The organism is Paenibacillus sp. G2S3, from assembly GCF_030123105.1.
Taxonomy (GTDB): Bacteria; Bacillota; Bacilli; order Paenibacillales; family Paenibacillaceae; genus Paenibacillus_AQ.
The window spans coordinates 5882488-5940158 of the sequence record NZ_CP126095.1; the positions used below are offsets into that span (position 1 = coordinate 5882488).

56 protein-coding genes and 1 other annotated feature (2 of these 57 only partly in view) are annotated in these 57671 nt (G+C 43.9%); of the genes, 7 read left to right on the top strand and 49 right to left on the bottom strand.

Going from position 1 to position 57671, the window contains the following annotated elements; all coding sequences use genetic code 11:
- From QNH28_RS25920 to deoC, 3 genes are all read right to left on the bottom strand, one after another.
- A protein-coding gene (locus QNH28_RS25920) for a hypothetical protein (RefSeq protein WP_283909113.1) crosses the window boundary here: on the bottom strand, positions 1-125 show its beginning. Its footprint begins 760 nt before the window's first position; the window shows 125 of its 885 coding nt (coding positions 1-125); its start codon is at positions 123-125; the stop codon falls past the left edge of the window.
- Positions 126-337: 212 nt separating this feature from the next.
- Positions 338-1630 (bottom strand): homocysteine synthase, encoded by a 1293-nt coding sequence (locus QNH28_RS25925; RefSeq protein WP_283909114.1) that lies wholly within the window; start codon positions 1628-1630, stop codon positions 338-340.
- A gap of 245 nt (positions 1631-1875) precedes the next feature.
- Complete coding sequence (deoC, locus tag QNH28_RS25930) at positions 1876-2553, bottom strand: deoxyribose-phosphate aldolase (RefSeq protein WP_283909115.1); 678 nt, start codon at positions 2551-2553, stop codon at positions 1876-1878.
- A gap of 324 nt (positions 2554-2877) precedes the next feature.
- On the opposite strand from deoC, the gene QNH28_RS25935 reads away from it, so the two are divergent.
- Positions 2878-3219 carry a hypothetical protein gene (locus QNH28_RS25935; protein ID WP_283909116.1) on the top strand — a complete coding sequence of 114 codons (342 nt, stop codon included), beginning with the start codon at positions 2878-2880 and terminating at the stop codon, positions 3217-3219.
- Between the two features lie 10 nt (positions 3220-3229).
- Positions 3230-4222, top strand: coding sequence for a ketoacyl-ACP synthase III (locus QNH28_RS25940; RefSeq protein WP_283909117.1), 993 nt, complete (start codon positions 3230-3232; stop codon positions 4220-4222).
- 418 nt (positions 4223-4640) lie between these two features.
- On the opposite strand, the gene QNH28_RS25945 is transcribed toward QNH28_RS25940, so the two are convergent.
- From QNH28_RS25945 to QNH28_RS25975, 7 genes are all read right to left on the bottom strand, one after another.
- On the bottom strand, positions 4641-5474 hold the full coding sequence (locus QNH28_RS25945) for a prohibitin family protein (protein ID WP_256989860.1): 834 nt from the start codon (positions 5472-5474) through the stop codon (positions 4641-4643).
- A gap of 105 nt (positions 5475-5579) precedes the next feature.
- Positions 5580-6353, bottom strand: a complete 774-nt coding sequence (locus QNH28_RS25950; protein ID WP_283909118.1) for a hypothetical protein — start codon at positions 6351-6353, stop codon at positions 5580-5582.
- 193 nt (positions 6354-6546) lie between these two features.
- Complete coding sequence (locus tag QNH28_RS25955; RefSeq protein WP_283909119.1) at positions 6547-7545, bottom strand: LLM class flavin-dependent oxidoreductase; 999 nt, start codon at positions 7543-7545, stop codon at positions 6547-6549.
- A 21-nt stretch (positions 7546-7566) separates the two neighbouring features.
- A complete protein-coding gene (locus QNH28_RS25960; RefSeq protein ID WP_283909120.1) occupies positions 7567-8049 on the bottom strand; it encodes an RrF2 family transcriptional regulator in 483 nt (160 codons plus the stop codon).
- A 215-nt stretch (positions 8050-8264) separates the two neighbouring features.
- Positions 8265-9710 (bottom strand): SulP family inorganic anion transporter, encoded by a 1446-nt coding sequence (locus QNH28_RS25965; protein ID WP_481858411.1) that lies wholly within the window; start codon positions 9708-9710, stop codon positions 8265-8267.
- 194 nt (positions 9711-9904) lie between these two features.
- Positions 9905-10981 carry a bifunctional 3-deoxy-7-phosphoheptulonate synthase/chorismate mutase gene (locus QNH28_RS25970; RefSeq protein ID WP_060625754.1) on the bottom strand — a complete coding sequence of 359 codons (1077 nt, stop codon included), beginning with the start codon at positions 10979-10981 and terminating at the stop codon, positions 9905-9907.
- Positions 10982-11141: 160 nt separating this feature from the next.
- The gene (locus QNH28_RS25975; RefSeq protein ID WP_283909121.1) at positions 11142-11318 is read right to left on the bottom strand and encodes a hypothetical protein; all 177 of its coding nucleotides are present in this window, start codon (positions 11316-11318) and stop codon (positions 11142-11144) included.
- 342 nt (positions 11319-11660) lie between these two features.
- On the opposite strand from QNH28_RS25975, the gene QNH28_RS25980 reads away from it, so the two are divergent.
- Positions 11661-12206: a glutathione peroxidase gene (locus QNH28_RS25980; protein ID WP_283909122.1), complete on the top strand. Its 546-nt coding sequence runs from the start codon at positions 11661-11663 to the stop codon at positions 12204-12206.
- Between the two features lie 205 nt (positions 12207-12411).
- On the opposite strand, the gene QNH28_RS25985 is transcribed toward QNH28_RS25980, so the two are convergent.
- The 10 genes from QNH28_RS25985 to QNH28_RS26030 all read right to left on the bottom strand — a co-directional run bounded on the left by QNH28_RS25985 (position 12412) and on the right by QNH28_RS26030 (position 23078).
- On the bottom strand, positions 12412-12753 hold the full coding sequence (locus QNH28_RS25985; protein WP_076285502.1) for a 4Fe-4S binding protein: 342 nt from the start codon (positions 12751-12753) through the stop codon (positions 12412-12414).
- On the bottom strand, positions 12750-14360 hold the full coding sequence (locus tag QNH28_RS25990; RefSeq protein WP_283909123.1) for an FAD-binding protein: 1611 nt from the start codon (positions 14358-14360) through the stop codon (positions 12750-12752). Before QNH28_RS25990 ends, QNH28_RS25985 begins: the two co-directional genes overlap by 4 nt.
- A 39-nt stretch (positions 14361-14399) precedes the next feature.
- Positions 14400-15458 carry an ABC transporter substrate-binding protein gene (locus tag QNH28_RS25995; RefSeq protein WP_283909124.1) on the bottom strand — a complete coding sequence of 353 codons (1059 nt, stop codon included), beginning with the start codon at positions 15456-15458 and terminating at the stop codon, positions 14400-14402.
- A gap of 48 nt (positions 15459-15506) precedes the next feature.
- Positions 15507-15839, bottom strand: coding sequence for a 4Fe-4S dicluster domain-containing protein (locus tag QNH28_RS26000; RefSeq protein WP_283909125.1), 333 nt, complete (start codon positions 15837-15839; stop codon positions 15507-15509).
- Entirely contained in the window at positions 15836-17443 is a 1608-nt protein-coding gene (locus QNH28_RS26005) for an FAD-dependent oxidoreductase (RefSeq protein ID WP_283909126.1), read from the bottom strand. Before QNH28_RS26005 ends, QNH28_RS26000 begins: the two co-directional genes overlap by 4 nt.
- A gap of 23 nt (positions 17444-17466) precedes the next feature.
- Positions 17467-18354: an ABC transporter permease gene (locus QNH28_RS26010; RefSeq protein ID WP_283909127.1), complete on the bottom strand. Its 888-nt coding sequence runs from the start codon at positions 18352-18354 to the stop codon at positions 17467-17469.
- Between the two features lie 36 nt (positions 18355-18390).
- The gene (locus tag QNH28_RS26015; RefSeq protein ID WP_481858412.1) at positions 18391-19179 is read right to left on the bottom strand and encodes an ABC transporter permease; all 789 of its coding nucleotides are present in this window, start codon (positions 19177-19179) and stop codon (positions 18391-18393) included.
- Positions 19180-19333: 154 nt separating this feature from the next.
- A complete protein-coding gene (locus QNH28_RS26020; RefSeq protein ID WP_283909129.1) occupies positions 19334-20110 on the bottom strand; it encodes an ABC transporter ATP-binding protein in 777 nt (258 codons plus the stop codon).
- Positions 20111-20292: 182 nt separating this feature from the next.
- Entirely contained in the window at positions 20293-21576 is a 1284-nt protein-coding gene (locus tag QNH28_RS26025) for an ArsB/NhaD family transporter (protein WP_283909130.1), read from the bottom strand.
- A 164-nt stretch (positions 21577-21740) separates the two neighbouring features.
- Positions 21741-23078 (bottom strand): PQQ-binding-like beta-propeller repeat protein, encoded by a 1338-nt coding sequence (locus QNH28_RS26030; protein ID WP_283909131.1) that lies wholly within the window; start codon positions 23076-23078, stop codon positions 21741-21743.
- 280 nt (positions 23079-23358) lie between these two features.
- Between QNH28_RS26030 and QNH28_RS26035 the strand changes: the two genes are divergently transcribed.
- Positions 23359-24444 (top strand): LLM class flavin-dependent oxidoreductase, encoded by a 1086-nt coding sequence (locus QNH28_RS26035; RefSeq protein WP_283909132.1) that lies wholly within the window; start codon positions 23359-23361, stop codon positions 24442-24444.
- A gap of 369 nt (positions 24445-24813) precedes the next feature.
- Here the strand turns inward: QNH28_RS26035 and QNH28_RS26040 are convergent, their stop codons facing one another.
- Both QNH28_RS26040 and QNH28_RS26045 read right to left on the bottom strand, forming a co-directional pair.
- Positions 24814-25050: a hypothetical protein gene (locus QNH28_RS26040; protein WP_076285512.1), complete on the bottom strand. Its 237-nt coding sequence runs from the start codon at positions 25048-25050 to the stop codon at positions 24814-24816.
- Positions 25047-26054, bottom strand: coding sequence for a TIR domain-containing protein (locus QNH28_RS26045; protein WP_283909133.1), 1008 nt, complete (start codon positions 26052-26054; stop codon positions 25047-25049). The genes QNH28_RS26040 and QNH28_RS26045 overlap by 4 nt, the downstream gene beginning before the upstream one ends.
- A gap of 157 nt (positions 26055-26211) precedes the next feature.
- On the opposite strand from QNH28_RS26045, the gene QNH28_RS26050 reads away from it, so the two are divergent.
- Positions 26212-27354 (top strand): N-acetylmuramoyl-L-alanine amidase family protein, encoded by a 1143-nt coding sequence (locus QNH28_RS26050; RefSeq protein WP_283909134.1) that lies wholly within the window; start codon positions 26212-26214, stop codon positions 27352-27354.
- A gap of 72 nt (positions 27355-27426) precedes the next feature.
- Here QNH28_RS26050 and QNH28_RS26055 read toward each other — a convergent pair whose 3' ends face one another.
- From QNH28_RS26055 to QNH28_RS26090, 8 genes are all read right to left on the bottom strand, one after another.
- Positions 27427-28341: a glycine betaine ABC transporter substrate-binding protein gene (locus QNH28_RS26055; protein ID WP_283909135.1), complete on the bottom strand. Its 915-nt coding sequence runs from the start codon at positions 28339-28341 to the stop codon at positions 27427-27429.
- A gap of 43 nt (positions 28342-28384) precedes the next feature.
- Complete coding sequence (locus tag QNH28_RS26060; protein ID WP_149644861.1) at positions 28385-29041, bottom strand: ABC transporter permease; 657 nt, start codon at positions 29039-29041, stop codon at positions 28385-28387.
- A complete protein-coding gene (locus QNH28_RS26065; RefSeq protein ID WP_283909136.1) occupies positions 29038-30177 on the bottom strand; it encodes an ABC transporter ATP-binding protein in 1140 nt (379 codons plus the stop codon). Before QNH28_RS26065 ends, QNH28_RS26060 begins: the two co-directional genes overlap by 4 nt.
- A 194-nt stretch (positions 30178-30371) precedes the next feature.
- A complete protein-coding gene (locus QNH28_RS26070) occupies positions 30372-31007 on the bottom strand; it encodes a GntR family transcriptional regulator (RefSeq protein ID WP_283909137.1) in 636 nt (211 codons plus the stop codon).
- A gap of 81 nt (positions 31008-31088) precedes the next feature.
- A complete protein-coding gene (locus QNH28_RS26075) occupies positions 31089-32348 on the bottom strand; it encodes an Nramp family divalent metal transporter (protein ID WP_283912271.1) in 1260 nt (419 codons plus the stop codon).
- A gap of 279 nt (positions 32349-32627) precedes the next feature.
- Entirely contained in the window at positions 32628-34307 is a 1680-nt protein-coding gene (locus QNH28_RS26080) for a glutamine--tRNA ligase/YqeY domain fusion protein (protein WP_283909138.1), read from the bottom strand.
- 74 nt (positions 34308-34381) lie between these two features.
- Positions 34382-34642, bottom strand: a binding site (T-box leader).
- A gap of 68 nt (positions 34643-34710) precedes the next feature.
- Entirely contained in the window at positions 34711-36267 is a 1557-nt protein-coding gene (locus QNH28_RS26085; RefSeq protein ID WP_283909139.1) for an SAM-dependent methyltransferase, read from the bottom strand.
- A 49-nt stretch (positions 36268-36316) separates the two neighbouring features.
- Complete coding sequence (locus QNH28_RS26090) at positions 36317-37171, bottom strand: copper amine oxidase N-terminal domain-containing protein (RefSeq protein WP_283909140.1); 855 nt, start codon at positions 37169-37171, stop codon at positions 36317-36319.
- Between the two features lie 171 nt (positions 37172-37342).
- Between QNH28_RS26090 and QNH28_RS26095 the strand changes: the two genes are divergently transcribed.
- The gene (locus tag QNH28_RS26095) at positions 37343-38554 is read left to right on the top strand and encodes an oxalate decarboxylase family bicupin (RefSeq protein ID WP_283909141.1); all 1212 of its coding nucleotides are present in this window, start codon (positions 37343-37345) and stop codon (positions 38552-38554) included.
- Positions 38555-38644: 90 nt separating this feature from the next.
- On the opposite strand, the gene arsC is transcribed toward QNH28_RS26095, so the two are convergent.
- From arsC to QNH28_RS26150, 11 genes are all read right to left on the bottom strand, one after another.
- Positions 38645-39064 carry an arsenate reductase (thioredoxin) gene (arsC, locus tag QNH28_RS26100; protein ID WP_283909142.1) on the bottom strand — a complete coding sequence of 140 codons (420 nt, stop codon included), beginning with the start codon at positions 39062-39064 and terminating at the stop codon, positions 38645-38647.
- Positions 39065-39085: 21 nt separating this feature from the next.
- Positions 39086-40375: an arsenic transporter gene (locus QNH28_RS26105; protein ID WP_283909143.1), complete on the bottom strand. Its 1290-nt coding sequence runs from the start codon at positions 40373-40375 to the stop codon at positions 39086-39088.
- Positions 40376-40466: 91 nt separating this feature from the next.
- Positions 40467-40793: an ArsR/SmtB family transcription factor gene (locus tag QNH28_RS26110; RefSeq protein ID WP_283909144.1), complete on the bottom strand. Its 327-nt coding sequence runs from the start codon at positions 40791-40793 to the stop codon at positions 40467-40469.
- Positions 40794-40875: 82 nt separating this feature from the next.
- Positions 40876-41418, bottom strand: coding sequence for a GNAT family N-acetyltransferase (locus QNH28_RS26115; protein WP_283909145.1), 543 nt, complete (start codon positions 41416-41418; stop codon positions 40876-40878).
- Between the two features lie 55 nt (positions 41419-41473).
- A complete protein-coding gene (locus tag QNH28_RS26120; protein ID WP_283909146.1) occupies positions 41474-42799 on the bottom strand; it encodes a sensor histidine kinase in 1326 nt (441 codons plus the stop codon).
- Complete coding sequence (locus QNH28_RS26125) at positions 42800-43468, bottom strand: response regulator transcription factor (RefSeq protein WP_283909147.1); 669 nt, start codon at positions 43466-43468, stop codon at positions 42800-42802.
- 28 nt (positions 43469-43496) lie between these two features.
- Positions 43497-45458, bottom strand: a complete 1962-nt coding sequence (locus QNH28_RS26130) for an ABC transporter ATP-binding protein/permease (RefSeq protein ID WP_283909148.1) — start codon at positions 45456-45458, stop codon at positions 43497-43499.
- Between the two features lie 335 nt (positions 45459-45793).
- Positions 45794-46321 (bottom strand): DinB family protein, encoded by a 528-nt coding sequence (locus tag QNH28_RS26135; protein ID WP_283909149.1) that lies wholly within the window; start codon positions 46319-46321, stop codon positions 45794-45796.
- A 62-nt stretch (positions 46322-46383) separates the two neighbouring features.
- Positions 46384-47040 carry a response regulator transcription factor gene (locus QNH28_RS26140; protein ID WP_283909150.1) on the bottom strand — a complete coding sequence of 219 codons (657 nt, stop codon included), beginning with the start codon at positions 47038-47040 and terminating at the stop codon, positions 46384-46386.
- Entirely contained in the window at positions 47018-49399 is a 2382-nt protein-coding gene (locus QNH28_RS26145) for an ATP-binding protein (RefSeq protein ID WP_283909151.1), read from the bottom strand. The genes QNH28_RS26140 and QNH28_RS26145 overlap by 23 nt, the downstream gene beginning before the upstream one ends.
- A 135-nt stretch (positions 49400-49534) precedes the next feature.
- Complete coding sequence (locus QNH28_RS26150; RefSeq protein ID WP_283909152.1) at positions 49535-50344, bottom strand: CPBP family intramembrane glutamic endopeptidase; 810 nt, start codon at positions 50342-50344, stop codon at positions 49535-49537.
- Between the two features lie 193 nt (positions 50345-50537).
- Here QNH28_RS26150 and QNH28_RS26155 point away from each other — a divergent pair, with 193 nt between their 5' ends.
- Positions 50538-50708 carry a hypothetical protein gene (locus QNH28_RS26155; protein WP_156113190.1) on the top strand — a complete coding sequence of 57 codons (171 nt, stop codon included), beginning with the start codon at positions 50538-50540 and terminating at the stop codon, positions 50706-50708.
- Between the two features lie 63 nt (positions 50709-50771).
- On the opposite strand, the gene QNH28_RS26160 is transcribed toward QNH28_RS26155, so the two are convergent.
- The 8 genes from QNH28_RS26160 to QNH28_RS26195 form a co-directional block, all read right to left on the bottom strand.
- Positions 50772-51353 (bottom strand): dihydrofolate reductase family protein, encoded by a 582-nt coding sequence (locus tag QNH28_RS26160; RefSeq protein ID WP_283909153.1) that lies wholly within the window; start codon positions 51351-51353, stop codon positions 50772-50774.
- Between the two features lie 67 nt (positions 51354-51420).
- On the bottom strand, positions 51421-52419 hold the full coding sequence (locus QNH28_RS26165; RefSeq protein ID WP_283909154.1) for a globin-coupled sensor protein: 999 nt from the start codon (positions 52417-52419) through the stop codon (positions 51421-51423).
- A 237-nt stretch (positions 52420-52656) separates the two neighbouring features.
- Positions 52657-53280, bottom strand: coding sequence for an NAD(P)/FAD-dependent oxidoreductase (locus QNH28_RS26170; RefSeq protein WP_283909155.1), 624 nt, complete (start codon positions 53278-53280; stop codon positions 52657-52659).
- A 32-nt stretch (positions 53281-53312) separates the two neighbouring features.
- The gene (locus QNH28_RS26175; RefSeq protein WP_283909156.1) at positions 53313-55745 is read right to left on the bottom strand and encodes a heavy metal translocating P-type ATPase; all 2433 of its coding nucleotides are present in this window, start codon (positions 55743-55745) and stop codon (positions 53313-53315) included.
- A 207-nt stretch (positions 55746-55952) separates the two neighbouring features.
- Positions 55953-56282, bottom strand: a complete 330-nt coding sequence (locus QNH28_RS26180; RefSeq protein ID WP_283912272.1) for a four-helix bundle copper-binding protein — start codon at positions 56280-56282, stop codon at positions 55953-55955.
- A gap of 105 nt (positions 56283-56387) precedes the next feature.
- Complete coding sequence (locus QNH28_RS26185; RefSeq protein ID WP_283909157.1) at positions 56388-56624, bottom strand: glutaredoxin family protein; 237 nt, start codon at positions 56622-56624, stop codon at positions 56388-56390.
- A 107-nt stretch (positions 56625-56731) separates the two neighbouring features.
- Complete coding sequence (locus tag QNH28_RS26190; protein ID WP_042131123.1) at positions 56732-57052, bottom strand: metal-sensitive transcriptional regulator; 321 nt, start codon at positions 57050-57052, stop codon at positions 56732-56734.
- Positions 57053-57125: 73 nt separating this feature from the next.
- Positions 57126-57671, bottom strand: the 3' portion of a protein-coding gene (locus tag QNH28_RS26195) for a cation diffusion facilitator family transporter (RefSeq protein ID WP_283909158.1). It continues 465 nt past the right edge of the window; 546 of the gene's 1011 nt are visible here — the last part of the coding sequence; its start codon lies off the right edge, out of view; its stop codon occupies positions 57126-57128.

Here is a 57671-nt window from a genome sequence, read left to right on the forward strand (position 1 = left end):
GCGGAAGCAACGGATCCGGCTTGGCTCATTTCCATCCCTAGAGCCCGATCACCGGCCTTATACATGAACTTGAACGGGCGCTCTTCACTACTCCGAAAACCATCCTGCTGACGTTCACCCTTCATCTTCGCACCCACCCTTTATCTTTGGATTGCTGCCGGTACGCCAAGTTAATATACATGATGTCACCGACATCTTATTACCACACTTATAAATACGGGAACCTCCCATGAAATATGCAAGCGTTGCCAAATCATGTGAATAATTTATCCTTATTCAATCACAAAAAAAAGGCATCGCCGCATAGCAGCAGATGCCTTCCTTGAACTTCATTGTTCTATTGTTGACTGGCGGCAATGGCCTGTTCCAGATCATAAATAATATCATCAATGGATTCCGTACCAATCGATAAACGTAGCAATTCCGGAGTTACACCGGCTGTGGTTTGCTCTTCATCCGACAGCTGCGCATGTGTTGTGCTTGCAGGGTGGATTATCAATGACTTGGAATCACCGACATTCGCCAAATGTGAGAACAGCTTCACATTTTCAATCAGCTTGCGTCCCGCTGCACTTCCACCTTTAATACCGAAGGTAAGGATCGCTCCTTGGCCTTTAGGTAAATACTTTTGTGCTAATTCATGAGATGGATGAGTAGGAAGTCCGGAATAGCTTACCCACTCTACGTCTGCGTGTGCCTCCAAATATTGCGCAACCTTCAGCGCATTCTGGCTGTGACGTTCCATCCGCAAATGAAGTGTTTCGAGCCCTTGCAACAGCATCCAAGAGTTAAATGGTGAAATAGAAGCACCTAGGTCACGAAGCAATTGAACGCGGGCTTTGATAATATAAGCAATCGGTCCCACAGCTTCCGTATAAACAACGCCATGATAACTTGGGTCAGGCTCTGTAAGTCCTGGGAACTTACCGCTTGCCTTCCAGTCGAACTTACCACCGTCCACAATAATTCCACCGATAGATGTACCGTGTCCACCAATGAATTTGGTTGCCGAATGGACAACGATGTCAGCTCCATGTTCAATCGGACGCAGTAAAAATGGACTTGGGAACGTATTATCCACAATGAGAGGAATTCCGTGTTCATGCGCGATCGCTGCTACGGCTTCAATATCTAGCACATTCCCCTGTGGGTTACCAATGGTCTCTGCATACAAAGCTTTAGTTTTATCATTAATCGCAGCACGGAAATTCTCTGGATTATCCGAATCCACAAAATGCACCTTAATACCAAGCTTAGGCAGCGTTGTAGAGAAAAGATTATAAGTTCCACCGTACAGGCTGGCCGCAGATACAATTTCATCCCCAGCGCCCGCAATATTTAGAATGGAAAAAGAAATAGCCGCTGCCCCGGAAGCTGTAGCAAGTGCACCTGCTCCACCTTCTAGTGCTGCCAGACGCTGTTCAAATACATCTGTAGTCGGATTCATCAGCCGAGTGTAAATATTACCGAATTCCTTGAGCGCAAACAGATCCGCTGCATGATCCGCATCACGGAATCCATAAGACGTGGTCTGATAAAGCGGTACAGCACGTGCGAAAGTAGTTGGATCAATTTCCTGGCCTGCATGAACAGTCAAAGTTTCAAATGACAGCTTACGGTCTTCTGACATAGGTATTTCCTCCCTTTATAAATAAGAATAGAAATCTTTAACAAATAATTATTTTACCCATTCTCTCATAAATGACATCATTTGAAAAGAAAAAAAATCTTATTATTCCGGTGCGAATTATTATATTTTGATTTATTAGTAGGAAATCATATCCGACAAAAATCAGATAACGCTTTCAATAACAGAATAGCGGCGGATAAAGCTTGTCCACCTCATCTCACCGCTAACGATTTACTTATCTTCTATTAGTAATTGCTTTGGCTTGTTTCTCCCTTAGCAATCGCAACACCGCCGCTAGTACCAATACGACTTGCACCTGCTTGTACCATTACATGTGCGTCTTCCGCACTACGTACACCACCGGAAGCTTTCACACCCACATTCGGTCCAACCGTTGCACGCATGAGCGCGATATCTTCCTTCGTTGCTCCACCTGTAGAGAAGCCTGTGGATGTTTTTACGAAGTCTGCTCCAGCTTCAACAGAAAGCTTGCAGGCACGGACTTTTTCTTCTTCCGTTAATAAACAGGTTTCGATAATGACCTTAGTCAGTGCTTTACCGCGAGCTGCGTCTACAACTGCTGCAATATCACGTTTAACCAGTTCATCGTTACCATCTTTCAGCGCTCCGATGTTGATGACCATATCCACCTCACCCGCGCCATTAGCAATAGCATTGGTAGTCTCAAATGCTTTGGTCTCTGTTGTCGAGGATCCAAGCGGGAAACCGATAACTGTGCAGACTTTAACCTCAGGCGTATCCTTCAACACTTCATGGGCAGTAGCTACCCAAGCAGGGTTTACGCAGACCGAAGCAAACTTATAGGCTTTTGCTTCTTCTGCCAATTTAACGATATCTTCTTTCCGTGCATCTGCTTTAAGCAGTGTATGATCAATAATCCGCGATAGTGTAATTTCGCTCATTTTTGTCATTCCTCCATGATTTGGATAGTGAGTTTTTTTCATCTCTGTAATCATACCAATAGAACTCTGCTTTGCAAAGTCGACTGGGCGATCAGACCCCACCCTAACCTAGGTTAACTAATATAAATACACTTAGAGCAGGTCTTTATTTACTAAATTATCTTTTCAAGTTAATTTTATACCTACTTGTATTTTTTAAAATATAAAGGATGATCCCCCTAAACTTTCCCATTAAAAAATACGATAATATCTATATAAATGGGTTTTTTAGCCTATTTATTTAATTTTTTTCTTTTATCAAATTTAGGAGGAGATCGATTTAAAATGGGAAACTTTAATTTCACCTCAAACGCTGCAGCCAAAAAACTGAATGTACAAGTGGAAGGTTCTATGTCACGTGAGGACGCCGGGCGCTTCATTCAGGAGTACAACCAGATCGTAAGTACATTTGACCCAGCACAATATGAGATCATTTTAGATTGCAAGACATTAAACGTATCCTCGCCGGACACTCTTCCTATGCTTGAGCAATGCTACATACTGTATAAAGAATCAGGATTTAAAAAAGTAACCTTCATTATTGCCAAAAGCCCTGTCCTAAAAATGCAGCTAAGCCGAGTAGCCCGGGCAACGAAATTAGAAAATTACGAAATTATTGAAGCATAGGAGGTTTCATTTGGGACATATAACCATCCGCCAAGCAGCTTATTACCATCCGGAGCATGTCGTATCTAATGATTATTATCTGGAGCATTTCCAGAGTATGGGCAAGGACATCAAGCGATTCCTAGAAGTCATGGGTCGTGACCGGAGGTACATCGTAAAAGAACAGGGTGAAAATGCCCTAACGATGGGACTTAAGGCCGCCCAAAAAGCGCTACAAGAAGCCAATTTACAAGGTGAAGATATGGATATGATCATGTTCGCTTCACAGACACCGGAATATACCTATCCTACCAACGCACTCCTGCTGCACCGTATGCTTCAAGGTAAACATCGGACCATTACGCAAGATTCCAATGCCAATTGTGCAGGAATGGTGTCTGCCGTGGAGCAGACAAGTCGTTATATGCAGGCTAATCCTAGCATCCGGTACGCGCTCGTCGTGGGAAGCGACTATAGCTCGGTGAACTGCAATACAGATGATGAAATTACTTACCCTAACTTTGGGGACGCCGCAGCAGCAGTGATTCTGGAGCGCAGCAACGAGCATGCAGGATTTATAGATTCCCTTTATTACACCGACTCTGAGGGCTCAGAGAACATTATGTTCCCTGCTTGCGGTCTATCAAATATTTATCACGAAGACATTACACCGGAGCAAATTCGGATACGCTGGACACCCTTTGACGGTACAGTTTGTGTAAATGCGGCGGTTGCAGACATGAAAGAGCTTCTCTCAAGAAACGGCCTGACTACAGATGATATATCTGCCTTCTGCCTTTCACAATTTTCTCTCAAAAATATCCAACTCATCCAAGAGGGTCTTGGACTTACCGATGAAAAATTCATCTATGTAGGTGACGAGTTCGGGTATACAGCTACAAGCAGTCCTTTTATTGCCTTCCAACGTGGCGTCGAAGACGGACGAATCAAACGTGGCGATTATGTCTTCTTCTGGTCGGTTGGCGCGGGTTGGCAAATTCCTACAATGCTTTATCAATATTAATAGCATAACAAGCCCTACTTCTATAGAAGTAGGGCTTTCCCATCAGAGGAACAGATCCTAATAAACTACGGACTGTCCGTATTGCCAAACCCGGAATTACATAAGGTTAAATAGGGAGCATTTTTGCGTACGATCCACAATCGGACACAGCTGATCTTATTAGGCGGCATAATCCCACATTTGGGAAACTATCGGACTCCATAGTCGCTATTGGCATAAAAAACACCAAATCCGAACCTCTACCTAAGGTATAGCGCCACTGGAGTCCGAAACCCTGCTCCAAATCCTAAAAACTTACAAATAATGTATCCTGAGTCCGTAAGCGTCAAGGGATGACAAACACTCTGTTGAAGCAGACAGCTGCGAACTCAAACACAGAACAGCAATTTGTAAAATAAATCAGAAATCCAACAATGAATTATTTAGTCAGGGATTGAATATCCACAAATGGAGTGGCTCCTCCTGTTACTGACGGAAGCACGCCATTCCATTTTTCTAACGCCTTCTCTTGGACCTCTATTTGCTTCAGCTGCACCAGCTCAGGTGTAACCTCCTGCTTCTTAAGTCTTAAAGATTCGGCTTCGGCTTGAGCTTGTGCGATCTTTTGCTTCGCTTCGATTTCAATCCGACGAAGATCGTTCTCCGCCTTTAGCGCCTGCTGCTGAGCGACCTGCTTCGCTTCAATCGACTGATTGAACGCCTCCGAGAATTTAAAGTTAACGATGTTAATATCGTTGACGATAAGGTCATATTTTGCCAGCCTAGCAGTTAAATGCTCACTAATCTCACTCGATACTACATCACGACGTGTAATCAAATCTTCTGCTGGATATTTGGCTGTCACTTCTTTAACGATTTCTTGAATAGCCGGGTTGATAATTACATTATCGAAATTACCTCCGATATTGTTCATCAGATTAAAGGCGGAAGCCTTATTTACGGAATAGTTCACCGCCACATGTGTGGATACGGGCTGAAGATCCTTTGAAGAGGCTGAAGTATCGGTCTCCGCTTTCGTTACCTGCGTATTGACTTGAATCACCGTCTGAATAAACGGAACTTTAAAATGAATGCCGGGTGACAACGTATTGTCATTTAATTTGCCAAAGGTTTTGTACAAACCTACATGCCCATATTCTACAGATACAAAAGAGTTCGCGCCGATCAACAATACAATGAGCACTGCTGCAACACCGCTAACTATTTTTCCCGGACGCAGCTGTTTCAATTTCGGATTCATTTGCATATTCATCCAATACCCCTCCTAGATTATGGATAATCATTTAAGCTTAACCCTCTATACGGAGGTTGGGGGTAACTGGTCGCAGGAAATATTTCAGCAGCAGTGGTCATGGCGTTACCGCTCTGGGATCAGTCCTTCTTGGGTTAACCGAAATCTTTTGCTCTGCTTGTCCCCGATATTAGAAGCTTCATATATCCCTTCATCTGTTAGCACCACGGAGTCCGCCTTTAAAGCATCATTAACGTAAGTTATCTCAGCGTGATCAACATTCCAGCGGTAAATGTAGGCACTCATCGGATTTCCATGTGCGGATACACCCTCAATAGATCCATCCTGATTAACATCCAGCTCTCTGGAATGTCCGGTATCGATCTGCAGCAATCCCGCGGAATTCCCCCTCTCGTTGATTAAGTAATAATTGCTTAGCGAGTTGTTTGCTCCTAGTCCTCCGGTGATTTTCAGCACCTTTTCTCTAAACAGTCCCACTACTTCTACCTTGATATCCTCCGGTTGACGATAATTATAAGTTCCTATCGCCCCTAGACTGTATTGTCCTTGGGAAGTAGAAATTCTGGCATACACATAGTCTTCGTCACTAGCCCTCGTATACACACTCACCTTGACTCCTCCGAAATCATCTAGTCTTTTCTCAGTTATCAAAGTAGCGCCCAAGGGGCTAATATTCAATTTAGTTACTTTGGGGATTGTATCCACCAGCTTCCACTCCAGTTTAATGGGGCCAGCAACGGTGTCTGTTGGACTCGGTGTTGTTGTGTGGCCGTTGGCCACCGGTTGAACCGGGGATGGATCGAATTGTTGTTGGCAACCCACCAGCAGATTAATTAGAAGCACAGCTGTCAGCGTAACGGATTTATGTAAAGGAAACATCTCTTGATCACTTCCTATCCTCTTTTTAAAATTTAATCTTTCATTAATCATAGAGGAAGTTAGCATTATAATTGTTACTTTTCGGAGGCGGGAGGGTTAATTTATTGTCTTTTGAGGGCATGTGTCGATTAAAAAGCTAAATGGGCATACAAAAAACCCGCATTAAATGCGGGTTAAGGTTAGCTATCCAGAATCAAGAACCTAGCAGTTCACGCGCCAGTAGTCGGTAAACCTCTAGCCGTTTCTCCTGCGAATGCGGAATGCTGCAAATCATCGCTTCCTGGAAACCATATTGTGCTTGTTCTTCTTGCAGGCGTACGGCGATGTCTTTAACCGCACCAACCAAATGAATCTTACGCCCTTCCTTGATTGACATCCGGTCAATTTCCGATAACGATATGTTCTGAGCTTCTTCTGGTGTCAGCACCTGTGTAATTCTACCCTTACTCATCATCAAACGGAAAATATCCTGCGGCAAAGCCTCATACTCGGCCTCTTCCTTCGTTTCTGCTGTGGTCACCATATAGGATACACTGATCTCTGGTTTGTCCATAAAGATTGAAGGCTGGTAGTTATTCCGATAATGGTCCAAGATCTCATTACTCATCGCACCATTAAAAAATTGCGCGAAGGAGTATCCGACTCCCATCTGTGCAGCTTTTCGCGCACTGTTGCCGCTGGAGCCTAACAACCATACTTCAGGGAGCGCCACCTTCGTTGGAGCAGCGAGATTTTTGGCATATAGCTCATCTTCTGGAATCTGATCACTAAGCAATTGCATGGTAAGGCCAAGCTTGTCATACATATTATGCAGCATTAACTCACGGCCTTCAGACAGAGCGTACATGGCGCTTGTATCGCCACCAGGAGCTCGTCCCACACCGAAATCAATTCTCCCCGGGGAGAAAGCACTTAACGTTTTAAATACTTCCGCCAGCTTAAGCGGAGAATAATGCATCATCATTACACCGCCGGTGCCGATTCGAATACGGTTGGTCTTAGCGGCTAAACGGGCAGCCGTTACTTCCGGTGCTGAGCTCGCAAACGTATTTCCGCCATGGTGCTCAGCCATCCACATTCTGCTATATCCCAACTCATCTGCTAAAATAGCCAGTTCTTCTGCTTTTTTCAGAGCACCTTCCGCTGTGTTACCACTTGTCACGGGTGCCTGATCCAATACGCTTAATCTCATGCGAATACATCCCTTCTTTGGTTAAATGACCATTTTATTGCTGACCCATTCCTCTAAGGCTGCAATCTTATCTTTAAAGCGTTCACCGCGCATTTCCTCCGACAACGAAGCAATCGTCTCCCGCTTTAATACAGCTTTCCAAGAGGATTCAGCTTCTTCCATCAGATTGGTTAACAGGCAGCAGCTATCTTCTTTTTCCAAATCCAACATGTCTACCAGAATACCATTGGATGAATACAGCGACTGCTGGCCTTCCACCGCAAGGTAAACGTCATATACACGAATATCTTCAGGACTCTTCTTTAATTTAAAGCCACCTTTAATGCCGGGAACAGACGTGATGATGTCTGCGGTTACCAGCTTTCTTAATAGTTTCTGAAAATAGGTCGCCGATGCTCCGAGCTGCTGGCTAATCGCTTCTCCAGACAGCACCGCCTTGTCCGGCAGCATGTTAAGCAGAACCAGTGCATACACTGACTGTTCTACCCCTGTTTTCATATGCATGTACAGCACCTCGATTTACGTAAATAGCTTGATTCAAACTGGAGATTACATCATCCACGCATAAAGCGGATAAACAATATCCACTTTATACTTTATATCAGTTTGCACCGAAAGTAAAATCTTGCTCATCTTCTATTGCAGCTAATATCTGCAAAAAAAAAGATCACGCATATAGCGCAATCTTTTTTCAGGTATCCGTTATTTTCTTGTATGTCCTACTGTAATGATAATCCCACCCGCTGAACCAGCTGTGAGCTCTGTTCATTCAGTCCGGTAATCGTAACTTTTTTACCATGCTCAGCGTATTTGCTCATCGTCTTCGCTATGGCATGAACTGCAGATTGGTCCCACACATGGGAGTGTGAAAAATCGATAATAATATGATCCGGATCGCTATCGTAGGCGAATTCATGAATGAAGTGACTTGTCGTGCCGAAGAACAGCTGGCCGGAAACCGCATATGTTTTGGAAGAGGCAGCTTCCTGAACTGTTAGGCGGATCGAAGCTATTTTCCAAGCAAACGTTAAAGCACTTAGCAGAACCCCAAACAATACTCCAATAGAAAGGTTGTCCGTAGCCACCACGGTGACCACCGTCACAATCATAACCAGCGCATCGCTTAGCGGAACACGGGTTAATGTTTTGAGCGAGCCCCATTCAAAGGTGCTGATACAGACCATTATCATTACGCCGACGAGCGCGCCCATCGGAATCTGCTTCACCACATCACCAAGTACAATAATTAAGAACAATAAAAAAATCCCTGACACAAAGGTGGACAGACGCGTGCGTCCTCCTGACTTCATGTTAACCATTGACTGGCCAATCATCGCACAGCCTGCCATCCCTCCGAAAAAACCAGTGACTACATTCGCCAGCCCCTGTCCCTTCGCCTCTCTGTTCTTATCACTACCTGTGCCTGTAATATCGTCTATTAAGGTGGCTGTCATCAGTGATTCCAATAACCCAACTACGGCCAGCGAGAGTGAATATGGCAAAATAATAAGCAGAGTATCCAGCGTGAACGGGATCTGCGGTAAATGGAATAGTGGCAAAGTTGCTGTAATATTCCCCATATCCCCTACGGTTCTTACGTCCAGATGAAGAGCGATGCTAAGAATAGAAACGATAACAATCCCTACAAGTGCTGAGGGTACGGCTTTGGTAAACCGAGGAACCGTATAGATAATAAGCAATGTCAGAGCTACCAGTCCATACATCACCCAGCCCTGTCCCTTAAAATGAGTAAGCTGCGCCATGAAAATCAGTATCGCCAGCGCGTTGACAAACCCCGTCATGACCGGCTGTGGCAAAAAAGTGATAAATCGGCCCAGCTTTAGCATCCCCATCAATATCTGAAACACCCCAGCCAGTACAGTTGCCGCGAACAGATACTCTACTCCATGTTCTAGTACGAGACTTCCGACTAACAGAGCCATAGCCCCTGTAGCCGCCGAAATCATTCCAGGTCTGCCTCCGGCAAGTGCGGTTACAATCGCAATACAGAAAGAGGCATATAAACCAACCATCGGACTTACTCCCGCCAGGATCGAAAAAGCGATCGCTTCAGGAATCAGCGCAACGGCTACGGTCATCCCCGATAAAATATCGGTTCGAGTGTTAGAAAACCACCCATTATTTAAGGTAAGCTGCTTCAAAATCTAATTTCCTCCTGTGACTATTAAAATGTGTGGACCTTTTTCAGAAAAGACCCGGGGCCGGTGCAACGCTAATGTTGCTAATTGTACTCGACCCGTCTTCACCTTAACAAAAAGATTAGTTAGACTTGTAAGCGCTTATTCACATCATTTTCTAGCGAATCCTTGAAATATCATTCAAATTCTATATTTCTAGATTACCGGTAAAGCCCGGAAGCTTTCACTTCATTGAAGAAGGTGTTGAATTCATCAATGTTCAGCTGCTGAGCGGCATCGGACAATGCAGTTGCAGGATCAGGATGCACCTCGACCATAATACCATCGGCTCCAGCTGCGAGTGCGGCTTTTGCGCAAGGAATAAGAATGTCTTTGCGTCCTGTGGAGTGAGTAACATCGACTAAAACTGGCAAATGGCATTCCTGCTTAAGGATAGGCACAGCTGAGATATCGAGCGTGTTGCGGGTCGCTTTTTCATACGTACGAATTCCGCGTTCAATCAACATGATTTGTGTATTACCACGAGACATGATGTATTCCGCTGCATGTATGAATTCATCGAGCGTAGCAGCCAATCCGCGTTTCAGCAGCACCGGCTTATTGACTTCTCCGACCGCTTTTAACAGCTCAAAATTATGCATGTTCCGTGCACCGATCTGGATGATATCTACGTAATCTAAGGACTCTTCAATATGTCTTGGATCTACAATTTCACTGATCGTCAGCAGGCCATAATCATTTGCTGCTTCACGTAATATTCTTAGGCCGTCCATACCTAGACCTTGGAAGTCATAAGGTGAAGTCCGCGGCTTGAAGGCACCTCCACGCATAACACGTACACCAGCCTTTTGCAGGGCTGCAGCTACGGTGCGGGTCTGTAGTTCGCTTTCTACGGAGCAAGGACCAGCTACCATCAGTGAAGAAGAACCGCCAACGGTAACATCTCCCGGCAGAACAATCACTGTGTCTTCTTTGTGGCTCTTACGTGCTACTAGTAAAGTTTTTTTATGTTCATCGGATTGTAAGTCCAGAGATGCTGAAAAAATTTGCTTGAAGAGGCTGCGGATAGTCCCGTTAGTGAAAGGTCCTTTGTTGCTCGCTACGAGCTGATCCAGCATTTTCTTTTCACGTTCTGGATCGAATTTAGGCACACCTTGCTTTTCTTTAACTACTCCAATCTCCTGCACAATTTTAGCCCGCTCGGAGATCAGCTCCAGCAATTGCCCATTAATCTCATCCAGACGACCTCTAAGAACATCCAATTCCACGTTACTCATTACCCTTCCACTCCCTCTTCTTATTTATAATTTGAAACGCAAAAAGGCCCCCCGTCGCAAGGGACGAGGAGCCGTGGTACCACCCTTATTTAGAATTAACCCGAATACTAGCACAAAGGAATAAAATATCGGATTCCCTTGACTAAAGATTAACTCTATCTTAAACCCGGTAACGCGGGGCGCGGGCCTCCCTACTCATACCTGTCACGACCTGTGACAATACTTCAGGGGCCGACTCGGAAGTGAACTTCGGCATTAATCGTCTCATGAGGGTGCTCTCAGTCTCCGGCACGCCTTCCCTGTTAAGATCCGCTAAAATGCTTACTCTCTTCGTCATAGTCTTATTTATGTCAGCGCGTCTTTTGCGCTGGTTTCTGCTATCTTAATCAAAAAATGTTTCCGATGCAAGATAATAATGGAACGCTGAGTAGCTTTAACGCAATAAAATCACATGAGATACAATTATTCTTATAACAACTCGCTAGAATAGGCTTTGAAGTATGAAATAACCCATACCCATACTATTCTGCCACTGCTTTAAAGGTTCCAATCCCCTCTCTATGTATGAAGTTGACAGCGATATTTTGATTGTTTACAATTAAATCATTGAAAATATTTCCTATTCTGATCCACTGTCAGCTTTAGCATTTACATTACATAACTGAAGGGATGTAGCAGCATGAGCATTTATCCATATACAGCACGCAGTATTCGAGGAAAAGAGATCGAACTAGAGGAATACAAAGGTAAAGTACTTTTGATTGTAAATACAGCAAGTAAGTGTGGGTTTACCCACCAATACTCCGACCTGCAAAAGCTCTATGCGCGATACGAAGATCGTGGCTTCCAAATTCTTGGTTTCCCTTCCAATCAGTTTGGGGAACAGGAACCTGGCAGCAATGAAGAAGTGAATGTATTTTGCCAAATCAATTACGGCGTTACGTTCCCTCTCTTTGAGAAGGTTGAAGTAAAGGGCGAAAATAAGCATCCCCTCTTCACTCACCTTACTAAGCAGGCTGGATTTGAAGGCTTCGACATGAACCATTCTTCAGGAAAGCTACTGCAAAGCATGCTTGAGAGCAAGGATCCGGAAGCACTGAACAATGACGAAATCAAATGGAACTTCACTAAATTCTTAATCGATCGCGAAGGTAATGTAATTACAAGATTCGAATCTACTGTGGATCCGCTGGATATTGAGCCAGCAATCGAAGCATTGTTATAGATTTTTCTTGATATATACCGAGCTAATGACATTAACTTAAAGCACAGTAGTCACTGCGGTGAATAATTGGACTTCCGGCCGCTGTTGTCCCCAGATTTCTTGATTGAAGCCGCTCTTCGCGGTGGAAATCCCGGGACAAAGGCCTACATAGATTGAATTTCTATACAACAATAAGCCGCCCAGACTCCAACTCTGGGCGGCTTTTTCATGTACGGTACTGCTCAGTAAATACTTCAAAATAAGGGGTGGTATCCCTTTCAGCCATTGAGCCATTAGCGCCCGGTCCCCAGCCGATCTCAGCCCGCCAGCTCCCTAGCAACCCTGTCTGGATTAGCGCCTCCTCATTTACACCGATCAGCTGATCCGCCTGTGGCGCTACATAAAGTGCATCTACAGGGCAATAAGCTTCACACATAAAACAAGTCTGGCAATCTTCCTGACGCGCAATAACCGGAATCTTCCCCTGCATTTCGAATACGTTTGTCGGACATACTTTCGTGCACAGTTTACAACCCACGCAGCGTTCAACGCTGATTAGTTCAATCATATCGCCTGCCCCTCCTTTAGTAAATTCAGTTCATGAGCATGGGGCACAGCCTCGGTACCGATGCTTATTTGCTCTATACCGGATACAATCAGCCGGTGGGTTTGACGCGGATCAAGCTCCGGATATTCCGCGAGCTTTTGCAGGCCGCGCGTCTCCTTCCGGGCCAGCGCGGCGGTGTACATCCATCTGCCGACCGCGAGCATAGCCGCGGCTTCGCGTGCTTGCACGATGCCCTGTACGGTGGCGGGAACGCGCCCGTTCAACAAGGGCATCAAGGCATTCAGCCGCTTCAAGGCTGAAGAAATGCCCGGTTCGCTGCGGAAATAGTTGATCTGCAGCGGCAAGATTTCACGCTGGATCGCCGCGACTAGCGGCTTCACCTCCAGCGTTTCCGAGGTGTCGGCGCCAGCCGCCAGCCCGTAGCGTCCCGCTGCGGTCAGGTTGCGGCTGTTCGCCTGCCCTCGGCTGGACCGCGCATGCTGCGCGGCTCCCTGGCCAGCCCAGCTTCCGCTGCACATGGCCCAGGAAGCGTTATAAGCCCCGCCGCCGGAGATGGCGCCGGTCACTTTCTCGCGAGATGCGGCATCTCCGGCCGCATAGAGTCCGGGCACGGTCGTCCGGCAGTCCGTGCCGCTCAAGCGCAAACCACCCGTGCCGCGCATGGTTCCCTCATAGCGCAGGGTGAGCGGGAATTTCTGCTTAAACGCATCAATTCCCGCCCGCTCCAGCGGCATAAAGAAGATCGGATGCGCTTTTCGCAGAAAATCCTGTTTCTCCGCTGTATCTGCCAGATCGAGCGAAGCATAAACCGGCCCCTTGAGCATCATTTCAGGAATGCTGCCAAAGGTCCGATCCCCTTTATGCAGCGGATGACCGTCCGCATCATAAAGCGTGGCCCACGCCAGCATGCGCCCACGTGTTACGGTTCCGTCTGCAAAGCTCGGCGCGTATTGGCGGCTGAATTCCATGCCCGACAGATCGGCTCCCACCTCGGCAGACATCAACAGCCCTTCACCTGTCAGTACGTTGCAGCCAAGACCTTTGCTGAGAAAAGCACAGCCTCCGGTTGCCATCACAACAGCATTGGCTTTCACTTCCCAAGACTCCCCTGTAAGGCGGTTGATCCCGCGTGCCCCACCAACCCCATATTCATCATGAAGAAGCTCTAGCGCTGGCGACTGATCGAGGATCGTGACCCCCGCTTTGCGGACAACTCTTCGCATAATCCGCATGTACTCTGGTCCGTGCAGATGTGTGCGCAGTGAGTTTCCTGCCTCATCCTTCGGAAAAGGATACCCCCATTGCTCTACTTGGGTCAGGTTCTGCTCTACCTGATCCAGCACACGGTGAATCCAGGCATTCTCCGACAAATATCCACCGGATTTCAACCTGGATTGAACCGCCTGCTCTCGCAACTCGGCAATCGGAGGGATAACGAGCAGCGTTGTACCGCCCGGAGCAGTAGCACCGCTTGTACCCAAGTAGCCCTTATCTGCCAGGACTACCTTTGCACCTTGCGACGCTGCACTCCATGCCGCCCAAGCTCCTGCCGGACCTCCGCCAAGCACAAGGACATCCACTGTCATTTCCTTCTTAAGCTGCGACATATCTTTTCCTCCCAAGCATTTGCGCTTTCCAAGCAATCGTTATTTCAGCTGCCAATCGCTAATATTGAAGTCTTTTTTCGCTAATTTTTCTTCGACAAGGAAGTTCTTGGTCCCCTCAAGTAGCTTGGTTCCTTCGTCTGTGAACGCGGTATCCTTAATATCGCTGATCGGATTTACTTGTTTGGCCAGCTCTGGTGTCGTATCTCCGATTTCAGCCAAAAATTGATAATATTCATCCTCGTGCTGCTTTAAGTCTGCCAAGGCTTTCTCACGAGCTTCGTTCCACACCTTCGGAAAGTCAGGGAATTTCGCCAGATAGTCCTCAGACACGACAGTTGCACTAGTGCCAAGCAAGTTCGGGTGCTTCGAGGCATCGTCTAAATGAATGTAGCCTTGGTCAATTAATTTCAGCGCAGGAACACCCAAGTTAGTCGTAGCATCTACATCTCCACGAGCCAAGGCTGCGGTAGCATCCGGAATGAGCATATGCACGAGTTTGTAGTCAGTTACACCTTCCTCCTGAAGTAATCCAACCACATAGCGGTGCATGAAGGAGCCTTTTTGAATGGCTATAGTCTTCCCTTGCAGATCTTTCACCGTCTTTGGTCCATCCTTCTTACCGATTAGATAACCGATAGTGTTGGCTGAGGATTGTGAAATCAGACGTGTCTTGGCACCAGAGGCATAAGCAATAATAGCAGGTGTATCCCCAAGGCTGCCGATATCCAACCGACCACTAATTAAAGATTCTGTCTGATCAGGACCGTTTGGAAAGCCCGTAAGCTTCACTTCAGTAATGCCATATTTCTTCAACTCTTCTTGAATGATCCCTTTATAAAAGCCCCAGCCCTCCGCACCACCTGGCACATTCAACTTATTGGAGCCTATAAAACCAAAGTTCAGTACCGCTGGAACGTTACTTGTGGCTTCGCCTCCAGATTTCTCTGTATTAGAGCCGCCGGTTGCAGATGCTTCATTGCCCCCAGCGTTATTTCCGCAAGCCTGAAGCACCAACATAATCATCATAATCGTAGAAAAAAGTGCAAATCGAACCCTTTTAGATCGTTTCCCTTGAATCTCTCTGTACGCTGGTTTCATTTCTTTCTCCCCCTAGATTTATGTTATTTATCTAAATCTTAATCAAGGTCAGAACCCTGCCCTCGACGCCAATTTGTACATAAAGTCATGACTTGCCACCGGCTGTCTACCTTTGCCCCAGCCTACTTTTTCACGATAACCACCAAGTAGTCCCTGCTCTTGAAGCCCTGCCTCTGTCACCCCAATCACTTTCTCTGAATCTGGCGCAACGTAGAGAGCATCCACAGGACAATACAACTCACACATAAAGCAAGTCTGGCAATCGCTCTGCCGGGCAATAACAGGAATGCCATCCTCTACCCGTTCGAAGACATTGGTCGGGCAGACCGATACACATTGGTTGCATTCTACACATCTGGCAGCGCTGAGCACCTCAATCATGATAGAACACCCTCCTTGGCCACGGCTTCTGTCTTCACCCATACCTGATCCAATCCACCGCTAATCAAGCGATGATGCTGATCTTGATCCGTTCCTTTAAAATCCTCACGCTTATGCATGCCCCTCGTCTCCGTACGGGCAAGCGCAGAATTGTACATCCAGCGGGCGGTAGCGGTCATGGCTTCTGCTTCACGCGCTTTAACCCCTTCAGGGGTAAGCTGAATTTCGCGGCTGCGTTGTTCTTTCCATAGTTCATCCAGACGACCTAATGAAGAGGTCAGTCCTTTGTTCGTACGAAATAAATTAATGTCATACGGCTTCACCTCAGCCTGCACAGCAGACACAACCTCTGTCGTTTGGGCTGTCACTCCCGGCTTCACTTCCTGATGTACCAGTGGTGAGGACGATAATCCTACTGGATTACGTTGTGCGACATGCGATCCGAGACTCTGAGCATAAACAGCAGCTCCTTCACCAGCAAAAGAGCCGGATGACATGGCCCAAGCCGCATTATGGCTCCCTCCACCAGTAAAGCCTCCGCAAATCAGCTCACGGGTAGCAGCATCTCCTGCTGCGTATAGACCTGGGACACCTGTACCACAGCTTTCATCCGTGATATGAATACCACCCGTCCCACGAACCGTTCCTTCGAGACGAAGCGTAACCGGAAAAGCATCCTTGAATGGATCGATTCCTTGGCGGTCAAATGGTAGGAAAAAGTTCGTTTGTCCTACCCGCAAAAGAGGTCTTAAATCCTCTGGTGCTCCATCCAGCTTGGCGTACACCTGATTGCCTGCCATCAGATTCCGTGCGATGACTGAACGTCCTTTCTTGGAACCCGCCCCTTCCACAATGCTTCCATCCTCATAATAAAAGCTGGCATAGTTGTAATACGCAGTCTTGGTCACAGAGGAGAACGTAGGGCAGATAGCATAGGCATTGGAGAATTCCATACCGGACAAGTTCGCCCCAGCCTCAGCTGCAAATAGATAGCCATCTCCGGTCAACACATTACAACCGAGGGCCTTACTTAAAAAAGCACACCCACCGGTAGCAATGACAACCGCTCCTGCCTGAACCGTCCAAGTCTCACCACTCTGCGTATGGACTCCAGCCGCTCCAGCTACGCCATGCTCATCCGCAAGGAGCTCCATGGCTGGGCTATGATCTAGAATTTTAACGCCTGCCTTTTTCACCAGCTTACGCATTAATTTCATATATTCCGGTCCCTGAAGACTCTTACGATATTGGTTACCCTGCTCATCTACAGGGAATGGATATCCTGAAACGCCAAGTTTGTTCATATTGGCATAGGTACGGTCTAGCACTCGGTCCATCCAGCGCGATTCAGCCAACTGACCGCCCAATATATAACGACTTGCTTTAGCTTCCTCCCGGAGCTTTTCATCCGGCTTCACATACCAGACCCCAGTTCCCGAGGGTGCCGTTGCACCGCTCGAACCGCAATAGCCTTTATCTGCGAGGACGACTTTCGCACCCTTCGCTGAGGCCGTAAGGGCTGCCCATGTTCCTGCAGGGCCTCCGCCTATCACGAGTACATCTGTCACCAAATGTAATGATCCTTTTTGTATCGATCCACTCATAGCTCAAGACCTCCTCAAATGGTTTACCCTTCGTAACTATCGCGCCAGAACAAGAATTTACGTTCAATGATTCTGAACAAAGAATCGATTAGCTTGCCGACTATAGCAAAAATAATAATGCCTACAAACACAACCTCTGTATTGGAATTTTGCTTCGCCTCATTGATCAAGAATCCGATGCCGGACTGTGATCCAATGAGTTCAGCTACAACAAGACCTATCCACGCTACAGCCAATGATAGCCGTAATCCTAACAAAATTCCGGGCAATGCTGCCGGTAATATCAGCCTGCGCAGCTTCTGGTACGGGCTAAAGCCTAACACCCGAGATACCTCGAACAGCTTATTGTCCACATTCCGGATGCCCATAAATGTATTAATATAGAGCGGAAAGAATGACCCTGTCAGAATGATCACTACTTTGGACATCTCTCCAAAGCCGAACCACAAAATAATAAGTGGTGCTATAGCTAAATGAGGGACAAGCCGTAGCACCTGTACGCTAGGATCGAGCACATATTCCACACTGCGAAACAAGCCAGTCAGTACTCCGAATAAAAGACCTAGAACCCCTCCGATAAGAAAACCAATTCCCGCTCTCCCCATACTGACACCTAGGTGATGAGTTAACTCTCCAGTAACCAATAGGTCGGAAAAAGCTTTGGCGATCGACAACGGAGTCGGAAGAAACTGTGCGGAGATCAGTCCGGTACTTCCTGCCAGCTGCCAAAGGACGATCGTCACCACCGGAATGATAGCACCGGTTCCCCAATCTGACAGTAAAGATTTCCATGCTATAGGTACCACAGATTTCTCCAATTTCTTAGTCGATAAAGGAGTAATATCACTGCTATCCAGCGATTCCCTTGCTCTTGTAGTGTTTTTTAAAATAGCTTCTACTCCATCGCTCATGGTGCATCCCCCTTTCGATTCATGCGCGTTTTCTGTTTATCCACGATAGTTGTCCTGCCATCTCAGCAGCCGTCGTTCAATGTAGCGAACAATAGAATCACTCACTAGTCCTGCAATGGCAAAAATAATAATTCCCACGAACACCACAGGTGTATCCGCAAATTGACGCGCGTCCGACATCATATACCCAATGCCCGAAGTGGATGCAATTAGCTCTGCCACTACCAGACCTAGCCAAGACAGCCCTAAGGAAAGGCGCACTCCGAGAATAATGTTCGGCAGCGCCGCTGGAAGTACTAGCCTTACAACTTGCTTTATAGGGCTAAATCCAAGCACTCTAGATACTTCGAACAGCTTGTTATCCACGCCGCGAATGCCCATGAACGTATTAATGTACAGCGGGAAAAATGCTCCTTTAGCAATCAATAGCACCTTGGACTCCTCACCGATCCCGAACCATAAGATAAACAGCGGTACTACCGCCAAACTTGGTATCATGCGAATCATTTGCAGGGATGGATCTAGCAATTTCTCTGATCTGCGGAACAGACCTACGAGAATGCCTAATAGTAGACCAAGTCCACCACCGAGCAGGAAGCCAGAAAGGGCTCTGACCAAGCTGATCTTAAAGTTCGGCCATAAATCCCCAGAAGCGGCCAAGGTTACAAAAGATTCAGCAATGGTATACGGTGTCGGGAACAGCATCTCTGAGATCAATCCATTGTGTCCAAGAATCTGCCACAGAATCAGCACAGTGCCCGGTAGCAGAAGGCCCAGTCCCAATGTGGTTACCTTTCCGGGGCGTCCGGAAGTTCTTACGGCCATAGCCCGATTTGTCATGCTCTGCACCCACCTTTTTTTAGCTTTACAATCTCTTTAAATAACAAAAAGAGACCCTCGAATATTGAACAATTTCGGAGGTCTCCATCGGTATGGTCGACATATTTATTTTCATTTAGGCTACTTTAATTTGAGAATGCTATATTCCTGCCCCGTCAACAAGCTCAAGCTCATCTACTTTTTCAAAATAATTCAGTACCTTCAGGCGTAGCTCTTGAAAGGAAGACGTTGTTTTTTTACGCGGATATGGCAAATCAACCGGCACAATCTTACGTATTTTCCCTGGGCGCGGTTCTAGAATGACTACCCGATTGCCTAGGAATACAGCCTCATCAATATCATGCGTTACAAAAATCATGGTCGTTTTGTTGGCCCGCCAAATGTCCAGTAACACCGTCTGCATATGCGCTCTAGTGAACGCATCCAGTGCACCAAACGGTTCATCCAGGAGCAGAATTTTGGGATTTCGCAGGAGCGCACGGGCTATCGCCACCCGCTGGGCCATCCCTCCCGATAGTTCCCGGGGATAGGATTTCTCAAAACCATTTAGCTTCACCAGATCGATCAACTCATCGACCTTCCGCCTAACCTCCTTATTCCCTAGCGGCAAATCGGAAGCAATATTCTTCTCTACAGTGAGCCAAGGAAAGAGACGATGCTCTTGAAAAATAAATCCCTTATCAATTCCGGGACCTCCAATCTCCGTCCCTTCTAAGGTAACACTCCCCGTATATCCACTGTCCAAACCGGCCACGATGCGCAGCAGCGTGCTTTTGCCACAGCCACTGGGACCGATCACTGTAATGAATTCCCCTTCCTGCACATGGAGATCAACATTATACAGTGCCTGAACATGCCCTCCACTAGACTCAAAACGTTTATTTAGATTTGAAATCGACAGCAACGCTTCTCCCATCGTGACCCCTCCTTCAATTCTGTATACAAAAAAAACAGAGGTATTGCGCTTTTACATTCGCAATACCTCTGTAGGAACAGTCGGTAATTATTATTCAAAGTAAATCAATTGGAATTATAATATTTAAAATATCATCCATTTGAAAAGCTGTCAACAATAAAACTTATTTCAGACACACTCGTTCACATCAGATATCTTAAATATAAATATACGCTTGAGATCATAATGGACAGCAGCATTAAGGGGAAGCCCACCTTTAAATACTTCATGAACGTAATCGGGTAGCCCTCTTTTCCAGCTAGACCGGCAACGATCAGATTGGCACTAGCCCCGATCAATGTACCATTGCCACCCAAGCAGGCACCCAAGGCTAGACTCCACCAGAGGGGCTCCAGATTGGTGATTCCCATCTGCCCCATCTCCTGAATTAAAGGAATCATCGTTGCTACAAAAGGAATGTTATCTAGAAACGCAGAAGCAATTGCACTGACCCATAAGATCATCATCGAGCTCATGAGCACATCCCCACCTGTTAAATCAATCGCTTTGGCAGCCAGCTCCGCGATGACACCTGTCTCGACGAGTCCTGATACCAGAACAAACAGTCCGATAAAAAAGAATATTGTAATCCATTCCACGCTGTGAAAAGCTTTTTCCAGCATATGTTCTCCTCCGGTTAGTAAGAGCAGTAAAAAAGCCCCTGCTAAGGCAACCGTGGCAGACTCCAAATGTAACGCCTGGTGTAAAAAGAAGCCCGTAATCGTAATTCCAAGTACGATTAAACATTTTCGCAGCAGCTTATGATCCGTAATCATTGCCTTCTCGTCCATGTTCATGATGCTTTGCTGCAATTCCGGAGTGGATTTAATTTGCTTACCAAACATGAGTAGTAAAAGCGGGATATACGCCAACATAATGATGATGATCACAGGTGTCAGATTGCTGATAAAAGACATAAACGTCAGCTCTTTCACAGCGCTGCCAATCATTATATTAGGTGGATCTCCGATCAATGTTGCCGTCCCACCGACATTCGATGCAATAATTTGTGACATTAAAAAAGGCAGCGGATTTATGCGCAGTTGCCTTGTAATACTGAAGGTAACGGGTACCATTAGCAGCACTGTAGTAACATTATCCAAGAAAGCAGAAGCCACTGCTGTAATAACAAATAAGGCAATCAGTATTCTTCTCGGCTTCCCTTTCGCCAGCTTAGCTGATTTCACTGCCGCATATTTAAAGAGTCCTGTCTCTGCAGTAATCCCTACAATCATCATCATGCCTACAAGTAAACCAAGGGTATTGAAATCAATGTGATGCAGTGCCGTCTCCTGATCCACAATGCCCATCGCTACCATAACTATAGCGCCTAACATCGCCAGGATCGTACGGTGAATTTTTTCAGAAATAATTAGCCCATAAATTAGTAGAAAAATACCTATCGCCCAAATCGCTTGCTGTTCCATGATATCCCTCGGTCCTTCTCTTTAATTTCGTTAATGTATAACCTACTCATTATATAACCTATTTATCATAAAATAGATTTGTATTTTTCGCACTGGAATTGTGGATTATCCATAAAAAAAAACGACTCTGCCGAGTATTTATCGGAGAGCCGTTATGGAATCGATTATTTGATTTTCAAAACCTGAGGCTCCTTGAAAGCGGTCAAAATCCCTTTGCTCTGCACAATAATCATACCGCTTTCCAGCAAGGTTGGGCCGAACACTCTACCTGATGTTTTGAGCTGCACAATCGGTTTTGCTGAAATCAGATCTATTGCGATTAATTTCCCGTCAGTCTGGGCCACATACATACCATGTCCGAGCAGATCAAAGCGGGCAATCAGATTGCTGATTCCAGTATATTGAACCACTGATTTATTGGCCATTTTAACACCATAAATGCTCTGTTCGTTACTAAAAAGAATTCTTCCATCATAAGGACCAGCGGCGTAGGATAACTTAGCTCCGATGGATTCGTAGGAATAATTATCCCGTGTTACGGTAGCAGGATCAGCATTTACTGGATAGCTGTAGACTCCTTTTTGTCCTGTTATAAAAATTCTGTCACCGTCACTCCAGGCACTGCCCCCCTTTGGTGCTTCGGGATCATTTGGGTCTATGTTAGCAGGGTTATAAACTACTGTCTTCACTACTTTACCTGTCTTAACATCCAAACTGTCGAGTGTAGTAAGAGGAAGAGCATCGAATAAGGTAGCCTTTCGTTGTGTTATAAGCGTTCCATTAATCTCAGCAATCGGAAAATAATGATCTCTGTTATTCCAAAGCTCTTTACCCGTTGTTCGATCAAAGGCATGTAGAATGTCATACGTATACGCTCCGGATTCTGAGTTTTGAGCTAATATCAGGTTCCCCTCAACCATGAACGGTTCATACAGCTTTTCACCGAAATTATCACGCCACTGTAATTTTCCATCCTTCAGATTGAAGGCTTGAATATCACCATTGGCGGCAAAAAGCTGATCTTTATCAATAACTAATTGGCTGATGCCTTTACTGTTTGCTGATGAACTCCATTTATTTTTTCCATTAGCTGCGTTGACTGCATAGATTGTGCCCGCTTCTGAAGTCACATAGGCCACACCATCTTGATAAAGTAGCGGTGCCTTTAATTTGGAGCCGTATTTCCACATTACTTTTCCCGTCTGGGCGTTAATGGCTAAAAGCTGGCCCTTTTGAAGGATAAAAGCTTTACCTGCGCCGGCTGCAACAACGCCCTTACCCATAATGTAGTCCGTTGGTAAATCTCCTAGCGTTGGCAAATCCATCGTAGTTGACCACTCAACCTTCGCAGCAGACAGATTTGCATAATAATCATCTAAATTCGAGCCTATAAAAGAGGTGTGTGAATCAGCCGCAGCAGCTTGTACCGGGTTTACCATAAGCAATACCCCTAAACCAATAATTGCAGTACGAAGATATGACTTCAATAATGTTCCTCTCATGACCTAACTCCTCCTCTATGTACCTCATTTTCCCTTTCCAAAAAGCTACATGCACATGATTCCTCTCATTTGGATAGTTTCTCAAAATCAAAATATAATACTAAGACGAGCAGAATGTAAAAACATGGATTAACCTTCCTCATTTTGACATTAATAAGAGCAGAAATCAAAACATTTACTCATAAACTTACAATTTGTAAGTTATTGTGTTATAATAATCACATTCTTCCATAAACGAACATGCTTTATCAAATATATAAATAACAAGGGGTTTGTGATCATGAGTAACGAGGTAACCACAGCACCAGCATCCGACTTTGAATTCGGGATCTACACCTTAGGAGACATTGTAGCTGATTGTCATACCGGTAATAAGATCAGCCCGAAACAACGACTCGACGAAGTTATAGCTGCGGCCAAGCTGGCGGATGAAGCAGGGCTTGATGTATTTGGTGTAGGTGAGCATCACCGACTTGATTTCGCGATTTCTTCGGTTCCAGTCGTTCTGGCAGCCATCTCCCAGGTTACTCACAGAATCAAGCTGACGAGTGCCACTACTGTATTAAGCACGATTGATCCCGTGCGCGTGTTCGAGGATTTCGCCACACTTGATTTACTGTCGAATGGCCGTGCAGAAATTATTGCTGGACGTGGTGCTTTTGTGGAATCTTTTCCGCTCTTTGGGTACGAACTTGAAGACTATCATCGACTATTCGCCGAGAATATTAATCTGCTTCTCGAGCTTAATAAGCATGAAATTATGAACTGGGAGGGTTCCTTCCGCTCATCCTTGAAGGATTCTGAGATTGCACCACGCCCTCTTCAGCAAAGCCTTCCTGTATGGATAGGTGTAGGTGGTTCTCCTGAAAGCGCGGAGAAAGCTGGCGTACTCGGAACTGGAATGGCTATCGCCATTCTTAGCGGTAGTCCAGAGCCTTTCCAAGAGCTTGCTGCAACTTATCGACGCGCTGGAATTCAGGCGGGCCATGCACCTGAGGCTTTAAAGATTGCGATTACCAGCCACGGCTACATTGCCGAAACCTCACAGCAGGCGCTGGATGAATATTACCCGTATTACTATAGTTATCGTAATTCCATCAGCCCAAAACCTGGTCAAGAATACAGCGTTTCTCGTGACGACTTTGGGCAATATGTATCTGCTGATAACACGATGGCTGTAGGTAGCCCGCAGCAAATTATCGAAAAAATTCTTTATCAGCATGAGCTGTTCGGCCATAGCCGCTTTATGACTCAGCTCGACATCGGCGGCCTTCCTTACGCCAAGGTAGCCAAGGCTATTGAACTATTGGCAACAGAGGTTGCCCCTGTCGTACGACGCGAGATTGCCAAGAAGAATAGCCGATAGAACTGAGGGGCTGTACCAGTAAATAAAAAAGCACTTCTCCCGCTCGTGGAGAAGTGCTTTTTGTGCTGTTGCAACATTGTGTCTTGCTGTAAGAAGTGAACCGGATGCTCTGCTCAAGAATTAGGGAATATCTCCCTGAAAATCGGAGATTTCTACTCAATAGACTAACAATTAGGGAATACCTCCCTATAATTAACCTGATTCGGCGGTAAATATAGATATTCCCCCGATTTTTAGGGAGGAATTCCCTGATTTCACTCATTTAGAGTAATTATCAGCTATTTTCAGGGAGCTTTTCCCTAATTACTCTCAAAAAAAAGAAGCTGCCCATAAGTAGATCACTACTTTTGAGACAGCCACTTATGCTCATCACGCAAAGGATGGTTTATTGTTGTCTACCTTCCCGCTAATAAGCTTCTTATATTCATCGTCTCCACCATCTAAAGAAGGCGCAGTATAAATTTGAGCTGAAGCTGGTTGCTGAGCGGAATGGCTCGACCCTGTTTTGCTTGTGGTATTCTTATTATCTTCTGCACTCCTGCTTCCACCACTTGCAGAGCGGAGAACAGCACCCGATAAGTTGTTAATACCCTTTATTCGCTTCATGCTGAATCCTCCCCTACTAAATGATTGATGGTACGGAATAAATCCTGATTATTCTCAACTACCGCTTTAAGATCATCCGCAGATAATCCATCACTCCCTGAAAAATGTACGGAAAGAACATACTTCTTACCTAGAGGATAGCATAGGATATATACCTCCGCAACTTCCGTGCGTTGAAAAAAAGTCCATTTGCTCGATAAAAATGCATCTACCACACTAGGCTGCTTCTCATTCCCTTTCGTCACAGTCAAGGAATAGGAGTGACCACGTCCGACATTTCCACCCACCTGAGCAAGCTGTTCCTTCTCTTGAGCCTGCCAGATCGCAGCACCGATCACACGACAATGCTTCGGAGGTAAGAAAGAATTGCGTATCGCCTCACTGAGTGCGTGATACTTCTCTCCACCCTCAGAGATGGTCACATTACTATTATATTGCCAAAAAAAATGAAGGATACTTTCTTTGCGCCTTAATTCCATCTTTAGTTGCTCTAAATCTTTCACCGGGTCACGGAATCTTCCAAGCCCTTGAATACTATCAATAATTTTACCACAGCTCACATCTACAGCAGCCGTAGGATTATCATGGTGCATCTCATACTCTAAAGCTGTAATTCCCGACAAATCGGACAACAGATGATATTCTTCAACATTCTGTCCAGGGATTAAATCGTCGCGGGCAGTCACCTGATCCGGCACTAAGCAAAAGACGCGATTACGCCGCAATCTGGCCCAAAACAAGCCCATTTCAAACCCTGTATTATCACGAGTCACATAATAAAATTTACCGCGTATTTTGGCGACATCATCTGGCGAGAACACAAATACGGCAAAATCGCTCTCATCCAAATTTCTCTCCAGTGCCTCCATCGTATATTCATTCGCTCGAAAGGCATTAGCATACCAAGGATGTACTTCAGCATCCCTCTTCAGCTGCTCATGAATCGCTCTTGCATAACGTATGGATTCTCTGGAAGATCCAATGAATAGCTTTGGTTTAGTCACGGCAGTACTCCTTCATCCTTCCCGATATGTAATAATTATACAAGTCTTTAGACCACCGGAAAAGAGGCCAAGTCCTCAAATTCATCTCAAAAAATATTATTCTAAACCTCGTAAAGTGGGTAAAAAATTACGACTACTTTGAAAAAGCGAGGATACTATGAAGAAAATGATAGGTGTCACGTTGCTCACAGCTTGCCTTTTGGGTATAGCAGCACCACAGTCTGCTGAAGCCAAAACATCAGCGGAAAGTTATACCGCTCAGGTATATGCGAACTCTCTAAATGTACGCAATGAGCCGGCAAAGAATGCAACTGTTGTAGGATCTATTAAGAACGGAGCAAAGGTAACTGTGACCGATGAACAGCACGGATGGTTAAAAGTTAAGACGGGTAACATCTCTGGCTGGGTAGCCGGCTATTACCTAAAAAAGGTGAACAATAGCTCCAAGCAATCTGGCGCTTCTGGATCATCTGTTGCTTCCAAACCCAGCACTGCTTCTTCCACCTCTTTGAGTAGTACCACAAAGGTTACAGTTACGGCAGATTCACTGCGCATCCGAAGCGGTCCAGGAACACAATATAAGGTACTCGGTTCTTTAAAAGCTAAGGATTCTGTCGCCCTCCTTCTTCGTCAGAACGATTGGGCGCGAATTCGAACAGCTAGCGGTGACATCGGTTGGGTCGCAGCGCAATATATCCGAACTGGAACCATACTAAGCAACACAAGCACTACAAGCACCGTTTCGCGCACAGGAAATTTACGAGGAAAATTAATCGTCGTAGATCCCGGTCATGGCGGCAGTGATCCGGGTATGCTCGGCACTACATATAACACCATGGAAAAGGATTTGAATCTGCAAACCGCACTTTATCTCCGCGATGCCCTTTTAGCTAAAGGTGCACGGGTTGAGATGACACGTACCCGGGAGGATCAGAAGCCTACGCTCGCTAGGCGTGCTCAGATGAGTGAGGCTTTGCGTGCAGATGCATTTGTAAGCATTCATTATAATTCTTCTCCGAAAAAAGTATCTGGGACACTGACCTTCTTCTACTCCGAATCCGATGATCTGAAGCTGGCACGAGCGATTGAAACCCGGCTGGGACAAGGTATCGGTCTTAAGAGCAACGGGTTGTCCTTTGGCGATTATCACATCCTAAGGGAGAATCGAATTCCAGCTACCTTAGTTGAACTCGGATTTCTTACCAACCCTACAGATGAGTCTATTGTCCGCAAATCCTCCTATCAGAAAAAAGCAGCCAAGGCTATCGCGGAAGGATTGGCAGACTACTTCAGAAACTAGCCAGACCTACAAATAATCAGCAAAGAAGCAGGCTAGGAAATTCCCTAGCCTGCCTTAGTTTGTATTTCATATTTAGCCTTCTATTAGTCCCTTTTTGATCAGGAAATTACGAGCTACATCCTCTTCCTTGAGCGCATCCACATCAACTTCTGCGTTCAATTGCTGCATTTCTTCGTCACTGATCTGTCCTTTCAATTGATTTAAGACGTCTTTCAGTTCAGGGTATTTATCTAGCGTTTCCTGACGAATAATCGGTCCTGCATCATAAGGTGGGAAGAATTCTTTATCATCCTGCAGAATCACCAGATCATGTACTTTAATTTGCGCATCCGTCGCATATGCATTGGTTACATCTGTTTCCCCGTCGTCGATCGAACGGTACATGATACCATGGTCCATTCCTTTGCTCTGCTTGAAATCCATACCGTAAAGTTTCTGGATACCTGGGTACCCGTCCTCACGATCCAAGAACTCGAACTCTACGCCAAGAACCATTTCTCCAGATACTTTCGCCAAATCGCTGAAAGTCTTTAGATTGTACTTCTCAGCCGTTTTGCGACTAACAGCTAAAGTATAGGTATTATTTATGCCGAATGGATCCAGAAAGGCCAGTCCATCTTTTTCAAGCAGTTCTCTGGTTTTTGTCAACGATTCCTCAGAGTTTCCCGTCTCCTCTTGATAGTAATTGGCTACAATGGTTCCGGTGTAATCCGGATATAGCTGGATATTATTATTCTCAAGCGCACTCCAAGCTACATTAGAGCCTCCCAAGTTCATCTGGCGCTTCACTTTAATATCTGTTTTATCTTCTATCAAATCTGCCATCATATGAGCAAGTAGAACATTCTCCGTGAAGTTTTTGGAGCCAATCGTGATTTCTCCACTGTTACCCGCAGCAGCATTATTATTCCCACCACCACACCCAGCAAGTAGCGTCCCCATTAATACTGTAGTTAGAACGCCTGTCATCAATTTTGGAATTTTCATATATAATCTCCCCTTTTATATTCTTTCGAGACCAGAGTTTTAGTTATACTTTCAATCCCTTTGGAGTCGTTAACCGTTCAAGCAATCCAAGCAGATAATCCAGCACGAGTGCAAGAATCGCGGCCGGAATAGCGCCAAGTAAGGTTAGAGCTTCGATGTTCCGTTGAATACCTAAGAAAATAAATTCACCCAATCCGCCAGCACCGATAAAGGCTGCCAGTGTTGCTGTCCCGACATTAATAACTGCAGCAGTACGGATCCCTGCCATAATTACACTTAAAGCTAAAGGGAGTTGAACCCTGAATAGAATCTGCCAGCTCTTCATTCCCATTCCCCGGGCCGCTTCTACTATAGACGGATCCACATCAGTAATTCCCGTGTAGGTGTTGCGGATAATTGGCAGCAGTGAATACAGAAACAAAGCTACAACTGCCGTCTTCATCCCTATGCCAAATAGAGGAATCATAAATCCGAGCATCGCCAGACTAGGTATTGTCTGAAGAATCCCAGCCGCACCAAGCGTAATCCCTTTCAGAGGTTTAACCCGTGTAATCATAATTCCAAGCGCAATGCCAACAATAATTGCAAATAACATGGACAAGAGCACAAGTTGCATATGCACTCCCATAGAATGAATCAAATCTTCCCTACGTAAATCTAATTGATATATGAGTTGTTGCCATAACGATTGATCTCTCATACAGACACTTCCTCCTCTTTCGCGCCTCCCCATTGTGCAGCAAACGCCGTCAGAAGACTGCCTCTTGTAACAATCCCGGCAATGTTCCCCTCAGCGGTTACAATCGGAATAATGCCGTATGGAGCTTCCGTAATCAATGATAATGCGTCTCTTGCTGTTGCTGTATCCTGCAGCACCACCCCAGGTGGTGTCATAATTTCTTCGATAGTAAGGCTTTGTTCCATTTTGGCGGTAACATCATAAGCGGAGACTATGCCAAGCAGCTTACCTTTCTCGTTTCCTACCAGTAATGTATCCATTTTGCGTTGACGCATAAAGGTAAGAGCTTTACCCAGCGTGCGCCCTGGAAGAGATGTAGATGGATTGTCGCGCATAACTTCTGTTACGGGGATATACTCAGGGTTTTGGTAAATACGGTTTTTGCCGATAAATGATTCTACGAAATCATTAGCAGGGCGGCTGAGCAGCTCATAAGGTGTATCTAGTTGAACGATTTCACCATCTTTAAGAATAGCGATTTTATCTCCAAGCTTCAGTGCTTCATCCATATCATGTGTTACAAATACAATTGTCTTCTTCACTTCTTGTTGCATGCGCAGCAACTCATCTTGCAGCTGTTCACGGGTAATGGGGTCCAAAGCGCCAAACGGTTCATCCATCAATATAATCTCGGGATCAGCTGCCAATGCACGAGCTACACCTACACGCTGCTGCTGCCCACCTGATAATTGTTTCGGGTAACGTTTGGCAAATATCACCGGATCAAGTCCGACTAGGCGGAGCATTTCGAGCACCCGTTCTTTTTTCTTCTTCACTTCCCAGCCCTTTAGGTCTGGAATCAAGCCTACATTATCTTCTATGGTGTAGTGCGGGAATAGACCAGCTTGCTGAATAACATAACCGATGTTCTTGCGGAGGTTTACGGGGTTCTCCTTGGTGATATCTTTACCGTGGATATAAATATGGCCTGATGTATGCGGGACAAGACGATTTATCATTTTCATTGTTGTTGTCTTTCCGCAACCACTGGGACCGATCAGTACTAGTATTTCTCCAGCTTCGATTTCAAAACTAATGTTCTTAACTGCTTCATAACCATTAGCATACTTCTTACCTACTCCTTCAAATTTCAGCATGAGGTTCCTCCTTCTAATATCTATCGTCAGATCATCTCTCCAATTACTCTGTAAGTTAAACTATAACAAACAATCCCCAAACTGACAACCTACATGCATTCAATAGGTTGTTTGTTAATAATTGTAATATGTTAATTATAAAAAAAAGGCTATCCAGTGATAACCCCCGCTGGATAGCCTTTTTCAAGCTATTATTATAAATGATTTTCTGAATTTTTATTGATAAATTGTTCCGTTCTTTGGTACATTTTCTCATCACCAACTGCTACAAGTACATCATGTTCTCTGAGTATGACATGCGGACCTGGAGAGATGGTTATATCAGCACCTCGGCGAAGCGCTATAATAGTAGCCCCTGTATTCTGCCAAAATTGTAATGCTCCAATGGTTTTACCAACCACATGTGATTCTTCATGGATTGTAATTTCTTCCGGGTGGTACGGTTTTAAATTCTTCATCCGGTCTGATGCCTCGATAATTCCAGTTAGTAGCTTCTCAAATTTACCGTCGAGCTTCTTCTTTTCAAGCAATAATTGCTGTAGATCCTGTTTCAATGAATAAGCTGATTTCAGATAGTTATTCCTGGTGATATACTCATACGCCTTTTGATCAGAGATGACAATAATCTCTTTCCCCTGCGAAACAAACACTATATTCTCATCCTTCAATAATCCCATAGCCTTACGAATCGTTTCGGGAGAAACATGATATTGTCCTGCCAATAGAGAACGCCCGGATAGCTTACTCTGTACGGGAAATTCCCCGCTTACAATTCTTTGTGCAATATCAAGGGCTATAGACTTATAACCGGATATTTCTTGCATGGACATTGTCGATCTCCTTACTCTGGCGTGAATTATAAACATGCTCAAGTATACCTTTTTTCACTCACCAAATAAAGATGTCCTGTCTTATACAAACATTTGATATACCAAAAATAAGTTTAACGATACCACTAGACCGGAGATAATCCAGCCCAGAGCAGCTGTCATCTTACGATTCACTAACCCGCCCATTATCTGACGATTGCTTGTAAACATCACCAGTGGTACCAGGGCAAATGCAATCCCAAAGGATAAGATCACCTGACTGATAACGAGCGCCTTCGTTGGATTTACACCAAAGCCAATGATAGCCAAAGGTGGAATTATCGTAATCGCACGGCGTAAGTACAGGTTAATTCTTTTATTGATGAAGCCTTGCATCACTACATCACCAGCCATAGTTCCTACAGAAGAGCTCGATAGTCCAGCGATGAGTAGTCCTAAACCAAACGAGATCGCCGTTACGGGTCCAGCTAAGTGACTAAATTGCTGAAACGCAACATCCAAATCCTCAACCACGATACCATTTTTGAAAAATAATGCGGCTGAGACAATAACCATTGCCAGATTCACTGCACCTGCAATAATCATCGCAATAATAATATCTATGAATTCCAGTTTAAAAATCTGTTTCTTTTCCGCTTCGTTTACTCCTACGATACGGTTCTGTGTAAGTGATGAATGTAGATAAATGGCATGTGGCATCACTGTTGCACCTAGAATCCCTGCTGCCAAGAGAATACTGTCTACCCCTTCAAACTTAGGTGTGAACATGCCTACAGCAACAGCCCCCATATCTGGCTTAGCTACAATCACTTGAAAAGCAAAGGCTAATACAACTATAAGGATCATTGCAGCAATTCCTGCCTCAAGGGAACGGTAACCGCGGCGCTGAAGCTCTAGGATAGCAAATGAACCTACCGCAGTGATAAGTGCTGCCGGCAGCATGGGAATATCAAATAATAGATAAAGCCCCAATGCCGCCCCGATAAACTCCGCCAGATCCGTAGCTATTATCACCAGTTCACTTTGAATCCATAAGAAGATCGATACACTCTTCGGAAAACGATCATGAGCGATCTCCGGCAGGTTCTTTCCTGTAGCAATACCAAGCTTGGCGGATAAGGCCTGAATAAGAACGGCCATTAAGTTCGAGGCTACAATCACCCATAATAGGAGATAGCCGTATTTTGAACCCGCCGTAATGTTGGTGGCAAAATTACCTGGATCCAGATAAGCAACCGCAGCGATAAACGCTGGACCTAAGAAAGGAAGTAATCTTTTAATTCCTTTGGTCTCCCCATTAAGTACGGCTTGCGCCGAAATGGAGTTTTTATGTTGTCTCATATGCGGTTGTTCTATATGTGGTTTTTCTATTAAAGTTTGTTCTAACATGCCAATTCCTCCTCTTGCCGAAAAAGTTGTCTTTATACACGAAAGTTTCCTCTGTGCAACTTATATTTAAAGTATATGCTCATTTCTGAAAAATGTAAATATGTTTCATCAGAAATTTTCATATGCTTGTCCACTTCTAAACGTCAAAAAAAAACCGGACGACATCAGGAATTACCCGATCTTCGCCCGGCTTAAGCCAATTACTCTAATCATAAATATCATCATTAAAGGTTACGAATTCTTTTTCCATGTATCCTTCAGCGGTACAATTCGGTTCAATACCAGCTTATCTGCTGTCGCATACTTTTTATCCACACAGAAGAATCCATGCCTGATGAATTGAAATTTATCCTCTGGAAGTGCACTTTCCATAGAAGGCTCCAGGTAACACTCCTTCAGAATCGTTAAGGAATCTGGATTAAGATACGCGTCCCAGCGCTCATCATCTTCTTTAGGACCGTCGTTATCTTTTAGCAACCGCTCATAAAGATGAACTTCCGCCTTGATCGCGTGCTCTGCCGACACCCAGTGGATGGTCGCTCTGACCTTACGTTCATTAAATCCACTTCCACTCTTCGTTCTCGGATCATAGGTGCAGTGAAGCGCTAGAACTTCTCCGGTTGCTTCGTCCTTGATCACCTCGTTGCACTTAATGAAATAGGCGCCCTTTAACCTTACCTCATTGCCTATAGTGAGCCTGTGATAACCTTTGGGTGGCTCCTCCATGAAATCCTCTTGTTCAATATAAAGCGTCCGTGAAAAAGGAACCTCTCTATCTCCAAGCGTCTTATCTTCACTGTTGTTCTCAATCGTCAGCCATTCACTATGATCTTCGGGATAGTTAGTAATAACCACCTTTAAAGGCTTTAGAACAGCCATCACGCTAGGTGCCTTCGCCTTTAAATCTTGTCTAAGCGAATGCTCCAACATGGCAATATCTACAATGGTGCTATTCCTAACAAATCCAATTTCCTTCACAAAATTCCGAATACTCTCCGGCGTAAAACCTCTTCTCCGCAGTCCGCGAAGTGTTGGAAGTCTCGGGTCATCCCAGCCATCCACATAATGTCCCGCAACCAATTGTCTAATATACCGTTTGCTTGTGACGACACCAGTGATATTTACGCGTCCGAACTCCCTTTGCTTTGGAGCTTCAGGGGTATCCAGCTCATTCAGCACCCACTCGTACAGGGGTCGATGATCCTTAAACTCAATGGAGCATAAGGAATGCGTAATCCCTTCGATTGCATCTTGGATCGGATGGGCAAAATCATACATTGGATAGATGCACCAATCGTTGCCTGTTCTATAATGCTCCGCATGAATGATTCTGTAAATCACCGGATCACGCAAGTTGATATTAGGTGAGCTCATATCTATCTTTGCCCGTAATACTCTGGCTCCCGTCGGATAGGCTCCATCCCTCATCTCAGCGAACAACTTCAAATTCTCTTCCACAGAACGCTCCCGATAAGGGCTGTTTTTTCCTGGCTCCGTAAGCGTCCCTCTATAAGCTGTCACCTCTTCAGGTGATAAATCGCAGACATAAGCTTTTCCTTTTCGGATTAACGTGACTGCGCTATTGTATATTTTTTCCGAATAGTCTGATCCGTAGAACGTATGGTCCGGTGAGTAGCCCATCCATTCCATATCTTCGATGATGGCATTTACATACTCCAGATCCTCTTTTAAAGGATTCGTATCATCGAACCGCAAATGGAACTCTCCGCCATACTTCTTCGCAGTTGTATAATTCGTGTGAATGGCATACGCACTGCCAATATGCAGATATCCGTTAGGTTCCGGTGGAAATCTGGTACAAATGTCTCTACTATAAGCTCCCGCCTCAAGTTCTTCTTGAATAAATTTGTCGATGTAACTCTCTGCTATTACTTCTGGTTCCTTGTTCATTGGTATTACCTCCTGTTTATATGTGATATCCGCCTCTGTAAAATAAAAAGAACCTCACCTCCAAGACTTATGGTCTTGGGGACGAAATTCTCGCGGTACCACCCCAGGTTCATTAATATGTCGCCATATCAATCTCATCAAGTACGGCAATGCAGCTTACGCAGCGCTTATACTCTAGCTCTATAACAGGAGCTCCCGTCATACCATCCCCGCCGATCGGTTCCGATATGCCGCTCAGAGGCTTGTTTCGATAAAATCTCCCTTACCCTGTTCTCATCATTCAGGGCTCTCTGTGAAGGAATGATTTTATGTACTCTTCTCGTCATCGCGTTTAATTATTTTGTATAGGATACCAAATAGATGGTCCTGTGTAAATGGCGCTGTACTTCTGTCTTCTTACGATTTAATCCTCGCTCAGAGCCGTTATTAGTTCCAACACTACTTCATTATCAGGCTCTACAGCAAAAGCTCTACGCGCGTAATCCAGTGCAGCCCCTTCAGCTCCAAGCTCATAATTACAAATCGCCATACTATAAAGCACCGAGGCTAATGGTTCTTCCGAATTGACATGCATAGACCGCTCTAAGTAGGCTAACGCCTCCTCGAACTTATCCATTTCATACAGCAGTAACCCGGCATCCAGTGATAGATCATAGCTCTGTTCCATCGGATAGTAACCTGTCCACATTAATCGTATCCCCTGCTGAAGATCCAGCATTTCTTCATCACTTGCAGTGGGTAATAGCTCAGAAATCCGTTCAGCACTGTGGATAAACCATTCCGCATCGTACCCGCCTAATCGCCAAAAGACCAAAATTTGCTGTATCTCCATAGCGTCTAATTGATAGTCGCCCCATTCCTTCATACTGAAGAAATCATCCGGACCAAAACGCTCTACAAACCGTTTGTAGCCCAGCCGAGTGTTCGTATAGCTCATCGGCGCGTCCAGCATAAGAATACATCCGATGTTCAAGTTTTTATAGTGATGTGTGGTAAATAAGGATTGAGCCCCTTTTTGTTCCAACACATGCTGAATCGCATGATAGTTCGCCGTTAAGGAGAAACTTCCGTGATGAATAAGCTCAGGTGGCTCGGCAAATTCCCAATTCTCGATACGGTGATCTCCCTTATCTGCTGTTAGTAGTACGAAACCTTCTTTAGACAACCTAGCAAGCCGCTCCAGACATGTAAGCCCCACCACCGGAAACAGGATATGGGAATCCTCCAGCTTTTGCTGATAAAGCGCTATAACGTCATGATAGGGATAGGTCTCCGCTTCGTAATTAGCCGCACGGCGATAATGATACTGAGGAATGATTTTGCCGAGTACATCTGAGGGGTTGTCCGAATCTGCATCCGCTGAATACTGAATCGACACCTCACATTCAAATATTTTACCTTCATCCACATAAATTAATTCCTGCGGGATACTGTCAAAAAAATAATTCGCTACAAGTAGCAGCGGCTGCTGTAAATCACCAGGTTTGATGCTGAGCTTAGCGTGCACTAAATACAGTTCAGTATCCTGTACTGCATCAAAACGTGCGAAATCCAGAATACCCTGCTCTACGAATGGAAGTAGGCTTGGGTGCTGCTGCCAGCTGGTTATATTTTTAGCGGGTAAATCACTCATCACATAACGAAAAGGAGGAAGCGGAGTTCCCGCGTAATCTATGATTTCGCATAGCCTCTTAAGGATATGGTACGCTAATCGACCCGCTCCTGCTCCCAATTCCAGTATGGTGACTGTTTCAGAGAGATGACCTTTTCCTGCCCGATCTTGCAGGAATCCGAAGATCATTTCTGCGTATGCAGTCGCAATCATAGGATTACTCGTAATATACTGCGGAACCTGATCATTATTCCAAGCCTTTAATCCCTGTTCCTCATAATAAGCCCGCTGCAATTCCCAAATGGGTGCTTCACTGAAGCGATAGTGCTGCCCTTCGTTACCTGTCATCTATTTCTTAACCTGCTCTCTGTATATCTTGTTAGAACACCTATGATACTTATTCCGCTCTCAATGTACGTGATCTGAAAATGACGTATTCAGCCTCTGTTGGAATGGAAACGGAAAATGACAACAATGCCGCCTTGGAGGTTAACGCATCAGGTCCTTTTAACGTTTGGTAGTAAGAATTCCCCTTGCGGTCCACACTCACCAGCTCTAGTTCCGCATTCCCTTTAGGGATGACGAAGCCGGAGGTATTTTGCACGCCTAAGGTTAGTCTGAATTCTTTTCCGGATTGAGCTTGTGTTAGCTTAAAAGGATATAACGGATACGGATGTGCTGTCGTCTCCACTGGGTAAGGCGTGAGCGCACGATCTGCCTCAGGCTTCGCCCATTCCTCCCCTTTCCTAGCGCCAATGCCAAGGGTTAATTTATTCACGTTATTGAACTGAGTTTCCCAGCGAAATGTCTTTAACCCCTCTAGAATAGGGGATGCTGGAACAAACAGGATTCCATCCTTGATCTCTGGGGCGATCCCTAATGAATCTTTTGTCTCCCCATTAAATTCTGCCTCTAGCTGCCCTGCTTTAATCTTCCCAACCGATCGATCCAGTAGTGAAACCGTAACACTATTCGTTAATGCGTCATAAAGTAAATCTGCACCTATCGCACTCGAAAAAGCACGAATCGGCACCATTAATTTACCTGATTTAAAATAAGGAGCGAGTTTACCTGGAAAAAGGACGTAATACCCCCCGTATGACAGTGGCATTACCTGAGTCCCTAACTGGACAGCTGCCGACACCGATGTAGGTGTAACCGCAGAACCCGCGGCGAACATAATCACTAATAGACCTATGACATAAGCTCTTATTTTCCCTAATCGTTGTAAGGACTCCTTAATATGATTCATCTCAAACCCCTCTCCCTCTCTACTCCGTCTGGAACCTTAACCTCTATAGGTTAATAATCTATGATCCCCTTGCGCATGTCAACTTGTTCCACTTTTGCTATTCATCATAAAAGACAGCATTCCGCATATATTTTCATTGAGTTATTAAGAATCATGAAAGGAGTGCGATGGATGACTGCAGATGGACAGGATTCGTCAAGAACGACAAATATCCCTCAGCCCATTCGAAGCGATGGCGCAGGGGGATTAGATAAAGGACCACGTGATATTATGCGGGATTTGGAGAATCCGGACATGTTTGTTCCTCCTGTGACCGATGCCGGTCTCGTCCCCAATTTAAAATTCTCTTTCTCCGATGCACACATGCAGCTTAATCATGGTGGCTGGTCGAGAGAGGTGACGGTCAGAGACCTCCCCATCGCCACTACACTAGCGGGCGTAAACATGAGCCTAACCCCCGGTGGAGTACGTGAACTACATTGGCATCAGCAAGCGGAATGGTCCTATATGCTGCTGGGTCGAGCGCGAATTACTTCCGTAGATCAAAATGGTCGCAACTTCATAGCAGATGTGGGACCAGGTGATCTATGGTATTTCCCACCAGGTATCCCCCACTCTATACAAGGTCTCGAAGAAGGCTGTGAGTTTCTGCTTGTATTCGACGATGGAAGTTTCTCTGATCTGAACACCTTGTCCATTTCCGATTGGTTTGCCCATACTCCGAAAGAAGTGCTTTCGGCTAACTTTGGGGTGCCTGCTGCTGCATTTGACTCCATTCCCACCGAACAGGTCTATATTTATCAGGATCAGGTTCCCGGTTCATTGCAAAGTCAAAAGGTGGAATCTCCATACGGAGAGATCCCACAAAGCTTTAAACATTCGTTATTGGCTCAAACTCCGCTGAAGACTCCCGGCGGGAGCGTCAGAATTGTCGATTCCAGTAACTTTCCGATCTCCAAAACCGTCGCTGCCGCATTGGTAGAAATTGAACCCGGAGGGATGAGAGAGCTACACTGGCATCCAAATAACGATGAATGGCAATATTATCTTACCGGAAAAGGACGTATGACTGTATTTGCCGGAAACGGTGTAGCAAGAACATTTAATTACAGAGCAGGCGATGTTGGGTATGTCCCTTTTGCATTTGGACATTATATTCAAAATACAGGAGAAGACTCCTTGTGGTTCCTCGAAATGTTCAAAAGCGATCGTTTTGCGGACGTTTCTCTGAATCAATGGATGGCTCTCACGCCACATGAATTGGTTCAAAGTAACCTGAACGTTGGACCAGAGGTTATGAATGCCTTACGAAAAGTGAAATGGCCCGTAGTAAAATACCCTAAGCCAAGCAAAAACGCCTCCGGCGTCCCTAAAGGACGGTAAGCGCTTTTGCGAGAAATATAAGGATAAGGTATAGTGTGAAACTTATACTTTCTTAATATTTTTAAAAGCATAGGATACTTCACCTGGTAACTATTCGCCGGTCTCCGCAAATCGTTTGATTCTTTCCCCAATCTGGTCACGTACACGCTGGAACACTGCCCACTTCTCTTCATCGGTCCCTTGTGCTTTTGCCGGATCATCGAAGCCCCAGTGTTCCCGCATCACCGTCGGAGGTGTCGTTGGACATTTATCCGCAGCATCCCCACATAACGTAATGACTAGATCAGCATTATTCAGCAGATTAGAATCAATCATATCCGAGGTCTGTCCGGTGATATCTATGCCTACTTCGCTCATGGCTTGTACAGCTTTTGGATTTAGACCATGGGCTTCAATTCCAGCGCTATACACATTCCATTCTCCCCCTAAATATTGCCTCGCCCAGCCTTCAGCCATCTGACTCCGACAAGAGTTTCCTGTGCATAAAAAATAGATGGTTTTTTTGTTCATCTTGATCTTCCTCTTTTCAAATTAAGTAATTAACAACCACAGATAAAGACCCAGAAGTGTAATGAACAACGTTGGAATAGTTAGTATAATCCCTGTCTTAAAATACGTTCCCCAGGAAATCTTCACACCTTTAGCCGAAAGCACATGCAGCCACAGCAGTGTCGCTAGTGAACCAATCGGGGTGATTTTAGGACCTAAGTCTGAACCGATAACATTTGCATATATTAATGCCTCTTGAATGATTCCGGTTGTATGCGTTGCATCAATTGCGAGTGCGTCAATCATTACAGTTGGTAGATTATTCATCAATGATGAGATCAATGCAGCAATGAACCCCATACCCATGGTTGCAGCGAACAAACCCTGATCAGCAATCACCCCAATCGCCTTAGCGAGTAAATCCGTCAAGCCCGCATTCCGAAGTCCATATACCACGACATACATTCCGATGGAGAAGAACACAATCGCCCAAGGTGCTCCTGTAATCACTTCTTTCACCTTGACAGAAGGACTTCTTCTCGCGAGAAGCATGAACAAAATTGCAATGATTCCCACTACCACTGATACCGGAATCTTCAAAAATCCGCTAACGAAATACCCTATTAAAAGAATAGCCAGTACAATCCATGACAGACGGAACAATTTCATATCTTTGATAGCTTCTTGCGGATCTTTTAGCTGGGAGTCATTAAATTGCTTCGGTATACTTTTGCGAAAAAAGAAATAGAGCACCACGATACTCGCCATCAAAGAGAATAGTGTAGGTACAATCATCTTACCTGCATACTCCATAAAGGTAATTCCGAAAAAATCAGCCGATACGATATTCACCAGATTGCTGACCACAAGCGGCAATGAGGTGGTATCCGCAATAAATCCGCTAGCAATAATGAATGGAAATACTTTTTTCTCATCAAAATTCAGCGCTCTTACCATAGCAAGTACAATAGGCGTAAGAATTAGCGCCGCTCCATCATTTGCAAAAAAGGCAGAAACCAACGCACCAAGAACGATGACATATACAAACATTCGTGTTCCGTTTCCCCGTGCCGCACGCGCCATATGTAAAGCAGACCATTCAAAAAATCCAATACTGTCTAAAATTAAGGAAATTAAGATGATTGCCACAAACGCCAACGTAGCATTCCACACCATCTGTGTTACATCCAGAACATCATTAAAGCTAACTACCCCAGCTAGTAAAGCAATGATCGCTCCGCCGCAAGCTGACCAACCAATCGATAAATTTCGAGGCTGCCAGATTACAAAGATTAAAGTTACTATAAAAATAAGTATGGCTAGAATGGCCACTTTCTCAACACTCCTATAATCTACGAATAAATCCTACATCACCATATAACTATATAGTTATATATAGTCTAAAAAAAACTACAACTATATTTTAGTCGCAGCACGGTGCTTTAACTTCTTTATTCAAACTAGCCAATATCGCTGCTGAGCTGGGCATATGTTGAAGAACAGCCCTAAGATGCGGTTTATCCTCGACATTTAACGAATAATGTACCCACTGTCCTCGTTTGCTTTCTTTCACGATCCCTCGACTCTTCAATTTCCGTAAATGCTGACTAATCGCCGGCTGGGATATATCAAAAATATCAAGGAATTCACACACGCACCATTCCCGTTCTTTCAAAAGTGAAAGCATGGCCAGTCGCGTCTTATCTCCTAAGAGCTTCAAATCATCTGCAATATCCGTCAGTGACTGCATCCCTACTTTTCCTCCTTCCAACATATATATAAGCGAATACTTATATTGTAATGAACTAGACATTGAGAAGCAAGAATTTATTTTAGCGCACTTCCTTATCCCATTCTTGCTCCAATACACTAAACACTAAAGAATCTCGCCAGCCATCTTTAATGAGTAAAGCATCTCTTAATCTGCCTTCATAGGTCATGCCAATCTTGGTGAGCACCTTGGATGATCCACTATTTCGAGGGTCACAGGTCGCGTATATTCGATGTAGATGCAGATCTTCAAAACCAAACTTCAACATGAGTCCGGCTGCTGCTGTAGCGACTCCCTGTCCCCAGACATCAGGATGGACAATATAGCCGATTTCACCGTTTCTGTCCGTATGGCTTCTAACATTTAATTCAACCATGCCGATCAAATTTTCAGTTCCTACCGCAACTATGGCTTGCGCGAACCGAGTTCTGGGAACTTTTTGAGAGTCATCTAGTGCCTGGCTCACAAATGAAAGGGTTTGATCAGCAGTATTTGGACCCCAAGCTTGAAAACGGCACACACGATCCTGTGAACAATACGCATGAACATCTTTCCAGTCCGTATGCTTCAATTCACGTAAATAGACAGGATTTCGATCTTGCATCCTCATCCCCCTCAAAGTTTACCTTAAGCTTTAGCCCATTAACTATTCATTTGGTTTAGATACTAGGAATCGTTACAATAAACTGGGTTCCATCTCCGACTTTACTCTCCACTTCAATTTTACAATCATGTATCTTTAGAATTTTCATTACAATGGAAAGTCCAAGTCCATTCCCTTTAAGAGCGCTGCTCCGTGCCTTCTCCACCATATAAAATCGATCAAAGATAAGCGGAAGTGCTTCCTCAGGAATGCCTTTTCCAGAATCTTTGATATATACCTTCACAAATTGCGCGTGCATCTCAATTTCAACATGAATGGTACCGTCTTGCCCCGTATATTTTATAGCATTATTTATTAAGTTCTGCCAGACCTGATCAAATAAATCTTTATCTGCCGTAATCTCGCAAGGCAATAAATCCAATTCAATCATAATATCTTTCCGTGCCCACTGTGGTTCCGCTAATACGATCGTTCTTCTCAATTGTTCGTCTAATTGGAATGTGGTGGGATTAACCGGATGGTGTTCCGAATCGAGTGAGGCTAATCGGAGCAGATTATCACTAAGCCTAGATAGGCGTAATGTTTCCTCATAGATAATATCCAGATGCTCTTTTTGCTCTTCTAATGGAATGACACCATCTTGCAGCGCTCTTGTAAATCCTCTAATCGATGTAAGTGGTGACTGCATTTCATGAGAAACATTGCTGACAAAATCGTCACGGACTGAGTCCATTTTCTGCAGCTCACTTGCCATACGATTAAAGCTCTCCATCAGTTCACCAAATTCATCTTTATTACGATAAGTCAATCGGACAGATAAATTGCCTGATGCCATTTCCTTAGCTGCAACCGTCAGCTTTTTGATAGGCTTCACGATGTACCTGGACATGAACAGGATAAGCAAGCTTCCGATGATTAACACAGCCGATAATGTAAACAGGAGCGAAATTCTCAACCCTCTTACAAACGATGAAAAATCAATTTTGATAATGGACGCACCTTTTCCATCATCTATCTTGGGAATCCCTATGATCGCAAGTCCGCCCTTACCCGATAGAAAAACCGCATCGGTTGTGTTTGTACTGAATAGGGTAGCCATTGTTTCCTTATCTAACGAAAAGACGGAGTCGCTTGGCTCATTAACGATCGCTATATCTATACTAAATCTATTAAGAAGATCTCGAAAAGCATTTACTTTTTCCGGATCATCTATTAGGTTTATCACCTTTGCTACATCTTCAGCAATATTAATGTACATATGGTTTGGGGTATTATTTTTTTCTGAAAACTGCATAAACAATATAAAGGATATAATCAAACTGGTTAGAACAATACCAATGAATGTAACGACGATTCGAAGACGCAGACTTTTTCTCACCATCTAGGCTAGCTCCAGTCGATATCCAAGTCCTCTTACCGTAGAAATGATGAGCTGAGGGATAGGCTCAAGGCGTTCTCTTAAGCGTTTGATATGCACATCAACTGTCCGCTCATCACCTTCATAATCCATTCCCCATATATTTTCTATAAGCTGAGTACGTGTGAAAATTTGCCTTGGCGAAGCCGCCAAAGCAAATAACAACTCACATTCCTTCTTTTTCAATTCAACGGTTTGATCGGCATTAGTGACTGTTAAATTCCCTAGATCAATCGTTACTCCCCCTAATTGAATAACATTCAAAGGGGTCACATGATATCTCTTTAATAATGATTTCACACGCAGTACCAATTCAATGGGATCAAACGGCTTTACTAAATAATCGTCTGACCCTGCATTAAATCCCCTAACTTTATCCTTAGACTCTCCTTTGGCTGTAACCATCAGGATCGGCATATCGATATAAGATCGAATATCTTCTGTCAGTTCAATACCATCGACATGCGGCATCATCACATCTACAATCGCTAAATCTATTTTCGTATGCGCTAGAATGTCTAAGGCTACTTGACCATCTTCTGCTTCCACTACGGAAAATTGATTTTTTTCAAGATATAATCTTATTAATTTACGGATATGGGAATCATCATCAACTACTAGAATGGTGTTCATTCATCAATTGTCCCTTCCAAAGTCGTATTTATTCGTAACGTAGAGATTCCATTGGATCCAGCTTGGCAGCCTTCGATGAAGGCATCAAACCAGCGATAATACTAATCCCTGTACTTACAACTAATCCGAATACGATATAAGATCCAGATAGGTTAATAAGCTTTACACCAAAGGCATTTTCCAGCAAGATATTTAATCCAAAGCTAATGATCGCTGCAAAGATTATCGCAAAAACACCACTAAATATCCCTAATAATGCAGATTCGGAAAAGAATATTCGCTTGATATCTTTCTTTCTTGCCCCAATCGCACGAAGGATACCAATCTCCTTAGTCCGCTCCACTACACTAATATAAAGTACAACCAGTATCATAATCCCTGATACGATGAGCGAAATCCCTGCAATACCAGATAGAACAATCGTAGCCATATCCACATAAGTCGTGATACGCTCCATGATCTTTGCCGTTTGGGAGCCCGAGAAGCCCGCATCCACAGCCGCTTTATTAATATCATTTACATATTTCATATCCGTTGCAAAAGCATTAACCTGAATCGGACCAATGGTAATCCCATTATCAGTATACATTTGCTCCAGTGTCTGTGTTGGAATATATCCTGTTGGTGACATTTGCGCTCTTGGATCCGTGGCTTCATAAACACCAGAGACCGTAATTTCTTTTTCCAACGTGATCGGTTTATGTTTAGCATCCATTTCATTAATATACAGATGAATAGACTTTCCTACCATAGCATTCGGTTGCTCATTTCCACTTAATTGACTCGCTATTTTCGTTGGTAATAATACTTCATTTTCTTTCGGTAAAGCCCCTGCTTTAATCGTCGCTTTATCAAACGTATCGTTTAAGGTGGTTAATTGTGTGAGACTACCCGTTTGATCTCCAAAAACCGTGGTAGATTTGCCTGTAATGGTTGTTATGGTCTCTACATGATCTACATTTGGAAGGTTACGGATCGTTTCAACATCGGCCTTTGTAAACGCAACACCTGGTAACATCATCGCTTCTGGGCCCTTCATGTCCTTGGCTTCTGGATTTGGCTTAGTGATATCCACCAGTAAAGGGTCCATACTTGAATTAATTTCATTATTAATATAGCTCGTGATCCCATTTCCTAAGGAAAGCATCAAGAGTACACTTAAAATACCTATCGAACCACCCAATGCTACCAATACATTACGTTTGGCGTTAAGCTTCATATTCTGAAGGGCCATTTTGAAAGAAGCCATTAAGCTGAGGTTTCGGGCCGAACCATCTCCCCCATCGTAGGTAGTCATGGAACGTTCCTTCAAATGAATATCATCTTTAACCAGTCCCTCTTCAAGCTTAACGATACGGCTGCCGTAGTCAGCTACTTTTTGCGAGTGGGTCACGGTAATGACCAAGATTCCTCTTTTCGCTATGCTGTCCAACAAGACTAATATTTGATCGCCTGTATCCTTATCCAGCGCACCCGTAGGTTCATCTGCCAAAATAATGTCTGGATTATTCGACAATGCACGTGCAATGGATACCCGTTGCTTTTGTCCACCGGACAGTTGATTCGGACGTTTTTTCAGATGATCCTTTAAGCCTACCTCTGTCAATATCTCTATAGCACGCTTATTACGTTCCTTCTCGCTTGTATTCGTCATCTGCATCGCAACCGTAACATTTTCCAAGACTGATAAGTGTGGAATCAGATTGAAGTTTTGAAATACGAAGCCGATATTGTTCTTGCGATAATCATCCATTTCCTTTTCGGTCATTTTGCTTAGATTCTTCCCGCGAACAAGGACATCGCCCTCATAATCAGAGTCCATTCCACCAATAATATTCATCAGTGTGGACTTACCACAACCAGACTCACCGAGGATGGAAACAAATTCACCTGTCTCAAAGCTTAAATTCACATCATGGAGTACTGGAACCTTTTCCTTACCATACAAAGTATACGATTTTTTTACATTCTTAACCTCTAATATGTTCATTCTGATCTCTTCCTCTCCTGGGCCACGCTCTTTATCTCTTCCTTTGATGTTGCCTATCCTAACAAATTTATGTGAACTGATAATGAACTGGAGAACCTCCTCCTCTTGAGACAATACATTTAAGGAGGGAGTGGTAACTACGGAGAACTTTTGGACATTAGAAAAAGGCGAATTCTCACTCAGCATGGAGTCGAATTCGCCTTTTTCTGTTAGGCACATTTTATAAGGATTTAGTGAGTCATATAATAGGCCTTCCGCCCAATTTCTTTACCTGTGTAATAGATGATATCAAAGAATAGCACTGCTAAGATAACTCCATTCATGCTCCCCTATCTTTAAGCTAGCGCTCTTTTTCGTATCAATCTAATTTGGCCTCTGTGATTAATTTCATCTTCGAATACATGAAACCACATGAAATAACGATTCGCAGGTTTGTTATACCAGAACGCTTCTTCTACATATAACCAGTCATCCTCCACGGTTGCGAACAATGCATACGTTTTTTCCCTTACCTCATTTAAACGGTCTAAATAATAGCTAAGATCATTTCCTTTAATAACCGCTCGACCTTCATCCCCTAAGCTCAGTGCTGGCCCCCATATCGTTAACTCTTCTTCAGACAAATCTCTTCCCTCAAATGTCGCAACTTGATACGCATATTCTACCGCAGCGTAATGTAATAATAATGATCCAATAGAGTTACTCTCTGAATCCAATAAATAGTCTAGTTGGTCTACACTTAAGTCCTTAACAGCCTCTAATGTTGTGTGTCTTGCGTAGTTCATCATGGATAAAAGACGACTAATTTGTGGTGAATAACCGGGGATATCTGTAATCAAATATATTTTGTCCATGTCGATCATTATGAGATCTCTCCTTCATATCTTCGAATTTGTAAATTTACAAGACTATGTATTTGTCCAGCTCAAAATTGCTCCGTTCTAACAAGTCCCAGCCGTTTTCCCTCTATGATAGCTTCGGATCTGGAATGCACACTCAGCTTCTCGAAAATTCTCGTCAGATTATACTCCACCGTCCTTTGTGACATTAAGAGCTTGCTGGCTATGTCTTTGTTACTTTTTCCACTGGCAACTTCCTGGAGTATTTCTTGTTCCTTTTGATTAATAGATACTTCTTCAATAAGCTGATTATCTCGGTTATTGGATATCTTGATATCACTTCTGCGCAGCTGCTTGAGTAAAGAAACTGGAATGACAGCCTCATTTCTTAGTGCACAACGAATGGTATTTAACAACTGTTCTCTGGAAGCTGTCTTAGAGATAAATCCTGTAACCCCTGACTCCATCAACAGGTTATAATGCGCACTGATTTCATATCCGGTATAAATCACCACTTTAGATTCAGGATCACGCAGAACGGCTCTTTTGGTGAATTCAAGTCCGCTAATTGTAGGCATATTAAGATCGCATAAAATCACATCAAATCTATGCTGGTCCAGCATATCAAAAGCTTCCATTGCTGACAAAACAAAGGTTACCTCCATATCAGCATCTTGCTCAATCATATTCTTGGTTCCTTCTCCAACTGAAGGATGATCATCAACCAACAAGATACGTATCATCGTCATCGCCTCCTCTATTTTTCTCCTCCACAAAAGTCGTTGTCGGTAAATAAATAATAACCTCCAACCCTTTACCCTTCTCCGAGTTAAACGTACATTCTCCTTCTAAACTCGCTACACGCTCTTTGATACCGGACAAGCCCATATGTTGGAAAGATTCCTTAATATCTACAATATTCATGCCTACTCCATCATCCTTGTAACGGAAATAGAGATGTTCTTTCTGATCTAACTCAATCTCAATCTGATTTGCCTTGGCGTGCTTCCCGGCATTTCTCAGAAGTTCCTGCACAATTCGATAAAGGGCTATCACCAGTTCATCACTTAACTCGCCTATCGGACTTGATGTAAAGCTAATAGTATAGTTGGACTGCAGCTGAGCATACTCAAACAAAATCTCCAGCGCCTTCACAATCCCAGCTTCCCTAAGAAGCGGAGGACGCAGTTCATTGCAAGTCTCCCGAATCTGATAGATAACATCCAGAAGTCCTTCTTTGATCTGAAGCAGCTCCGGTAAGATTTCTGTTGAAATTTCGTGATCGGAGATCAGCGTTTCTAGCCTACGAAGCCAAATAAGTTGATCTTGAAGGGCAGAATCATGTAAATCCGCCGCCAGCTTTCTTCGCTCATTCTCTGACAAGTTAAAAATCAGGCGCAGAACCCAGGGTGCCCCATGTTGATCTTTTTTCATTTCAGCTTCAAGGTCTTCAATCAGGCCTTCAATCAGATATAAATTCTCATAGACGATGCTTGCATAGTTTGCGATGGTATTTAACCAATTCAGCTCATCCATGTTCATCTTGATATGATTCTTCTTATGATCGATCCATAGGAGATGAACACTCTTTTTATGACGGCCTATCACTAGTAGAATCCCTTGCTGGAGTTGAATGACCTCCCCTACTTTAAGAACGGGAGATTGTGATACAAATTCTAAATGGATCTCTTGACCCGAATCGTCCAAGATTGGACTACGCAAATTCTTATCCTCATCTATCTCAAAAAAAGCCGAACGATTAACCGGCAAAATCTCATTGATCTCCTTGTTGAGTGCAGCTTCCAAATCAGATATCTTCATAACCTTTGAGATTTGCTTAGAGAATCGTTCCAAACTCCCTTGATAATGGTGAAGTTCATGGACCAGCTTAGGCCGGAAATAAGGATCTATTTTCTCCTTAAAGAATAAGAAGGTCGTAATCGATAAATACACCACCAAAAACATCTGAACCCATTTGATCCAATCATATTCCGGCCTACTCTGAATGATCGCCAGTACTACCACAATCATTAGCGCCGGAATGAAAGCAATGAACAGATCATATTTGAATCGACTAAAAGCGAAATCAATATCAAATAGCTGTTTAGCAGTGAGCAGATAAAAATAGGTAACTGGCATTAAAAACAAAAAAATCGTAGTGATTTCGTAAGGAATCAAGTCGACCCCAAAAGCTATCGGTACAGCTGAAAGAAGAATAAATGGCGTAAACGCAAGGATCTGTCCGGTTAGCATAATTTTAAGCATCGATTTAAGTGCTGTGCTCCGATAATTGATGTATACATAGAGCAGTTTAAATATGCTGTATAGGATGCCTACAACAAAGAGCCCAATAATAATCAGACGCATAAAGGAATATAAGGATCTATCCCAAGAGTAAATAACTAAACTAAAGGTTGTAACCATACCTATTAAAATGGCGAATCCGTAGAATACTTTCATTAGAAAACTAGAAAGAAATAGAACATTAAATCGTTTCAGATGTACTTGGAGAAAGTGGATAAACACCAGCGGGATTAAAGGCAGCAAGAAAGTCATAGTAATTCTGCCGATGAGATCTGATCTGCTTGAGGCATATCCGGCGAAGTACGTCACTCCCACCAATAAAAAGAACAAAATTAGCAGTTCTGCTGCGCGTTCTCCTCTTTTTCTACGATATAAAAGAAGACTTAATACTGCTAAAAAAACAAAGGTTGCTCCAGGAACTACAAGCTGTGTGAACGTATGATATACCGAGGATTTATTCTTGATATCATAGTGTTCAGCGGTCAGGGTACCCTCTTTAGAAATACGGAGGAGTTCAATGGATTGAACTTGCGTGAGATTTCCGTATCTCAAGGATCCATCCACTTTTTCAATCGGTATTCCATTAACCGCTACTAAGATATCCCCTTCCCGCAAATTCTGCTTATAGCCTTCACTGGAAACGTCGACCTCTGCGATATAATATTGTCCTTGTTCATTCTGCTCCAGACCAACTTCAAGTAAGATATTGGAGTGAATGATTCCCACAAAATGAATGATAAGAAAGGCAAAACCGCAAAGTAACCCTGATATGAAAAAAAAACGGAGTTTCACTCTCATTTGAATCCCCCGGAAGAACAAAATTATACATATTTGTAATTCAGCTCATGTATCCTCTACCATTTTAAATGAATTCAATAGGGAATAATATACTTTTATGCATGATATTCCTTCGTTTATATACGAACGCATGTGTTATTGCGCTAAACTGATCGGCTGCCGTTTTATCCTGAGGTTTCGATTCAGAATCCAAACTGCTACAGCGCCATATAAAATCACCGGGACCCAACCACTCTCTCCAGCTAAATACTCCAGCATCGGTGATGAACTCGCAGTAATATTACGCAACACACTATCTACGGCATTATTAGTTCCATGCAAAAGCACTGCCGGCCATATGCTACCAGAAGTCAGACGCAGTTCATTAATAATGATTCCCGCAAATACAACGGATAAGGTAAACAGGGTCAGTACAAGCCAACGGTTCCCTGAAGAATGATAGGCACGTGGGCCGAGAATCGCTGGATAATGCCATATCGCCCATATAAAACCCATCGTTATGCTGGAACTAACTCTTCCCATCCATTGAAAACGCGGGAGCAGCCAGCCCCTCCAGCCTATTTCTTCACCCAATGCAGATAGGGAACCCAGAACAATATAAACGACCAAATATATAACCGTCTTGATCCATGAATCTGGAGGAATCAAGCTTGATACCCATCCTGCCCAATAGACCGCATATCCGGCTCCCAGTGAACATAAGGGAATGATCAAAGCCAATATGTATTCTTTCCTTCCTCTAAACTTGAAACCTAATCTTCTCCATCCCTCAGCACGATAACCATCTCGCACAATCAAGAACATCATGAGACATACTGCGAGTAACGGGGTACATCCGTACAGACCTTGTGCTGATTCGGGGAGTAGCAGCATCCCAAGCGCCATTGCCCACACGATAATAATAAAAAGAAGAGATTGTTTCTTGTCAGAGAGCAATATTCTCACCTACCTTTTTATAATATAAACACCTGTTTTTCCTATTTAATCCAATTCTACAATAGCACTAGGTACATTTCACCGAAAACAACTGCCGTTAAAACCGCAAATCTTTTGCGGTGGTGCGCCTCATCACCTCCTCGTCTGGCATAAAATTCAAACTACCTTCTCATACTATGGGGAGAATATGGAGGTGAATGTCATGCCAAAAAATAACGCCAGTCCCAAAGGTGAACCGGGCAAACATCAACCAAGTAAGAAAAACAACGCACAGAATAACAATAATTTTAATGAAGCAGCCCAGATGGTAAACATCGATAAAGCTGCAGATTATGTTCCCAGCTTAAACGGTGTCTCCAAAACCGACGTCTAAACCGCACTGCTAAACAAAAAAACACTCCTCAGAATATTCTGAAGGAGTGTTTCATTTCAAAGATTATATGCGATACGTTAAGCCTACTACACCGTTACTGTAAGCTTTTGAGTCCACAAGATGAAGTGGGACTGGATTCGTGATCTCGTCAAACAGACGCATTCCAGAGCCAACGACTACGGGACAGATATTAAGCCTAAGCTCATCTAACAATCCATTTTGTAATAGGGATCTGACTAATTTCGGACTACCAGGGATCTGAATGTTCTTTCCAGGCTGTTGCTTTAGCTTCATTATCTCCTCGAAGAGCTTGCCCTTGATCAGGCTCGCAGGTTGCCATTCGAGCATGTCCTCCGTAATCGTACTGGAGACCAGATATTTGCCAGAATGGTTCAGGAATCTTGCCATGGGTAGATCATCACTCTGATGCTGCCAGAACTGGGCTAACATCTTGTAAGTACGTGGTCCAAGCAGTACAGTATCCGCCTGTGCAACACCCGCAGCAATCGTCTCATTCATTTCATTGCTCCCCCACTTCTTAGGTGAGGCCTCAAGCGAGTCTACCACTCCATCCAGTGACATGAATAAACCTGCCACAATCTTCCTTGAAGTTCCTGCTTCTTGCGCATGATGATCTTTAGACACTGTTACCGCTCCTTGCACCAGAAATGAAGACCTAAAAATTGATCTGCAATATGTAGAGCTTGCATGTCTATTTCAAGTTTTCTAACTCGACGGTTACTTTCTCAATTAACTTCACGAAGGATGCTAATTCTTGGGAACCCTTCACCTGATCTCTAGAATACATGGAGTTGTGTTCCGAGTCTTTTTTCACCATGGACAGTGTGGAGTTGATATTATTCAGCTTCTCATCAATCGTTCCTAATGAATCTTTAGAGCGACGTGCTAACTTTCGAACTTCATTCGCAACGACTTCAAAGCCTCTCCCGTACTCCCCTGCTCTTGCCGCTTCAATGGCCGCATTTAAGCCCAAAAGATGCGTATGATCTGCCACTTCCCTAATCATTGTGCCCACTTGATGAATGGATTCAACCTCTTTGTCGAGATATAATACATTTTGATGTGTTTTCTCTTGATAATCAGCATTCTTACTAGCTAATTCCTCTATAGATTCACTGCTCTCTTTTAGTTGAACCATTAAGGATACTAACTCTTGAACAGCAGAACTAACACCTGTAAGCAAGTGGTTTTGCTTTTCCAATAAGTTTTCTATTTTTGCTTTTTCATCGACTTCGTAGGCTTCAAGTACCAACTGTGAATCCAAATTAAACATCTTGGTTAATGCATGAATGACGGGTTTCCACTCGGTCGGTAATATCCGTTCAAAATGAGCTGTAGCGAGATCCAAATATAATATATAAGTGCCCAAATACCAATTGGTTGTCAGACCAATACGCGAGTGAATTTTACCTATTAGCAGTCGTCTTTCAATAAATGCTTCATCAATCACACCCGAGGCCATGGATAAAAAATACCACTGTTGTGTTTCCTTCAATCGATCAAGTGTACTGTGCTGTTCAATGATATGAAGTAGCTCAGGTTCCTCTATCATCTGCTTATACAATTCATCTACAAGGGAGCTTACGATTTGCTTGAATTCTTTTTCCTTACTTTTCAATACATTTAAATCAGCCTCAGTAATCCCAATATAACTTACCTGCTGTTGTCGCTCTGAACTAAGATTGATCATAATTTGGTCAACTTCCCTCTCATTCTGTTTATATAATGATCATCGCATCTTCCATGCCATCCCCTATGGCATCTATTTATCTTGATAATAAAGGTATTATTTTTATAAATTCTACCACTTTATTTACTTAAATAGTTTATTAATTTTACAAACTTTGCATCTCGTACATTATTCTTTAATCACACTAAAAAGAGGAGCTCCTGTAAAGGAAGCCCCTCTTAAAATTATAACCTTACCCTACACTGCGACAACTTGTTGCAGTAATTCTATCGTCACCCGGTCAATGAACTTTCTGAATTTCTCTTTCCCTTTGGCGTTGGCCTTATAGTAGTTAATCAATGACAGAATCACTGGAATAAGTTGATCTTCACTTAGCCCTGATCTAAGGGATTGAGCGATTGAAGTCTTAAGCCCTTTTGGTTCTCCACCCACAAAAATCTCATAGGTATTACGCATTTTCACAACGCTAATGTCTTTCAACAGAGGCTCGCTGGTTCCGAGTGCACAGCCCGCATAACCAATCTTCAGTGGCATAGGTGTTTCAATCCCTGCTATAGACTGATTTAATTTCTGTGCAACTGCCAGACCTGCTTCCTCAGCCCCTTTACAAAAATTACAGGCAATCAGGCTTTTCGTGACAAAACCCGCTGGATATACTTCTAATCCTATACGCTCAAGTTGCTCTACAATCACTTCACGTTGTTCAAGAGGCACCTCCAAATAAAGCTGTTTAAAAGAAGTCATTTCAATTTTTGCATTCGTTCCTAGAATAGCTCCTATTGTAGCAAGCTGCTCTGGTGTAAACAGGCTTCCCCCCACTTGAATTGGAGGTGCAACTGCGATTTTCGTGATCTCTCCCATATCCTTATCTCCGTCCTCATTCCTCTAGTGATTTAGTTACGGATCTTCACACGTTGCAGACGAAGTGCATTAAGAACAACGGAAACCGAACTGAGAGCCATTGCCGCACCCGCTACCCACGGAGCCAAGAAACCAAGTGCTGCAATCGGAATGCCAAGTGAGTTGTAGCCAAGTGCCCAGAATAGATTTTGTTTAATATTAGTCATCGTTTTACGACTCATGTAGATAGCATCGGGAATACTGGATAGATCGCCTCGCATTAAAGTAACATCCGCAGCTTCCATAGCCACGTCCGTCCCGGTACCAATGGCCATCCCAATATCTGCAGTTGCGAGAGCTGGAGCATCATTAATACCATCGCCAACCATGGCTACTATCTTGCCTTGCGCTTGTAATTTTTTCACTTCCTCCGCTTTTCCTTCTGGAAGCACTTCAGCGCGTACATGGTCAATGCCAACTTGAGCTGCGATCGCCTTTGCCGTACGTTCGTTATCTCCGGTAATCATAATGACCTGGATTCCCATTCCTTTCAAGCGACTGACAGCAGCCTGAGAGGTTTCTTTAATGGTGTCCGCAACAGCTACCATACCCACGTACCCTTTATTTATAGCCACAAGCATTGCTGTTTTACCGGATTCTTCTAAAGTAGACATGATGTTATAAGCATGACTTGCCTCTACACCGTATTTGTCCATGAGACGCCGAGTACCAATTAACAGCTCTTTGCCTTCCACGACAGCCTTGATTCCAAAACCCGGTATGGCTTCAAAAGATTCTGTCCCTGGCAATTCAATATTTCTTTCCAAGATGCCTGCGACAATAGCTTCTGCAAGTGGATGCTCTGAATTCTTCTCAGCTGCACCCACCAGTCTAAGAAATTCTGTCTCGTTGCCTTCGACCAAAATATCGGTAAGCTCAGGTTTTCCCTTTGTTACTGTACCTGTTTTATCTAAGATAATCGTATCAATTTTATGTGTTTGCTCTAAATGCTCTCCGCCTTTGAACAGGATTCCCAGTTCAGCTGCACGTCCGGAACCAGCCATAATGGAGGTTGGCGTAGCCAGACCCAAAGCACAAGGGCAAGCGATAACCAGAATGGCGATTGCTTTTTCCAAAGCTCCTGCAAAATCACCCGGTGTTACGATAAAGTACCACACTAAGAATGCAATAACGGCAATCCCAACAACGATTGGAACGAAGATACCGGAGATGACATCAGCGACCCGTTGAATCGGAGCTTTTGAACCTTGCGCTTCTTCTACCACTTTGATGATCTGCGCAAGAGCAGTTTCCTTACCTACTTTTGTTGCCTTAATTCGAAGCATACCGTTTTTATTAATTGTCGCTCCAATAACGGAATCTCCGGCTTTCTTTTCAACAGGGAGGCTTTCTCCGGTCAGCATGGATTCATCTATCGAAGAGATCCCTTCGAGAACTTCACCATCCACAGGTACTTTATTCCCTGGACGAACAAGTACTATATCACCAGTAATAACTTCCTCTACAGGAATGCTTAATTCTTCACCGTCGCGGACAACTAAAGCTGTCTTGGCCTGCAAGCCCATCAAGGATTTAATAGCTTCTGATGTCCGTCCTTTTGCCAAGGATTCGAACAATTTACCCATTAGAACCAGCGTAATCAATACTGCACTTGTTTCATAATACATTTCTGGTCCATGATGCGCGCTCCCGCCATTGACAGCCCAAACGATTGTTAAGTACAGGCTGTAAAAAAACGCCGCCGAGGTCCCGAGTGAAACTAGAACATCCATGTTCGCACTGCCGTTACGTAGCGCTTTATAAGCACCGATGTAAAATTGTTTACCGATATAAAATTGAACCGGCGTTGCCAAAATCAATTGGAACCATGGGTTCATAAAAAGATCAGGCAGCCATATCCACGAAGTGAATGAAAAGTGGCTTACCATCGCCCATAGCAGCGGAAACGATAGAATCGCGGAGATCAGAAGCTTACGCTTTTGCTTGGATAAATCTTGTTGTCGCTGTTCTGCTGGGTCACCTTGCTCTTGTTTGGGAACAGCCTTGTATCCAAGCTTCTCTACCCGCTTCTGCATGTCAGATACAGAAACTTCAACGGGATTATATTCGACATGTGCTGTTTCCATCGCAAAGTTCACATTGGCAGTGCTTACGCCAGGCAGCTTATTCAGAGTCTTTTCAATTTTCAGCGCACAAGCAGCGCATGTCATACCTACAAGCTGTAAATCTACAGCTTCTTTAGCTGTGCTATACCCAAGCTTCTGAATACTTGCTTCCATCTTACTTACGTCCACTATGTTCGGATCATAAGTCACTGTGGCCCTTTCCATTGCAAAGTTTACGTTGGCTTCTGTTACACCTTCTAACTTGTTCAAGCCTTTTTCTATGCGGTTTGCACAAGCAGCACAAGTCATCCCTGTGATTTGTAATGAAGTTTGTGATTGTCCCGCCGCAGCAGTTGTCATTATATAAACACCTCTTCCACTTTTGTGATGATTTCCATTGTTTGCATCATCCTCTTCTTGATGTTAGTATACCCCCCTACCCTATATTATGTCAAGCGACAAGCTATACACCAAAACACCTAAAAAGGAGCCCTCTCAGTAACAGAAATCCTGTTTCTGAGAAAACTCCTTCATGAATCCATCCTCTCTGAAGAGAGTCCTACTAAGTTAAGCGGCCATTTCACGGCAAATTTTTGCACAAGCGAAACATGCTTCTGCACATTGCTGGCAATGATCATGGTCATGTTTTTTACATTCGTTGCCGCAGGCTTCACAAGCCTCAGCACAAGCCAAACATAAGGCTTTGGCATATCTACTGTTCATCGACAGGGCATGTGCAGTGAATCCGCATATTTCTGCACATTCACGATCCAGGCGAATGCACTCCTTCATCATTCCAACATGATCTTCTTCCAAGCAAGATGAGTAACAGTGATTACAAGCCACCATACATTTTAAACATTCTTCAATACATTCTTTGTAGTTTTGATGTGACATCATAAAAGCTCCTCTCAAGATGTAGTTTAGTATAGTCCCTTACACTATATACACCCAATCGTGAGCTAACTTATCATGCTCAGAGAAATAGTCCGGAACTAAACATTAGACAAGCAGCTGTTTCTCAATTTCTTGACGATTGAACACAAATCCGAAGAAAACCTGATTGTTAATGAAAATGGTAGGAACCAGCCTTTTTCCAGTTCGATTAAATAGCGTATCTGCATGTTCAGGATGATCTGCAATATTAAATTCATTAAATGGAATATGATGCTCACTTAAGAACTTTTTAAAATTTCTGCAATCCTCACAAGTCGGTGTTGTAAATACCTCTACATTCATATGGGTCGTCCTCCTTCAGTATATTTTCTAACAGTATTAGTATACCCCCCTATACTATAGATGAATCTAAATAAAAAAGGATTCCTACGAATCCTTTCTATTATCAATTATTTTATTAATTTGTTGATGGTAATTAATAACTCATCTAACACTTCATTTTCACCATCTTGAATTCGTTCCACGACACAGCTCTTCATATGATGCTCTAGCAAAAGCTTTCCTACGCCGTTCAAAGCAGATTGGACCGAAGAGATTTGATGCAGCACATCATCACAATAGGTGTCCTTCTCAATTAATCCCTTTAGCCCTCTTACTTGTCCTTCAATTCTATTGAGTCGGCTAACCAGGTTTTTTTTAGTCTTCTCAGAGTGATGACTTTTTCGTTCACCCGTGCTACATGATTCGTGCTCGTGCGTATGATCTTCCATGCACCAATCACTCCTTTCCATATAGTTTTATTATACTATAGCCCTCCTAATCTATTCAAAATATAAAATATAATTAGACTTTCATCACTTCATGGGATATCACCGATGTCTCAATTTGAATAGTAGTATGCTGGATTTTGAAGCGTTCCGCTATTAACTGAATAGCTTGCTGCAAAATACGTTGATCATCTTCCTGATCTCTGATTAAGAGATGGCAGCTTAGTGAATCAAGACCCGAGGTAATCGTCCAAATATGAAGATCATGAACATTTATAACGCCCTCGATATTTTCTAGAACTGCCTTCACCTCAGATGGATTCACTGTAATCGGTGTACCTTCCATAAGAACATGAACGGTATGTTTGATGATTCCCCAAGCGCCTCTAAGAATTAACAGAGCAACTAGTACACTTATAATCGGGTCGGCAATATACCAGCCAAAAATCATCATAACTAAACCTGCAACAATAGCCCCTACCGAGCCCAAAGCATCGCCAAGCACATGAAGATAAGCGCTGCGAAGGTTAATGTTATTCTTTACATCGCCTTTTCTCATAAGAGACCAAGCACTAGCAACATTGGCTAAAAGACCTATACATGCGATCAGCATCATAGAACC

Excerpts from the sequence above, each read along its gene's own strand:
- QNH28_RS26075 (WP_283912271.1), bottom strand. The coding sequence starts at position 32,348 with ATGAGACAACATAAAAACTCCATTTCGGCGCAAGCCGTACTTAATGGG.
- QNH28_RS25980 (WP_283909122.1), top strand. The coding sequence starts at position 11,661 with ATGAGCATTTATCCATATACAGCACGCAGTATTCGAGGAAAAGAGATC.
- QNH28_RS26125 (WP_283909147.1), bottom strand. The coding sequence starts at position 43,468 with ATGAACACCATTCTAGTAGTTGATGATGATTCCCATATCCGTAAATTA.
- deoC (WP_283909115.1), bottom strand. The coding sequence starts at position 2,553 with ATGAGCGAAATTACACTATCGCGGATTATTGATCATACACTGCTTAAA.
- QNH28_RS26120 (WP_283909146.1), bottom strand. The coding sequence starts at position 42,799 with ATGGTGAGAAAAAGTCTGCGTCTTCGAATCGTCGTTACATTCATTGGT.
- QNH28_RS26095 (WP_283909141.1), top strand. The coding sequence starts at position 37,343 with ATGACTGCAGATGGACAGGATTCGTCAAGAACGACAAATATCCCTCAG.
- QNH28_RS26070 (WP_283909137.1), bottom strand. The coding sequence starts at position 31,007 with ATGTCCATGCAAGAAATATCCGGTTATAAGTCTATAGCCCTTGATATT.
- QNH28_RS26065 (WP_283909136.1), bottom strand. The coding sequence starts at position 30,177 with ATGCTGAAATTTGAAGGAGTAGGTAAGAAGTATGCTAATGGTTATGAA.
- QNH28_RS26170 (WP_283909155.1), bottom strand. The coding sequence starts at position 53,280 with ATGGGAGAGATCACGAAAATCGCAGTTGCACCTCCAATTCAAGTGGGG.
- QNH28_RS26060 (WP_149644861.1), bottom strand. The coding sequence starts at position 29,041 with ATGAGAGATCAATCGTTATGGCAACAACTCATATATCAATTAGATTTA.
- QNH28_RS25950 (WP_283909118.1), bottom strand. The coding sequence starts at position 6,353 with ATGTTTCCTTTACATAAATCCGTTACGCTGACAGCTGTGCTTCTAATT.
- QNH28_RS26140 (WP_283909150.1), bottom strand. The coding sequence starts at position 47,040 with ATGATACGTATCTTGTTGGTTGATGATCATCCTTCAGTTGGAGAAGGA.
- QNH28_RS26155 (WP_156113190.1), top strand. The coding sequence starts at position 50,538 with ATGCCAAAAAATAACGCCAGTCCCAAAGGTGAACCGGGCAAACATCAA.
- QNH28_RS26190 (WP_042131123.1), bottom strand. The coding sequence starts at position 57,052 with ATGGAAGATCATACGCACGAGCACGAATCATGTAGCACGGGTGAACGA.
- QNH28_RS26115 (WP_283909145.1), bottom strand. The coding sequence starts at position 41,418 with ATGCAAGATCGAAATCCTGTCTATTTACGTGAATTGAAGCATACGGAC.
- QNH28_RS26040 (WP_076285512.1), bottom strand. The coding sequence starts at position 25,050 with ATGAAGCGAATAAAGGGTATTAACAACTTATCGGGTGCTGTTCTCCGC.
- QNH28_RS25975 (WP_283909121.1), bottom strand. The coding sequence starts at position 11,318 with ATGACGAAGAGAGTAAGCATTTTAGCGGATCTTAACAGGGAAGGCGTG.
- QNH28_RS26110 (WP_283909144.1), bottom strand. The coding sequence starts at position 40,793 with ATGCAGTCACTGACGGATATTGCAGATGATTTGAAGCTCTTAGGAGAT.
- QNH28_RS25960 (WP_283909120.1), bottom strand. The coding sequence starts at position 8,049 with ATGCATATGAAAACAGGGGTAGAACAGTCAGTGTATGCACTGGTTCTG.
- QNH28_RS26085 (WP_283909139.1), bottom strand. The coding sequence starts at position 36,267 with ATGACAGGTAACGAAGGGCAGCACTATCGCTTCAGTGAAGCACCCATT.
- QNH28_RS26000 (WP_283909125.1), bottom strand. The coding sequence starts at position 15,839 with ATGATTGAGGTGCTCAGCGCTGCCAGATGTGTAGAATGCAACCAATGT.
- QNH28_RS25955 (WP_283909119.1), bottom strand. The coding sequence starts at position 7,545 with ATGAGATTAAGCGTATTGGATCAGGCACCCGTGACAAGTGGTAACACA.
- QNH28_RS26135 (WP_283909149.1), bottom strand. The coding sequence starts at position 46,321 with ATGATCGACATGGACAAAATATATTTGATTACAGATATCCCCGGTTAT.
- QNH28_RS25935 (WP_283909116.1), top strand. The coding sequence starts at position 2,878 with ATGGGAAACTTTAATTTCACCTCAAACGCTGCAGCCAAAAAACTGAAT.
- QNH28_RS26175 (WP_283909156.1), bottom strand. The coding sequence starts at position 55,745 with ATGACAACTGCTGCGGCGGGACAATCACAAACTTCATTACAAATCACA.
- arsC (WP_283909142.1), bottom strand. The coding sequence starts at position 39,064 with ATGAACAAAAAAACCATCTATTTTTTATGCACAGGAAACTCTTGTCGG.
- QNH28_RS26020 (WP_283909129.1), bottom strand. The coding sequence starts at position 20,110 with ATGGGAGAAGCGTTGCTGTCGATTTCAAATCTAAATAAACGTTTTGAG.
- QNH28_RS26090 (WP_283909140.1), bottom strand. The coding sequence starts at position 37,171 with ATGAATCATATTAAGGAGTCCTTACAACGATTAGGGAAAATAAGAGCT.
- QNH28_RS25995 (WP_283909124.1), bottom strand. The coding sequence starts at position 15,458 with ATGAAACCAGCGTACAGAGAGATTCAAGGGAAACGATCTAAAAGGGTT.
- QNH28_RS26015 (WP_481858412.1), bottom strand. The coding sequence starts at position 19,179 with ATGGCCGTAAGAACTTCCGGACGCCCCGGAAAGGTAACCACATTGGGA.
- QNH28_RS26010 (WP_283909127.1), bottom strand. The coding sequence starts at position 18,354 with ATGAGCGATGGAGTAGAAGCTATTTTAAAAAACACTACAAGAGCAAGG.
- QNH28_RS26165 (WP_283909154.1), bottom strand. The coding sequence starts at position 52,419 with ATGATCAATCTTAGTTCAGAGCGACAACAGCAGGTAAGTTATATTGGG.
- QNH28_RS25970 (WP_060625754.1), bottom strand. The coding sequence starts at position 10,981 with ATGAGTAACGTGGAATTGGATGTTCTTAGAGGTCGTCTGGATGAGATT.
- QNH28_RS26130 (WP_283909148.1), bottom strand. The coding sequence starts at position 45,458 with ATGAACATATTAGAGGTTAAGAATGTAAAAAAATCGTATACTTTGTAT.
- QNH28_RS25925 (WP_283909114.1), bottom strand. The coding sequence starts at position 1,630 with ATGTCAGAAGACCGTAAGCTGTCATTTGAAACTTTGACTGTTCATGCA.
- QNH28_RS25990 (WP_283909123.1), bottom strand. The coding sequence starts at position 14,360 with ATGTCGCAGCTTAAGAAGGAAATGACAGTGGATGTCCTTGTGCTTGGC.
- QNH28_RS26185 (WP_283909157.1), bottom strand. The coding sequence starts at position 56,624 with ATGAATGTAGAGGTATTTACAACACCGACTTGTGAGGATTGCAGAAAT.
- QNH28_RS26005 (WP_283909126.1), bottom strand. The coding sequence starts at position 17,443 with ATGAGTGGATCGATACAAAAAGGATCATTACATTTGGTGACAGATGTA.
- QNH28_RS26145 (WP_283909151.1), bottom strand. The coding sequence starts at position 49,399 with ATGAGAGTGAAACTCCGTTTTTTTTTCATATCAGGGTTACTTTGCGGT.
- QNH28_RS26025 (WP_283909130.1), bottom strand. The coding sequence starts at position 21,576 with ATGGAACAGCAAGCGATTTGGGCGATAGGTATTTTTCTACTAATTTAT.
- QNH28_RS25945 (WP_256989860.1), bottom strand. The coding sequence starts at position 5,474 with ATGAATATGCAAATGAATCCGAAATTGAAACAGCTGCGTCCGGGAAAA.
- QNH28_RS26180 (WP_283912272.1), bottom strand. The coding sequence starts at position 56,282 with ATGTCACATCAAAACTACAAAGAATGTATTGAAGAATGTTTAAAATGT.
- QNH28_RS25985 (WP_076285502.1), bottom strand. The coding sequence starts at position 12,753 with ATGATTGAACTAATCAGCGTTGAACGCTGCGTGGGTTGTAAACTGTGC.
- QNH28_RS26050 (WP_283909134.1), top strand. The coding sequence starts at position 26,212 with ATGAAGAAAATGATAGGTGTCACGTTGCTCACAGCTTGCCTTTTGGGT.
- QNH28_RS26035 (WP_283909132.1), top strand. The coding sequence starts at position 23,359 with ATGAGTAACGAGGTAACCACAGCACCAGCATCCGACTTTGAATTCGGG.
- QNH28_RS26055 (WP_283909135.1), bottom strand. The coding sequence starts at position 28,341 with ATGAAAATTCCAAAATTGATGACAGGCGTTCTAACTACAGTATTAATG.
- QNH28_RS26030 (WP_283909131.1), bottom strand. The coding sequence starts at position 23,078 with ATGAGAGGAACATTATTGAAGTCATATCTTCGTACTGCAATTATTGGT.
- QNH28_RS26080 (WP_283909138.1), bottom strand. The coding sequence starts at position 34,307 with ATGAACAAGGAACCAGAAGTAATAGCAGAGAGTTACATCGACAAATTT.